This window comes from Actinopolymorpha cephalotaxi (assembly GCF_013408535.1).
GTDB classification, from domain to species: domain Bacteria; phylum Actinomycetota; class Actinomycetes; order Propionibacteriales; family Actinopolymorphaceae; genus Actinopolymorpha; species Actinopolymorpha cephalotaxi.
The window spans coordinates 3,385,007-3,441,953 of record NZ_JACBZA010000001.1 but is presented as its reverse complement, the minus strand read 5'-3'; the positions used below and the strand labels follow the sequence as shown (position 1 = coordinate 3,441,953).

General features: G+C 68.5%; 53 protein-coding genes and 1 pseudogene (2 of these 54 cut by a window edge). 30 read left to right on the top strand and 24 right to left on the bottom strand.

Translation table 11 applies throughout. From position 1 onward, the window contains the following. Together FHR37_RS15115 and FHR37_RS15110 are read right to left on the bottom strand one after the other, a co-directional pair. Window positions 1-2,021, bottom strand: partial view of a heparinase II/III domain-containing protein gene (locus FHR37_RS15115; RefSeq protein WP_092887946.1) — the 5' portion only. It extends 1,687 nt beyond the left edge of the window; 2,021 of the gene's 3,708 nt are visible here — the first part of the coding sequence; the start codon lies at window positions 2,019-2,021; its stop codon lies off the left edge, out of view. Window positions 2,022-2,166: 145 nt separating this feature from the next. Next, the gene (locus FHR37_RS15110; protein WP_175542765.1) at window positions 2,167-3,189 is read right to left on the bottom strand and encodes a LacI family DNA-binding transcriptional regulator; all 1,023 of its coding nucleotides are present in this window, start codon (window positions 3,187-3,189) and stop codon (window positions 2,167-2,169) included. A gap of 123 nt (window positions 3,190-3,312) precedes the next feature. Here FHR37_RS15110 and FHR37_RS15105 point away from each other — a divergent pair, with 123 nt between their 5' ends. The 4 genes from FHR37_RS15105 (at window position 3,313) to FHR37_RS15090 (ending at window position 8,391) form a co-directional block, all read left to right on the top strand. Further along, window positions 3,313-4,854 carry an arylsulfatase gene (locus FHR37_RS15105; protein WP_092887940.1) on the top strand — a complete coding sequence of 514 codons (1,542 nt, stop codon included), beginning with the start codon at window positions 3,313-3,315 and terminating at the stop codon, window positions 4,852-4,854. Beyond that, complete coding sequence (locus FHR37_RS15100; RefSeq protein ID WP_092887937.1) at window positions 4,851-5,834, top strand: carbohydrate ABC transporter permease; 984 nt, start codon at window positions 4,851-4,853, stop codon at window positions 5,832-5,834. Before FHR37_RS15105 ends, FHR37_RS15100 begins: the two co-directional genes overlap by 4 nt. Beyond that, window positions 5,831-6,745: a carbohydrate ABC transporter permease gene (locus FHR37_RS15095; protein WP_237769045.1), complete on the top strand. Its 915-nt coding sequence runs from the start codon at window positions 5,831-5,833 to the stop codon at window positions 6,743-6,745. The genes FHR37_RS15100 and FHR37_RS15095 overlap by 4 nt, the downstream gene beginning before the upstream one ends. Window positions 6,746-6,825: 80 nt before the next feature. Then, window positions 6,826-8,391, top strand: coding sequence for an ABC transporter substrate-binding protein (locus FHR37_RS15090; RefSeq protein WP_175542764.1), 1,566 nt, complete (start codon window positions 6,826-6,828; stop codon window positions 8,389-8,391). A 30-nt stretch (window positions 8,392-8,421) separates the two neighbouring features. Here the strand turns inward: FHR37_RS15090 and FHR37_RS32500 are convergent, their stop codons facing one another. Beyond that, window positions 8,422-8,883 (bottom strand): PASTA domain-containing protein, encoded by a 462-nt coding sequence (locus FHR37_RS32500; protein ID WP_269086101.1) that lies wholly within the window; start codon window positions 8,881-8,883, stop codon window positions 8,422-8,424. A 62-nt stretch (window positions 8,884-8,945) separates the two neighbouring features. After that, window positions 8,946-9,863 (bottom strand): annotated as a pseudogene (locus tag FHR37_RS15080) (protein kinase domain-containing protein); the annotation flags it as partial. A gap of 211 nt (window positions 9,864-10,074) precedes the next feature. On the opposite strand from FHR37_RS15080, the gene FHR37_RS15075 reads away from it, so the two are divergent. From FHR37_RS15075 to FHR37_RS15055, 5 genes are all read left to right on the top strand, one after another. Next, a complete protein-coding gene (locus FHR37_RS15075; RefSeq protein WP_092887924.1) occupies window positions 10,075-10,893 on the top strand; it encodes a hypothetical protein in 819 nt (272 codons plus the stop codon). Between the two features lie 282 nt (window positions 10,894-11,175). Then, window positions 11,176-11,643, top strand: a complete 468-nt coding sequence (locus FHR37_RS30910; protein ID WP_202818334.1) for a class F sortase — start codon at window positions 11,176-11,178, stop codon at window positions 11,641-11,643. Window positions 11,644-11,686: 43 nt separating this feature from the next. Further along, window positions 11,687-12,289 carry an ECF RNA polymerase sigma factor SigK gene (gene sigK, locus FHR37_RS15065; RefSeq protein WP_092888117.1) on the top strand — a complete coding sequence of 201 codons (603 nt, stop codon included), beginning with the start codon at window positions 11,687-11,689 and terminating at the stop codon, window positions 12,287-12,289. Continuing rightward, on the top strand, window positions 12,286-13,002 hold the full coding sequence (locus FHR37_RS15060) for an anti-sigma factor (RefSeq protein ID WP_092887917.1): 717 nt from the start codon (window positions 12,286-12,288) through the stop codon (window positions 13,000-13,002). The genes sigK and FHR37_RS15060 overlap by 4 nt, the downstream gene beginning before the upstream one ends. 10 nt (window positions 13,003-13,012) lie before the next feature. Next, the gene (locus tag FHR37_RS15055) at window positions 13,013-13,930 is read left to right on the top strand and encodes an alpha/beta hydrolase family protein (RefSeq protein ID WP_202818333.1); all 918 of its coding nucleotides are present in this window, start codon (window positions 13,013-13,015) and stop codon (window positions 13,928-13,930) included. On the opposite strand, the gene FHR37_RS15050 is transcribed toward FHR37_RS15055, so the two are convergent. Continuing rightward, entirely contained in the window at window positions 13,871-14,977 is a 1,107-nt protein-coding gene (locus tag FHR37_RS15050; protein ID WP_092887911.1) for a TerC family protein, read from the bottom strand. The genes FHR37_RS15055 and FHR37_RS15050 overlap by 60 nt on opposite strands. A 315-nt stretch (window positions 14,978-15,292) precedes the next feature. Here FHR37_RS15050 and FHR37_RS15045 point away from each other — a divergent pair, with 315 nt between their 5' ends. Both FHR37_RS15045 and FHR37_RS15040 read left to right on the top strand, forming a co-directional pair. Further along, window positions 15,293-16,180 (top strand): zinc metalloprotease, encoded by an 888-nt coding sequence (locus tag FHR37_RS15045; RefSeq protein WP_175542762.1) that lies wholly within the window; start codon window positions 15,293-15,295, stop codon window positions 16,178-16,180. Between the two features lie 67 nt (window positions 16,181-16,247). Next, complete coding sequence (locus FHR37_RS15040; RefSeq protein WP_175542761.1) at window positions 16,248-16,556, top strand: hypothetical protein; 309 nt, start codon at window positions 16,248-16,250, stop codon at window positions 16,554-16,556. A gap of 19 nt (window positions 16,557-16,575) precedes the next feature. On the opposite strand, the gene FHR37_RS15035 is transcribed toward FHR37_RS15040, so the two are convergent. The 3 genes from FHR37_RS15035 to FHR37_RS15025 form a co-directional block, all read right to left on the bottom strand. After that, complete coding sequence (locus FHR37_RS15035) at window positions 16,576-17,067, bottom strand: GNAT family N-acetyltransferase (RefSeq protein ID WP_092887908.1); 492 nt, start codon at window positions 17,065-17,067, stop codon at window positions 16,576-16,578. Between the two features lie 36 nt (window positions 17,068-17,103). Next, complete coding sequence (locus tag FHR37_RS15030; protein WP_092887905.1) at window positions 17,104-18,165, bottom strand: Gfo/Idh/MocA family protein; 1,062 nt, start codon at window positions 18,163-18,165, stop codon at window positions 17,104-17,106. Window positions 18,166-18,312: 147 nt separating this feature from the next. After that, window positions 18,313-19,206: a phosphotransferase gene (locus FHR37_RS15025; protein ID WP_175542760.1), complete on the bottom strand. Its 894-nt coding sequence runs from the start codon at window positions 19,204-19,206 to the stop codon at window positions 18,313-18,315. Window positions 19,207-19,603: 397 nt separating this feature from the next. On the opposite strand from FHR37_RS15025, the gene FHR37_RS15020 reads away from it, so the two are divergent. Beyond that, the gene (locus FHR37_RS15020) at window positions 19,604-20,035 is read left to right on the top strand and encodes a phage tail protein (protein ID WP_092887899.1); all 432 of its coding nucleotides are present in this window, start codon (window positions 19,604-19,606) and stop codon (window positions 20,033-20,035) included. Window positions 20,036-20,064: 29 nt separating this feature from the next. Here FHR37_RS15020 and FHR37_RS15015 read toward each other — a convergent pair whose 3' ends face one another. Then, window positions 20,065-21,294 (bottom strand): Gfo/Idh/MocA family protein, encoded by a 1,230-nt coding sequence (locus FHR37_RS15015; protein ID WP_092887896.1) that lies wholly within the window; start codon window positions 21,292-21,294, stop codon window positions 20,065-20,067. Between the two features lie 395 nt (window positions 21,295-21,689). Here FHR37_RS15015 and FHR37_RS33140 point away from each other — a divergent pair, with 395 nt between their 5' ends. Beyond that, window positions 21,690-22,922 carry a cytochrome P450 family protein gene (locus tag FHR37_RS33140; RefSeq protein ID WP_202818332.1) on the top strand — a complete coding sequence of 411 codons (1,233 nt, stop codon included), beginning with the start codon at window positions 21,690-21,692 and terminating at the stop codon, window positions 22,920-22,922. Window positions 22,923-22,943: 21 nt separating this feature from the next. Here the strand turns inward: FHR37_RS33140 and FHR37_RS15005 are convergent, their stop codons facing one another. Then, entirely contained in the window at window positions 22,944-23,507 is a 564-nt protein-coding gene (locus FHR37_RS15005) for a phosphotransferase (protein ID WP_202818331.1), read from the bottom strand. A gap of 330 nt (window positions 23,508-23,837) precedes the next feature. Here FHR37_RS15005 and FHR37_RS15000 point away from each other — a divergent pair, with 330 nt between their 5' ends. Next, window positions 23,838-24,263 (top strand): NUDIX hydrolase, encoded by a 426-nt coding sequence (locus FHR37_RS15000; RefSeq protein WP_092887887.1) that lies wholly within the window; start codon window positions 23,838-23,840, stop codon window positions 24,261-24,263. Window positions 24,264-24,330: 67 nt separating this feature from the next. Here FHR37_RS15000 and FHR37_RS14995 read toward each other — a convergent pair whose 3' ends face one another. Next, complete coding sequence (locus FHR37_RS14995; protein WP_092887884.1) at window positions 24,331-24,690, bottom strand: hypothetical protein; 360 nt, start codon at window positions 24,688-24,690, stop codon at window positions 24,331-24,333. Window positions 24,691-24,720: 30 nt separating this feature from the next. Beyond that, window positions 24,721-25,212, bottom strand: a complete 492-nt coding sequence (locus tag FHR37_RS14990; RefSeq protein ID WP_237769044.1) for an NUDIX domain-containing protein — start codon at window positions 25,210-25,212, stop codon at window positions 24,721-24,723. Between the two features lie 167 nt (window positions 25,213-25,379). Here FHR37_RS14990 and FHR37_RS14985 point away from each other — a divergent pair, with 167 nt between their 5' ends. The 6 genes from FHR37_RS14985 to FHR37_RS14960 all read left to right on the top strand — a co-directional run bounded on the left by FHR37_RS14985 (window position 25,380) and on the right by FHR37_RS14960 (window position 31,363). Further along, on the top strand, window positions 25,380-26,198 hold the full coding sequence (locus FHR37_RS14985) for an LLM class flavin-dependent oxidoreductase (protein ID WP_092887881.1): 819 nt from the start codon (window positions 25,380-25,382) through the stop codon (window positions 26,196-26,198). 103 nt (window positions 26,199-26,301) lie between these two features. After that, window positions 26,302-28,101: an ABC transporter transmembrane domain-containing protein gene (locus tag FHR37_RS14980; protein ID WP_092887878.1), complete on the top strand. Its 1,800-nt coding sequence runs from the start codon at window positions 26,302-26,304 to the stop codon at window positions 28,099-28,101. After that, window positions 28,098-29,897, top strand: coding sequence for an ABC transporter ATP-binding protein (locus tag FHR37_RS14975; protein WP_092887876.1), 1,800 nt, complete (start codon window positions 28,098-28,100; stop codon window positions 29,895-29,897). The genes FHR37_RS14980 and FHR37_RS14975 overlap by 4 nt, the downstream gene beginning before the upstream one ends. A 364-nt stretch (window positions 29,898-30,261) precedes the next feature. Beyond that, the gene (locus FHR37_RS14970) at window positions 30,262-30,579 is read left to right on the top strand and encodes an SRPBCC domain-containing protein (RefSeq protein ID WP_237769043.1); all 318 of its coding nucleotides are present in this window, start codon (window positions 30,262-30,264) and stop codon (window positions 30,577-30,579) included. Next, entirely contained in the window at window positions 30,576-30,938 is a 363-nt protein-coding gene (locus tag FHR37_RS14965) for an ArsR/SmtB family transcription factor (protein WP_092887873.1), read from the top strand. Before FHR37_RS14970 ends, FHR37_RS14965 begins: the two co-directional genes overlap by 4 nt. Window positions 30,939-30,940: 2 nt before the next feature. Next, window positions 30,941-31,363: a VOC family protein gene (locus FHR37_RS14960; protein WP_092888111.1), complete on the top strand. Its 423-nt coding sequence runs from the start codon at window positions 30,941-30,943 to the stop codon at window positions 31,361-31,363. Between the two features lie 215 nt (window positions 31,364-31,578). On the opposite strand, the gene FHR37_RS33135 is transcribed toward FHR37_RS14960, so the two are convergent. Then, complete coding sequence (locus FHR37_RS33135; protein ID WP_092887870.1) at window positions 31,579-32,295, bottom strand: helix-turn-helix domain-containing protein; 717 nt, start codon at window positions 32,293-32,295, stop codon at window positions 31,579-31,581. A 105-nt stretch (window positions 32,296-32,400) separates the two neighbouring features. Between FHR37_RS33135 and FHR37_RS14950 the strand changes: the two genes are divergently transcribed. Then, window positions 32,401-33,162, top strand: coding sequence for a phytanoyl-CoA dioxygenase family protein (locus tag FHR37_RS14950; RefSeq protein ID WP_092887868.1), 762 nt, complete (start codon window positions 32,401-32,403; stop codon window positions 33,160-33,162). A gap of 65 nt (window positions 33,163-33,227) precedes the next feature. Here FHR37_RS14950 and asnB read toward each other — a convergent pair whose 3' ends face one another. The 3 genes from asnB to FHR37_RS14935 all read right to left on the bottom strand — a co-directional run bounded on the left by asnB (window position 33,228) and on the right by FHR37_RS14935 (window position 38,305). Continuing rightward, window positions 33,228-35,141 carry an asparagine synthase (glutamine-hydrolyzing) gene (asnB, locus tag FHR37_RS14945; RefSeq protein WP_092887865.1) on the bottom strand — a complete coding sequence of 638 codons (1,914 nt, stop codon included), beginning with the start codon at window positions 35,139-35,141 and terminating at the stop codon, window positions 33,228-33,230. Between the two features lie 206 nt (window positions 35,142-35,347). Beyond that, complete coding sequence (locus tag FHR37_RS14940; protein WP_092887862.1) at window positions 35,348-37,531, bottom strand: phosphocholine-specific phospholipase C; 2,184 nt, start codon at window positions 37,529-37,531, stop codon at window positions 35,348-35,350. 126 nt (window positions 37,532-37,657) lie between these two features. Next, window positions 37,658-38,305 carry a GntR family transcriptional regulator gene (locus tag FHR37_RS14935; protein WP_092887859.1) on the bottom strand — a complete coding sequence of 216 codons (648 nt, stop codon included), beginning with the start codon at window positions 38,303-38,305 and terminating at the stop codon, window positions 37,658-37,660. A 132-nt stretch (window positions 38,306-38,437) separates the two neighbouring features. Between FHR37_RS14935 and FHR37_RS14930 the strand changes: the two genes are divergently transcribed. From FHR37_RS14930 to FHR37_RS14920, 3 genes are read left to right on the top strand one after another with little or no spacing between them, the layout of a single operon-like run. Continuing rightward, window positions 38,438-39,673 (top strand): amidohydrolase, encoded by a 1,236-nt coding sequence (locus tag FHR37_RS14930; RefSeq protein ID WP_092887856.1) that lies wholly within the window; start codon window positions 38,438-38,440, stop codon window positions 39,671-39,673. A gap of 5 nt (window positions 39,674-39,678) precedes the next feature. Continuing rightward, window positions 39,679-41,025 (top strand): MFS transporter, encoded by a 1,347-nt coding sequence (locus FHR37_RS14925; RefSeq protein WP_202818329.1) that lies wholly within the window; start codon window positions 39,679-39,681, stop codon window positions 41,023-41,025. Window positions 41,026-41,036: 11 nt separating this feature from the next. Then, window positions 41,037-41,570 carry a DinB family protein gene (locus FHR37_RS14920; protein ID WP_092887850.1) on the top strand — a complete coding sequence of 178 codons (534 nt, stop codon included), beginning with the start codon at window positions 41,037-41,039 and terminating at the stop codon, window positions 41,568-41,570. Window positions 41,571-41,596: 26 nt separating this feature from the next. On the opposite strand, the gene FHR37_RS14915 is transcribed toward FHR37_RS14920, so the two are convergent. From FHR37_RS14915 to FHR37_RS14905, 3 genes are all read right to left on the bottom strand, one after another. Further along, entirely contained in the window at window positions 41,597-42,520 is a 924-nt protein-coding gene (locus FHR37_RS14915; RefSeq protein WP_092887847.1) for a TolB family protein, read from the bottom strand. Between the two features lie 13 nt (window positions 42,521-42,533). Continuing rightward, window positions 42,534-43,076, bottom strand: coding sequence for a dihydrofolate reductase family protein (locus FHR37_RS14910; RefSeq protein WP_175542759.1), 543 nt, complete (start codon window positions 43,074-43,076; stop codon window positions 42,534-42,536). Between the two features lie 342 nt (window positions 43,077-43,418). Further along, complete coding sequence (locus FHR37_RS14905) at window positions 43,419-44,393, bottom strand: phosphotransferase family protein (protein WP_175542758.1); 975 nt, start codon at window positions 44,391-44,393, stop codon at window positions 43,419-43,421. 511 nt (window positions 44,394-44,904) lie between these two features. Between FHR37_RS14905 and FHR37_RS14900 the strand changes: the two genes are divergently transcribed. The 5 genes from FHR37_RS14900 to FHR37_RS14880 all read left to right on the top strand — a co-directional run bounded on the left by FHR37_RS14900 (window position 44,905) and on the right by FHR37_RS14880 (window position 50,309). Next, window positions 44,905-46,749, top strand: a complete 1,845-nt coding sequence (locus FHR37_RS14900) for an outer membrane protein assembly factor BamB family protein (protein ID WP_175542757.1) — start codon at window positions 44,905-44,907, stop codon at window positions 46,747-46,749. 339 nt (window positions 46,750-47,088) lie between these two features. Continuing rightward, the gene (locus tag FHR37_RS14895; protein ID WP_092887838.1) at window positions 47,089-47,844 is read left to right on the top strand and encodes an SDR family oxidoreductase; all 756 of its coding nucleotides are present in this window, start codon (window positions 47,089-47,091) and stop codon (window positions 47,842-47,844) included. Window positions 47,845-47,846: 2 nt separating this feature from the next. Beyond that, the gene (locus tag FHR37_RS14890; protein ID WP_202818328.1) at window positions 47,847-47,993 is read left to right on the top strand and encodes a hypothetical protein; all 147 of its coding nucleotides are present in this window, start codon (window positions 47,847-47,849) and stop codon (window positions 47,991-47,993) included. A 48-nt stretch (window positions 47,994-48,041) separates the two neighbouring features. Continuing rightward, a complete protein-coding gene (locus FHR37_RS14885) occupies window positions 48,042-48,284 on the top strand; it encodes a hypothetical protein (RefSeq protein ID WP_092887836.1) in 243 nt (80 codons plus the stop codon). 117 nt (window positions 48,285-48,401) lie between these two features. Then, window positions 48,402-50,309, top strand: coding sequence for a DUF3472 domain-containing protein (locus FHR37_RS14880; RefSeq protein WP_092887834.1), 1,908 nt, complete (start codon window positions 48,402-48,404; stop codon window positions 50,307-50,309). 36 nt (window positions 50,310-50,345) lie between these two features. Here the strand turns inward: FHR37_RS14880 and FHR37_RS14875 are convergent, their stop codons facing one another. Next, on the bottom strand, window positions 50,346-51,077 hold the full coding sequence (locus tag FHR37_RS14875) for a PIG-L deacetylase family protein (RefSeq protein WP_092887832.1): 732 nt from the start codon (window positions 51,075-51,077) through the stop codon (window positions 50,346-50,348). A gap of 177 nt (window positions 51,078-51,254) precedes the next feature. Here FHR37_RS14875 and FHR37_RS14870 point away from each other — a divergent pair, with 177 nt between their 5' ends. Next, entirely contained in the window at window positions 51,255-52,043 is a 789-nt protein-coding gene (locus FHR37_RS14870) for a TIM barrel protein (RefSeq protein ID WP_175542756.1), read from the top strand. Here the strand turns inward: FHR37_RS14870 and FHR37_RS31625 are convergent. The 4 genes from FHR37_RS31625 to FHR37_RS14850 all read right to left on the bottom strand — a co-directional run. Next, complete coding sequence (locus FHR37_RS31625; RefSeq protein WP_139239138.1) at window positions 52,040-53,737, bottom strand: sensor histidine kinase; 1,698 nt, start codon at window positions 53,735-53,737, stop codon at window positions 52,040-52,042. The genes FHR37_RS14870 and FHR37_RS31625 overlap by 4 nt on opposite strands. Window positions 53,738-53,781: 44 nt before the next feature. After that, entirely contained in the window at window positions 53,782-55,293 is a 1,512-nt protein-coding gene (gene kaiC / locus FHR37_RS14860; RefSeq protein WP_092887826.1) for a circadian clock protein KaiC, read from the bottom strand. Further along, entirely contained in the window at window positions 55,290-55,598 is a 309-nt protein-coding gene (locus FHR37_RS14855; RefSeq protein WP_092887824.1) for a circadian clock KaiB family protein, read from the bottom strand. Before FHR37_RS14855 ends, kaiC begins: the two co-directional genes overlap by 4 nt. 563 nt (window positions 55,599-56,161) lie before the next feature. Beyond that, window positions 56,162-56,947: the 3' portion of an MFS transporter gene (locus tag FHR37_RS14850; protein ID WP_237769041.1), read on the bottom strand. Its footprint extends 462 nt past the window's final position; the window shows 786 of its 1,248 coding nt (coding positions 463-1,248); the start codon falls outside the window, past its right edge — the gene reads right to left on this strand; it ends in the stop codon at window positions 56,162-56,164.

Sequence of the window (56,947 nt, the reverse complement as noted above, 5' to 3'; positions counted from 1 at the left end):
GGCTTCCTGTCCACCACCACCGTGTTGTGCGCGACGGTGTTCTGGTTCCACTCCTGCGTACGGATGCTGGCGTCGGCGAACTCCGGATAGCCGAGGTCTGGCAACAGGTCCACGCCGAAACCGTGCATGCCGAGGTTGAGCGCGTCGAGGTGCCCGTGCCCCGGGGTGCGGCCGTAGTAGACCCACAGGTCACGCGCTCTGCTCCCGGCGCCGTCACGCAGCATGGCGATGCCGTACCCGGTGAGGTTCTCACTGGGTGGCTGCCAGGGGCCGTGCTTGGCGATGACCTCGCGGATGCGCTGCTGTACACCGGAGACGTCCGGGCTGAAGAGGTTGCCGTAGAGGTTGTCGGCGCTGTTGCCGTTCATCAGGTAGGCCATCTGGGCGTATTCGGGCAGGCCGAACTTCTCGTAGAAGTTGAAGAACTCGTTCGGGGAGCCGAACAGGCCGGGCATGCCGGTCGAGCCTGTGTCGCCGATCTGTGGCACGTAGGCGCCCAGCATCACCAGCGGATGCATTCCCTGGAACATTTTCGCGAACTTCGGGTGCTGATAGAGATCCGCCGCGGGGTATCCGTCGTACCCGTCGAGGACGTCGGCGATACCGCGGATGTGGCCGATCCACAGCCGGTTGTATCCCGGCGAGGCCTCGTTGCCCATTCCGTCGCGGTCCACGACATCCACGAGGGTGCGGAAGACGTCACCGCCGGACACGCGGTACTCGGGCGGCGGCCCTACGCTCCCGGTTCTGAAGACGAAGTCGATCCACGCCTTGGTCTCCGACGGTGCGTCCAGCACGACTCCGGCGAGAGTGACCGACCGCTGGTGCATGCCGAAGTTGCCGCGGATCTTCCCGGCCTGGACGTTCGGGTACACCTGCCGGAGGATGCCGTTCTCGATGTTCACCCGGATCGCGGCCGGAGAGTCCTTCGGTGCAAGACCGTACTGCCTGGCCTTCTCCGACAGGAACGGCACGACGTCGGCCTCGTCCGCGTCCGCGATCGCCGGGAAGAAGGCGTCGTAGGCGTCGCAGATCATCTGGGAGATTCCGGTCTCCCAGATGCAGCCGACCACCTTTCCTCTGCCGCTGAGGCCGTCGGAGTGCAGGTAGCCGTCCGACCGCTTGTACGGAGTGGTGTCCATCGACGGGTAAACGTCGGCGATCCGGTCGAGCAGAATCAGTCCGGCGTGGGCGTACTTGACGTCTCCGGTGGTGAGGTAGGCGTCGCGCAGCGCGGGCAGGCCGTTGTAGATGGAGGCCGCACCGGCATAGAGCGCGTTGGCGCTGTACCAGACCACCCAGTGGTTGTAGTACGGGACGAACGTCCACTTGTCGCCGTCGTCGTCGACCCAGCCGAAGCCGTCGTCGACGCCCCACGTCGGACCCTTCTCCGGGTACAGCTCGTTCACCAGCAGGCTGCGGTCGGCGCGCGCCCGGTCGAAGTTGCCGTGTTCGTCCAGTCCGCTCGCGTAGAACGCGCCGAAGTCGTTGGTCGGGTAAATCCGCGGCAGCCCGGAGTCCTCCGGCACCGACGGGTCGATGAGTTTCCACGGCTTGTCCGGGTCGGTGAGCCACGGGTAGTTGCCGAACCGGTAGATGTCCTTGCCGGTGACGGGGGAGCCGAGGTCCTGGTTGACCGCGTAACTGCGGGGTACGCCCTGCCCGGTGACCAGCTTCCACAGCCAGTCGTCGCCTTTCGCGAGAAGTCGATCGGCCTTCGCGGCAGCCGTGTCACGCAGTTCCTTCGCCCAGTCGTACTGCTCGACGTTACGGCGGGCCGCAGCCACCATCTCGGCGGTGTAGACGGTCGGCTTCGTCTTGGTCGGTACGTCAGCCAGCGCGACCGTCGCCCCGGTCGTCGGCCCAGTTGCAGTCGCCGGCACAGCCGCAGCGGCAAGGTCGGGGGCGAGCGACGGCAGCATCGCGGCCGAGCCGAGGAACATGCCGTAGCGCAGCACATCGCGGCGACTGGGCCGGAAACCAGTCGGCGAGGGTGGCATGGGATCGGTGTAACCGCTCATGGAAGCACCTCGTTCTGTCCCGCTCCTGGAGCCCGAAGGTAAAGCGCGGGCCAGGTTTCGGGCAAGACCTAAAGTGCCAAGGTGGCCGCACCGGGCCACCCAGCGGGACAGCGCCGGCAGAACCCGAGTCCCACCGCGGAGTCGGTCAGGCGGAGTCTCGCAGGATCAGCCGCCACGGCACCTTGAGGGTGCCGGTACGCATCCCGGGATCGTCGATCCGCTCGATCAGGCGTTCCACTGCCGGCCGGAACTCCTCGACCGCACTGCCCACGGTGGTGAGTGCCGGCCGGAGGTCTGCGCCTTCGGGGATGTTGCCGGCCCCGATCACCTTCAGCTCCTGCGGGATGGAGATGCCGAGCTGCATGGCGGCCCACATGGTGGCGATCGCGGCCCGGTCGGAGTTGGCCATGATGGCGTCGGGCCTCCTGCCCGGTGACCGGGTGAGCAGGTCCGTGGCCAGATGCCGGGAGTCGAGAAAGCCGGTGAACGCGTTCTCGCGGTCCTGGACGACGGTGATCGAGCCCGGCTTGTAGCCGTGCTCGAGGAAGGTCTCCACGAACGCGTCGCGCCGCGGGTGGTCCCCGGTGTCGGGTACGTCGAGGAAGGCCGGCCGTTCGACGCCGAGCCGGACCAGATGCTCGGCGGCTTCCCGGACCGCGGTCGCCTCCTGCTGCACCATGACGTCGAAACCGCGCGGACGGTACGAGTGGTGGACCGCGAGCAGCGGGATCCGCCGTCCGATCCGGTACAGCCGCCCCGCGCCGAACGAGGGTGAACCAACGACCACCGCGGCGTCGGCCAGGCCCTCGAGCAGGTGGGTCTCGATCAGGTCGGCGGCGTTCTCGGTGTGGCCGTACCGCTGGATGACGACGCCGAGCCCGTGATCGGCCGCGACCCCCTCGATCTGGGTGATCAGCCCCAGTGCCCAGGGATTGAAGGGCGTGTACGCCGCCACCGCCACGAGACCGGTGCGGTTGCGCGCCAGCACCCGGCCGGAACGGGCCGGGGTGTAGTCGAGCTCCCGCATCGCCCGCAGGACCCGGGCGGTGACCTCGGGTGTTGCCGGGTTCTTCCGGTTCGCGCGGCCGCTCGCGACGTAGGAGACCGTCGCGACCGACACGCGCGCGGCCCGCGCGACATCGGCCTGCGTGGCTCGACGGGGTTTCAACGTCACCTCTCAGGAGTTACCACACGGGCGCGACGACATCTGGAGCAGGGCATTGACAGCATGGCATAGTGGTGGTTGGTTAGGCGCATAACCGACACCTCATTTCCGATCGGGGAGGTAGGAATGGCGCTGCCGTCATACGGCTCGAACACTCGCCAGTCCGGCAGCCGTGCGCGCCGTCACGACAGGCCCAACGTGATGGTGATCTGTGTCGACCAGATGCGCGGCGACGCCCTTTCCTGCGCCGGGCATCCGGTGGTGAAGACGCCACACCTGGACGACATCGCCGGTCAGGGCACCCGGTTCGCGCGGGCCTACTCCGCCACCCCGACGTGTGTGCCCGGCCGCGTCGCGCTCTTCACCGGGCAGTCCCAGGAGCGGCACGGCCGGACCGGCTACCGCGACGGCATCCCTTTCACCGAGGCGCATCCGGTGACCATGCAGGGTGTGCTGCGCGAGCATGGCTACCAGACCCAGGCGATCGGCAAGATGCACGTCTTCCCGGAGCGGTCCCGGTGCGGCTTCGACGACGTACGCCTGCACGACGGCTTCCTCCACTTCGGCCGCCGCTACGGCGGCCGTAACCTCGAGGCCAACGACGACTACCTGACCTGGCTGCGCAGGCAGCCCGGGATGGACGCCCACGCCGACTACTTCGACGACGGAGTGGGCTGCAACTCCATGGTGGCGCTGCCGTGGAACCGCGACGAATACCTGCACCCGACCAACTGGGTGGTGCACGAGACCCTGGACTGGCTGGGTCGCCGCGACCCGACGGTGCCGTTCTTCAGCTATGTGTCGTTCCACCGCCCGCACGCACCGTTCAACCCGCCGCAGTGGGCGTGGGACCAGTACTACAGCCGGGAGCGGGTCGAGCCGCCTCGCGGCGACTGGATCGAGGACTTCGCGGAGTTCCGCCGGGACAACTACCACCAGACCGTGATGGGCCGGCTGGATCCGGAGTCACACCACCGGACGACCACCGGCTACTACGGCCTGATCAGTCACATCGACGTCCAGCTCAACCGGCTGCTCGAAGGGCTCGCCGACCACGAACTGCTGGACGACACGGCCATCGTCTTCGTGTCCGACCACGGCGACATGATGGGCGACCACGACATGTACCGGAAGTCCGTCGGCTTCGAGGGCAGTGCGCACGTGCCGATGATCGTCCGGCCCGCCCCGCGGTTCACCCCGGACGCGCCCCGGTCGGCCGTGGTCAACGACGTCACGGAGTTGCGCGACATCATGCCGACCGTGCTGGAGATGGCCGGCGTGCCGATCCCGGACTCGGTCGACGGCGCCAGCCTGATGCCGTACGTACGGGGGAGTCGCCCGCAGACCTGGCGGAGCGAGATCCACGGCGAGCACACCCACTTCGACCAGTCCCTGCAGTGGGTCACCGACGGCCGCCGGAAGTACCTGTGGGCGTCGGCCGAGGGCAAGGAGCAGTTCTTCGACCTCGAGGAGGATCCGCAGGAACTCCACAACCTGGTCGGGGACTCCGGCAGGCAGGCGGAGGTCGAGGACTGGCGGCGACGACTGGTCGGCTACCTGACCGGCCGCGAGGAAGGATACGTGGCCGACGGCCGGCTCGTCACCGGCAGACCGGCACAGACCGAACGCTCCGACCTCACCGCCCTGCTCGGCAAGGGATCCGGATGACCGTGCTCGAGGCCCACTCGGCTGCTCAGCGCCGGGTGGGCGGGTGGTACCAGCGGACCACGGGCCGCTGGTGTTACGTGTTCCTGCTGCCCGCGCTCGTGCTCACCGCGATGTTCACCTTCTACCCGATGGTGATGTCGTGGGTGTACTCCACGATGGACTGGTCCGGCTTCAACAACGACATGACCTTCGTGGGTCTGGGCAACTACCGCGAGCTGCTCGGCGACGGGATGTTCTGGTCCGCGCTGGGCCGGTCGATGATCTTCGTACTCGTCGGCACCCCGCTGCGGGTCGGCTTGGCGCTGGTCGTGGCGGTGATCCTGAACAGTCAGGTGATGCGCCTGTCGGTCGCCTTCCGCACGTTGTTCTTCCTTCCTGTGATGGCGTCGGCGTCGATCATCGGCGTGGTGATGACGTTCGTGCTGAGCCCGAACAACGGCCCGGCCAACTCGGTGCTGGTCGGGACCGGCCTGGCCGACTCGCCGGTGGGATTCCTGTCCGATCCGAAGATCGCGATCTGGACCGCGCTCCTCGTGCACACCTGGAAGAACTTCGGCATCACCATGATCTACTGGCTCGCCGCGCTGCAGACGGTGCCGGCGGAGTACTACGAGGCGGCCCGCATCGACGGCGCCGGCTGGGCGAAGCTGGCGCGTCACATCACCATGCCCATCCTGCTGCCGTTCGCGTTGATCATCATCGTGCTGACGGCGAAGGAGAATCTGCACGCGTTCGCGATCATCCAGGCGATGACGCGCGGCGGTCCGTACTTCAGCACCCAGGTGACCGAGATCTTCATCTACCGCACCGCCTTCGCCGCCGACGAGGCGGGCGGCGTGCCGCGACTGGGATACGCGTCCGCGGCCGGCTGCTTCTTCGGCACCGTGACCCTGCTGTTCGCCCTCGTCCAACTGTGGGGCGCCCGGCGGGTCGCCGAGACCCGGCGTGAGCTTCGCAGGGCCAGAGGGGATGTCGCGTGAGCGGCAGCGTGTCGTCGACCACCACCACCACGCCGCGGCCGGTCGGTGGGAAGCCGCCCGTCCCCGGTCGGCAGCGGCGGTTCTCCCGCCGGGACCGGATCTGGGCGCTGATCATCTCGCTGATCCTGGTGCCGATCGTGCTCGTCTGGGTCTATCCGTTCGTCTGGACGATCTCCTCGTCGCTGAAGAGCACCAGCGAGATCTTCGGATCCCTCAGCCCGTTCAGCCCGGTCCTGCGGATCGGCAACTACACCCAGGCCTGGCGCGAAGCGCAGATGGGCCGCTACTTCTTCAACACCGTCTTCGTCACGGGCTTCTCGATCCTGATCTCGGTGACCACCGCCGCGCTGATGGGGTACGCACTGGGCCGTTATCGCTTCGCCGGCAAGAAGGTCATCATCGCGGTGTTCGCACTGGCGGTGTTCCTGCCGGAGGGTTACACCATCATTCCGGTGTACGACCTGATCGACCGGCTGCACCTGACCGGCTCGCTGTGGGGCGTCACGCTGGCCGAGGCGGGCGGTGTGAACATCGTCGCCGTGCTGTTGTTCGCCGGCTACTTCGCCCAGCTTCCGGCCGAGCTCGAGGAGGCCGCCCGGGTCGACGGCGCCGGCTTCGTACGCACCTTCGTCACCGTCTATCTGCCGCTTGCCCGTCCGGTGACGGCGACGGCCGTGATCATGCAGTTCCTGCACAGCTGGAACGACTTCCTGCTCCCGTTGGTGCTCACCCTCACCCGGCCGGAGCTGCGGACCCTCTCCGTCGGCATCTACGCCCTTCGCGGCCAGTACCTCAGCGACTGGGGCGTGATGACCGCCGCGGCGACCATCGCGCTGGTGCCGATCATCGTCGTCTTCCTGCTGCTGCAACGTCATTTCGTGGAGAGCATCGCCGGTGCGGTGAAGGGGTGACACCGCAACCGCGGGTTGCGGTGGTCGCAATGGACGGAGTCGCGGCGGTCGAGGACCGAAGCGCCGAAGGAGGGTTTGTCATGCGTTCTCCGCAGAGTAACGACGCACGGTTGAGCAGGCGTGGCGTGCTGGGGCTCATCGGTGCGGCCGGCGCCGCGCTCGCCACCGGCTGCCAGGTCGACACCGGCTCCGGCACGAGCTCCGGCTCCGGTGGCGCCTCGAAGGGAAGCAACCCCAAGGCGATCAGGTTCCCCGATCTGAAGGGCAAGCTGCCGACCGGCGACGTCACCTTCCGCTGGGTCGACAGCGGTGACCTGAAGTCGGTGTGGGAGCGGAGCGTGCTGGACGCGTTCACCGCCAAGCACGCCAACGTACGGACGCAGTACGACGGCAACGGCTGGGACAACGTCAACCAGGTGGTGCCGCTCGGGATCAGGAACAAGAGCGCGCCCGACGTCTTCGCGCTGCCGCAGGACGTGCCGCCGCAGGTCGCGATCAACGAGGGCTGGGTACGTCCGATCGACGACCTGATCCCCGACTTCGACACCTGGCGTTCCCGCTTCGGATCCGACGTGCTCGTCCCGGGCGTCAGCATCTTCAACGACCGGGTGTACAGCTGGCCGATCGCGTCCAACCGGCGACTGGAACGAATGTCGATCTTCGACACCGCGGTGATGAGGGCGGCCGGTTACGACGATCCCGGCAAACAGATCAGGACCTGGGACGACCTCACCGTGGCGCTGACGAAGGTCCGCAAGACCGGCAAGGTCGGCCTGATGGCGGGCGGCGACGGCCTCGGCGGAATCGTCGGCTATCTGGCGTTGACGGCCGGCTGGACCGCCCTTCCGGCCAACGGGATGGACCTGCGGACGGGGCAGTACGCCTACACCGCCGACGAGTTCATGGCGGCGTACGAGCTGTTCGACAAGCTCGTCACCGACAAGCTCGTGGTGTCGGGGTTCGTCACCATGCTGGAGAAGGACGCCCGCGCGCAGATGACCGCCGGCAAGTCAGGCATGATCTTCAACGGGCCATGGGACATCCCCGCCTGGAAGAAGGCGGCCCCGCAGTGGAAGTACGACATCGCGTCCCTCCCGTCGCAGGACGGAAAGCCGTTCCTGGTCCCGTTCCTGGAGGGCAGCAACTCCAGCTGGGTGTACGCGCACACGAAGATCCCGACCGTGGTCGGCCAGATCCTGTCGTACATGGGATCGCCCGAGGGTCAGAAGATGATGGTCATCCTCAGCGAGGGCAATCTCCGGTCGCTGCAGCCGGAGGCGAACAAGGCGGCCGACCAGCCGGGTCTGCTCGACCCGAAGGCCAAGGCCGCGGTGGCGCTGGCCAACGCCGGCATGCATGTGGCGCCGCGTCCGGAGCTGCGTAACCCCGACGTCGCGAAGGTGAACATCGCCCTCAAGGTCGTGACCCCCAACCTGACCGATGTCCTGCAGGGCCTGCTCACCGGCCAGTTGAGCGATCCCCGCAAGCAGTTCGCGAGCCTGCAGTCCAAGCTGGACGCGGCGCTGGACACCGCCATCGCCACCGCGAAGAAGAAGGGCTCGACGGTGACCCGCGACGACTACGCGTTCGGCAACTGGGATCCGGCGAAGGACTACACCGGCGACGACTACAAGGCGCTGAAGTGACGGCGACGGTTGTCGGAAGGTCGGCCCCCGTCAGGCGATGACGATGACGACTTTCGAACCCGGCTTGACGAAACGACCGGCGGCGGGGGACTGGCGGACGACGATGTTCCCGCCGACGTAGGGCCGGTTCTTACGGATCTCCACCTCGAAACCCGCATCGGACAAGGCCATCCTGGCCTCGTCGGTCCCGAGTCTTCGAACGTCCGGTACGGCCACCGTTCCCGGTTCGGCAACGGTGCGGGTCGCCTCGGGTGGCGCGATCGCCGCCGGCGGCCTGGGCGTGGTCGTCGGCCCGGTCGTCTCGACTCGGCTCGCGTCGTTGTGCGGGGTGCCAGCCACCTCCGGGACCTGCCCGACCTGACCGGTCGCGCCGAGCCACCAGACCACGGCCGCGGTCACCGCCGCCACCGACACGAGCGCGAGAGCGGTGCCGAGCCGGCGGTGGCCTCGGCTCCGGCCGGTCCCGGAAGGTCCGGTCGCCGCCCCCGCCATGAGGGCCGAGGTGGCTTCGAGAGCGTCCGCCGACCGGGCCATCGAGCTCCGCACATGCGTCACCTCGTCGAGCAGAACCTGGGCGTCGACGGGCCGCAGCTCCCGGTCTCGGTTCGTCGCCCACTCCACGAGTGCGTCCAGGTCGGCGGGAACGGACGGCATCGTCTGAGACGGCGGGGGAACGTCCTGGTGGAGATGGCTGTGGGCGACCTGGACCGCCGACCCGTCCTGGAAGGGCCTGGCGCCGGTGAGCATCTCGTACAGCATGATGCCGACCGCGTAGACGTCGGCACGGGCGTCCACGGTGCCGACGCTGATCTGCTCGGGCGCGAGGTAGTAGGCGGTGCCGACGTGCAGGCCCTTGGAGTCCGCACTCGACGCGGACGCTGATCGGGCCAGGCCGAAGTCGGCGACCTTGACCGTGCCGTCGGGGAGATCAGCACGTTGGCGGGCTTCACGTCCCGGTGCACCAGCCCGACCTGGTGTGCGGCCGCCAGGCCCCGCAGCACCTGCTCGGTCAGCGCCAGCGCGTGGTCCGGCTCCATCGGCTCGCCGTCGGCGACCAGGTCCCGAAGCGTTGGACCGTCGACGAACTCCATCGTCAGGTAGGGACGCGCGGCCCACTGCGCACAGTCGTGGACGGTCACCACGTTCGGGTGCGACAGGCTCGCGATCGCCCGTGCCTCTCGCAGGAAGCGCCGGACGAACGCGGGGTCGCCTGCCGGGCTGTTCGCGGGCACCTTCAGCGCCACGGTGCGGTGCAGCCAGGTGTCGTACGCCTGGTAGACGAGCGCCATCCCACCGCTGCCGACCCGCGGTCCGACCCGGTAACGACCCGCGAACAGCCGGCCGGCCTCCGGCTCAGCCGCCGTGGTGCCGTCCCCACCGCTCCCGCCGTCCCCGCCGCTCCCGCCGTCCCCGCCGCTCCCGCCGTCCCCGCTGCGGTCCGGATCTCCCGGATCTCCCCCCACACCTGCCATCTGTCACCTTCTCGCCGGCCGCCGGTGCCTGCCACTTGGTCAGGGCTACTCGGTGGACACCCCGTATTCGTTGGGCGACGCGGACCGGATTGGCCACCAAGCCGGACCAAACCGCATGGCGGATGGTTCCGAAGTACGGGGCGAGCGGGTTGACCCGCCACCCGGCGCACAGCCGGCCGGGCCGATGCAACACAGACAGTGAGGACCTCCTATGCGAACCACTACCAAGGCGCTCGTGACGGTGCCGGCGGCGCTGGGCCTGGCGTTCTTCGGCGCTTCCGCGGCTTCGGCGGCTTCGCTGCACGACCACTCGGCGAACCGCACGTTCCACATGAAGCTGGCCGACACGATGGGCAACAAGAGTGGGTCGAAGGCCGAGGCGACGATCTGGGTCAAGGGCGACGCCCTGACAGTGGACATCAACGGCACCGGGTTCACCCCGAACTCCCCGCACGCCCAGCACTTCCACGGCTCGTTCACCGACAACAAGAACTTCACCTGCCCGACCAGCAGCGCGGACAAGGACAATGACGGACAGGTCACCGTCGAAGAAGGCCTGCCGATGTACGGCGACGTCATCCTGTCGCTGACCACCAAGGGCGACACCAGCCCCAAGAGCGGCCTGGCCGTGGACCGGATGCCGGTCGCGGACGCCCAGGGCAACCTGCACTACAAGCGGACCATCCAGCTGTCGCCGGGGGCGGGTGAGAAGCTGCGGAACCTGCACATCGTCCAGCACGGGCTCGACGCCAACGGCAACCACAAGTACGACATGGAGGCGCTGGGGGAGTCCACCTTCGCCAAGTCCCTCGGAGTGAGCGGGATCCCGGAGGAGGCCACCAACCCGGCCACCTGCGGCACGGTCACCGGTGCCGCGGCGGGCGCGATGCCCACCGGCGGGGTGGAGACCGGGAACGGCTCCACCCAGGGTCCGGAGGCGCTGGGCGCGATCGGCCTCGGCGTGGCCGCACTGGCCGGAGCCGGCGGCGCGATGGCGTACCGCCGCCGCGTGGCAGCCACCACCCGCTGAGACGTGGGCCGGACGACACCGATGGATGAACGGCAACGAGCAGGCGGCGGCCGGAGCAGGGGGGCCCTGGCCGCCGCCGTCGTCCTCGCGCTGGTGGGTGTGACCCTGCTGGGGTACGCCTGGTGGAGGCAGGAACCCGCGCCTCCCGCGCCCGCACGGGCGGTGGGCACTCAGGAGCCGGCACCAACCCACACAGCGAAAACGAGCCCCAAGGCGGCGCCTCGCCCACCCGGCACCCGGGCGCGCGCCGGCGATGCGTACCAGCGTCCTGTCGGACCGGTCATGGACTCTTCGGCACCGGTCCGGATCGCGATCCCCGCCCTGCACGTCTCCACCTCGATCATCCGGCTCGGGCTGAACAGCGACGGGACCATGCAGGTCCCGCCCGGACCCGGCAAGGCCGGGTGGTACGTGAACGGCCCCACCCCGGGCGAGCTCGGGCCCGCCGTCATCGCCGCCCACGTGACCTGGAACCGCAGGCCGGACGTCTTCTTCAAGCTGGGCGCGGTGAAACCCGGTGACCGGGTGAAGGTGTCGCGGCGCGACGGCAGCACCGCTGTCTTCGAGATCACCAGGGTCGCGCAGTACGCCAAGAAGGACTTCCCCACCCAGGAGGTCTACGGGACCACCGACCATGCCGCGCTGCGGCTGATCACCTGCGGCGGAGTCTTCGACGGTGAGGACAACCGCTACCTGGACAACGTCGTCGCGTACGCGAAGCTGCTGCCCGGCAAGCCCGCCCGCCACTGAGCCGACGTCAGCTGTCACCGGAGGTCGAAGGAAGGTGGACGGGATGCCGCATGCGGCGGGACGACTCAGCGCGGCGGACGGTGCTGCACCGGCCTCGCCGGAGGACCTTCTGGTACGCGTGGGCCACGGTGACGAGCGGGCGTTCGAGGAGCTGTACGCCCACCTCGTACCCCAGGTGTTCGGCCTGGTCGTGCGGATCGTGCGAGATCCGGCACAGGCCGAGGAGGTCACCCAGGAGGTGTTCGTGGAAGTGTGGCGAACCGCCACCCGGTTCGATCCGGGTCGCGGCACGGCCACGGCCTACGTGGTGACGATGGCGCATCGGCGCGCGGTGGACCGGGTGCGCTCGGTGCAGAAGTCCACCGACCGGGAGCGTGCGTCGGCGGTCTCGGAGCAGACACCGCCCTTCGACGTGGTGGCCGACCAGGTGGAGGTACGACTGGAACGTGAACAGGTCCGTCGTTGTCTGGGATCGCTGACGCAGCTGCAGCGCGAGGCGGTGGACCTGGCCTACTACGGCGGTTACACCTATCGTGAGGTCGCCGAGGTTCTGGGGGCGAACGTGGCCACCGTCAAGACGCGGATGCGCGACGGACTGATCAGGCTGCGGGACTGTCTCGGTGTCCAGAACGGAGCGGCACGATGAACGCCTTCGACGTGCACACCCTGGCCGGCGCCTACGCCTTGGACGCCGTACCCGCCGACGAGTGTGAGGCCTTCGAGACGCACCTGCGCAAATGCCGTGCGTGCCGGGCCGAGCTCGACGAGTTCGGCGAGACGGCCGTCCGGCTCGCCCACGCGGTTGCCGTTCCGCCTCCGGCGCGGCTCAGGGAGCGGGTGCTGGAGCAGGTCGGCTGGACCCGCCAGCTCGCCCCCGTCGTTTCCCGGCCGGCCTTTCACGGCGGGCGGCTGGGCCGTCGTGTGTTCGCAGCCGCGGCGGCTCTGGTGTTGATCGTCGCTGCCGGCGTCACCGGCGTTCAGATCCACCGGCTGCAACGCGGCGCGGCTCAGCGGGAACTGATCACCTCGATCGTCGCGGCGCCAGACGCGCGGAGCATCCACGGCGGGGTCACGCGTGGTGGGAGGATCACGTTGGTGTACTCCAGGCGCCAGGACAGGACCCTGGTGATCGTCGATCGGCTTCCACGGCCGCCGAAGGGACGTGCGTACCAGATGTGGCTGCTGAACGACGGGACCGCGCGCTCGGCCGGAATGCTCGACGTCTCGGGCCCCGCCCAGCTCACCCGGGTCGTCAAGTCGCCGTTGACGCAGGCGGACGGCTTCGGCCTCACCGTCGAACCTCGCGGAGGCTCCAGCCGGCCCACCACGCCCGTCATCGCCCTGCTTTCCCTGCGCTGAAGGGAGGATCGTGCGGCTAGGGCGAAGAGAACTGATCCTCGCGGCCGCGGGTGTGGCCGTCGGGTCCGTCCTCTCCGAGTGCGGGCCGCTCGAACGTGACACCCGTCCGGAGCCGTCGAAGGATCCTGAGCCGTCGAGGCGGACGCGGCGGCCGCGCCCTCGCCGTTACTCCTACGGCCGGGCGCCGGCGCAGTTCGGTGAGCTGCACCTGCCGCGACAGCCCCGGCCTCTCGGCACGGTGGTGCTGCTGCACGGTGGTTTCTGGAGTGCTGCGTACGGACTCGACCTGATGGCCGGTCTGGCCACCGACCTGGTGGGCCGCGGCTGGGCGGTGTGGAACCTCGAGTACCGCAGGATCGGGGACGGGGGCGGCTGGCCGGCGACGTTCACCGACGTCGCGACGGGGATCGACCACCTCGCCGATCTTCCAGTACGTACGGGGAAATCGCCGCACCACCCCGTCGTGCTGGTCGGGCACTCGGCGGGCGGCCACCTCGCGGCCTGGGTCGCGGGCCGGCACCGGCTGCCGGCCGGCGCTCCCGGGGCGAGGCCGCGGGTGCGGGCGGCCGCGGCGATCTCCCTGGCGGGTGTGCTCGACCTCGAAACGGCCGCCGGTGAGGGAGTGGGCGGGACGAGCGTCCAGCGGCTTCTCGGCGGCACCCCGAAGTCCCGGCCGGGCCGCTACGCGGTGGCGTCACCGATCGAGCGGATACCGATCTGTGTACCCGTCTGCTGCGTGCACGGCCGGTCCGATCTCGTCGTTCCGGTCGGGCAGAGCCGGCGGTACGTCCGGGCGGCGGCCGCCGCCGGTGACCACGCGAGCCTGGTCGAGGTCGACGGGGACCACTTCTCTCTCATCGACCCCGGCTCACCCGGATGGCGTGCGGCGGTCGGCCGCCTGCCCGGCCTCGCCGGCTTCCTCCGCTGAGTCGGCCTGGGTGGAGTGACGGCGGACCGCTATCTGGCTGGTGAGCGTGGTCACCGCGAGGACGCCGACGATCACGCCGAGGGAGAGCAGGGTCGGGATCTCCGGGACCGACGGCCACTGCAGGTGTGCCCAGTGCAAGCCCAGCTTGACACCGATGAAGGCCAGGATCACCGCGAGCCCGTAGTTGAGGTGCACCAGCTTCGTCAGTGCCCCCTGGAGCACGAAGTACAACGCCCGCAGGCCCAGCAGGGCGAACGCGTTGGTGACGAACACCAGGTAGGGATCACCGGTGATCCCGTACACCGCGGGCACCGAGTCCACGGCGAACACGATGTCGACCGCCAGCACCGCTACGACCGCCAGCGCCAACGGTGTGAGGGCGCGACGGCCGCCCACCCGTCCGAGCATCCGCGGTCCGTCGTACTCCTCGGTGACCGGCACGAAGCGCCGGACCAGTCGCACACTCCGGAGGGAGTCGACGTCCACGTTGTGGTGCGGACCGGCCATCGCGTCCTTGAGGATCTTCACCGCCGTGACCACGAGGATGAGGCTGAAGACCAGGAAGGTCCAGTCGAAGCGTTCGAGTGCGGCCGCGCCGAGCGCGATGAAGACTCCACGGAGCACCAGCGCGCCGACGATCCCGTACATGAGAACGCGTTGCTGGAGCGCGCGCGGAACGGCGAAGGCCGCGAGCAGGAGCATGAACACGAAGAGGTTGTCGACGCTGAGCGACTTCTCCACCAGATAGCCGGTCAGGTATTCCACGCCGCGGTCGGAACCGTGCTGCCACCACACGTAGGCGCCGAAGGCCAGCGGGAGGGCGACGTAGAAGGCCGACCACCGCAGCGCCTCGGGCATCGACACCTCGTGCGGGCGCCGGGTGAGGGCCAGGTCGAGCGCGATCAGGCCGAGGATCACTCCGAGGGTGACCATCCACAGCGTCGGCGTGCCGATGGTCTCGATCGCCTTGGCCGCCTCGGCGGAGTACAGGGACTGTGCGTGGGGCACCTGCCCGAAAACGGACGATCCGGGCGAAACTGCGAGCATGCAAAAACCTCCATCGGTCAGGTCCGACGAAGGTCTTCCTCAGCTGGCGCGCTCCACGGGCCGGGCTGCGAAGCCGTATTGACGACACGTGGCGATGGAGGTACTCCCCTTCGGGCGTCAGCGTAACAACGCATCGAGGCGAGCGCACACCGGGCCCGCGTCTCCGAACCAGGGTTGACACCGCCGGATCGGATCAGTACTCCATCAAGAAAGACAGGGGCTGGGTGACAGATGAGCGCTGACGACGAAACCAACGGCTCGAACCTCCACGCAGCACCGCCTGGTGACACACCGACGGTTCGACGGTGCGCGACCATGGACGTGCATCGGCGCCTCCTCTCGACCAGGCCGGACTACGTCGCAGCCCGGGACCTGATCGAGAACGAGACCATGCGCCTGATCCGGAACGCCACGGGCCGGGACGGGGTGACGCGCATTCCGGTGGTGGTGCACGTCGTCTGGAACACCGAGGACCAGAACATCCCCGACGAGCAGGTCACGTCGCAGCTCGAGGTGCTGAACCACGACTTCCGGCGTACGAACCCCGACGTGGACACCACGCCCTCGGCGTTCCTGTCGCTGGCCAGTGACGCGCGGGTGGAGTTCGTCCTGGCCGACACGGCGCCGGACGGGTCGCCGACCACGGGAATCGAACGCCGGCAGACAGCGGCACCGTCGTTCGGCGACGACGACGCGGTGAAGTCGTTCAGCTCAGGTGGGCTGGACGCCTGGCGGGCCGACAGCTACCTCAACATCTGGGTCTGCCCGCTGGGAGGGGGACTGCTCGGGTACGCGCAGTTTCCCGGCGGCCCGCCGGAGACGGACGGCGTGGTGATCCTGCACTCGGGGTTCGGCGCGACCGGCACGGCGGCCGCGCCGTTCGACCTCGGGCGTACGACCACCCACGAGGTCGGCCACTGGCTCAACCTCAACCACATCTGGGGCGACGACGGCACCGGGTGCTTCGGCACCGACAACGTGTCCGACACCCCGAACCAGGGCGGCCCGAACTACGGCAAGCCCACCTTCCCGCACCTCAGTTGCAGCAACGGGCCGAACGGCGACATGTTCATGAACTACATGGACTATGTCGACGACGCCGCCATGGTGATGTTCTCGGCCGGGCAGGTCGCTCGCATGCAGGCCTGCCTGGACGGCCCGCGAAGCTCGATCGGTGCCGAGGCTCCCGTTTCATCGGGGTGAGACCGTCCGGGCGGGGATACTGCTGGGGAAGCAGCCTGCTGTCGCCCGCGAGGAGGGCTTGCCGACCATGACCGTGCCCGATGATCCGATCTCGGTCCAGGGCAGCTGGACGCACTCGTTCGAGGAGGACACGCCGGGGATCGAGGTCTATCGGCCGACGGACACCTTTCCCTTCCCGCCGGCGCGCGGTCGGGTACGGCTCGTCTTCGACGGTGACCAGGTGGTCGAGTGGGCCCCCGGCCCCGACGACCGGCCCCGGCCGCGTGCCACGCTCGACCGCGTCGGTCCGGGGACGTTCCGCGAGCCCGAGACAGGCGCCGACGGGTTCGAGATCGTGGAGGCTACCCAGGACGTCCTCCGGATCCGTCGATCCTGACCCGGCCGGGCGCCCGAGGTCAGCTGTGCAGGTCGTGGTACATCACGTGCAACCCGACGAAACCCTGGTCCGGATGCCGGAACGCACCGGGAACGGTGCCGACCACCGTGAACCCGAGACGTTCGTACAGCTTGAGAGCCGGCGCGTTGGAGGCCGCCACCGCATTGAACTGCACGCCGGCGTATCCGGACTCCCGGGCCCAGGCGAGGAGGTACCCGCCCAGCGCCTGCCCGACACCCCGACCACGCTCGTCCGGCGCCACCATCAGGTTGCCGCTCGCGATGTGTGAACCCGGTCCGGGCCGGTTGGCGTACATGTTCGACGTGCCCAGAATGCGGCCGTCGTTCACCGCCACCACGACGTGGCCTGGCGGTGGCACCACCCACATCGCGTGTGCCTGGGCCTCGTTCAGCAACGGGTCGTAGCAGAAGGTGTCCGCCTTTCGGACGATCGCCTCGATGATCGGCCACACCTGCGGCCAGTCACCTTCGTCGTACGCCCGGATCTGCATCCCGCGAGGCTAACAGCGGCCGGCAGCGGTCGAGGGTCAGAGGGTGACCACCTGGCCGGTGGCGATGGACTCGTCCGCGGCCAGCACGATACGCAGGCTCGTGACGGCGTCGTCCATTTCGCTGCCGAGGTCGAGATCGTGGTTGATCGCCTTGAGCAGATGCAGTTGCTCCTTCTCGCACAGCTCGTCGTGGTCGGGTTCGCCGGCCATGGCGATGCGTTCGTCACGCAGGTCGTACGTCCCGTCAGAGGACTTCTCCGCGTGGTGCCACAGGATCTGGTTCGTCTTTGTGTGTGCGTTGATGTCGTCGGAGCGGACGGCGACGTCGCCGGCCTCGGCCATCACGATCGACACCGAGCCCTTCGGCCCGACGACATCCTTGACGAAGAACGCGGTCTCGCTCATCATCGGGCCCCAGCCGGCTTCGTACCATCCGACCGAGCCGTCGGCGAAGGTGACCTGCAGCATGCCGTAGTTGTTCAGCGGCACCTCGTCGGTGAGCCGGGCGCCGATGGCATGCACGCGTACCGGCTTCGCGGTCGTCATCTGGCACATCACGTCGACGTAGTGCACTCCGCAGTCCACGATCGGTGGGAAGCTGCTCATCAGGCGCTTGTGCCAGTCCCACGTCTGCCCGTCGGACTGCTGGTTGAGGTTCATCCGGAACACCAGCGGGGCGCCGAGTTGACGGGCGATCTCGACGAACCTCGTCCACGACGGATGCCGGCGAAGGATGTATCCGACGACCAGCTTCCGGCCGGTACGCCGAGCAGTGTCAACCACAGCTTGCGCCGACTCGACGGACTCGGCAAGCGGCTTCTCCACGAAGACGTGCGCGCCGGCCTCCATGGCCTGGATCGCGTAGGTGGCGTGAGTGTCCGGCAGCGTGTTGATCGAGACGACGTCCGGGCGTAGCTCGGCCAGCGCCTGCTCGTAACTGGTGAACCGCTTCGCGTCCTTGAGCGGCTCGGGCAGGTCGAGGTCGGTCACATGCCGGGTGCACACGCCCACCACGTCGTACTCCGGAATGCGGGCATAGGCCAGCGCGTGTGACCTGCCCATGTTGCCCAGCCCGACCACCAGAACCCGCAGACTCATGGTTCACCTCGATCCGGTTGCACTCGGTGTGGTTCGCCGACAGGTGCTTGACTCACTGTGCCCGTGCCTCCGCCGATCATCAACCTTCTGCAGGCTTCACTCCGCCACCACCGCCCGATCATGGAGGCTCTCCGAGTCCTTCAGATGTCAGGTGGCGAATGCGGGGAACTGCGGCGGTGGCGGGTCGGTGGCGTCCGGCCATCGATCGGTCATCGCGGCCTCCAGAGCTCGGAGCCAGCGCGTGAAGGCTGATTGTTGTGCGGCTCGATCGGCCAGTCGGGTGTAGGTCCGTATCTGCTGAACGATCTGACCTCGCCGACGCCAGCTGTCGTGCCGGGACTGGCCAGGACGGGCGACCATGACCAGTCGGGTGATGCGTCCGATCAGGGTGATGGCTGCGCCGTCGGCCAGCATCCGGGCGTAGTCGTGGAGCAATGGTTCGGCCCCACCGTGAGCGAGTGCGGATCGGTACGCCGTGTCGGCGGACTCGACGACCTTCGCCGGCAGCAGGCCCCAGGGCGTGCTGTGGTGCGGGAAAGGGTAGTGCAGGAAGGCGGCGTCGATCCCGGGATGGCCGAACCTGCAACCCTCGAAGTCGACCAGGCGAGCGCCGGAATCGGTGATCAGAACGTTGGTCGGGTTGAGGTCCATGTGCGTAAGGGCGCCGAGCGGGCCCGGATTCTCGACCCGCTTGAGGATCCTTACGACGTCGTCTCGGGCCGGCCGCGCCGATGGCAGGCTGAGTTCGGTGCAGGCCTGCTCGACAACGTCCCAATGGCCGCCGTCGAGGCTGTAGCTCTGGCCGGTGTCGACGTCCGCAGCGAATGCGTCGAGGTTTCGTTGGTGAGCGTCTCCTCGGCCGAGCGTCGCCGCATGCAGCTGGCCGACAGCGGTCGCGAGCTCGACCATGCCTGCCGCTGCGGATTCGGGGTCGTTCGCCAGCAGGAGGTCCTGCAGGCTTGGCCACTCGCCAAGATCCGTCACGATCACTGTGCCGGCGTCATCGTCGACGTGAATCACCCGCGCGGCCACTCCGCTCACCTCGGCTGTGTACAGACCGGCTGCCTCTCGTCGCAGGTAGGCCGGACCTCCGTGGCCCTCGCCTTCCACGCGGCGGGTCTTGACCACGACCGAGTGACCGATTCCGGGCAGCTCGGTGTCGAGAGCCAGGCGGGTGGTGGGAGCCCACTCGTGCCCGAGGGGCTGTTCGCGCACCAGTCGGCAAGGCCGTCCCGCGAGCCTGGTCAGGAAAGCCATCACGTGCTCACGACGGGCGGAGGTGAGTGGATAGGCGGGCATCGCCTCAGGCTACCGGCCACTACAGAGGCCACCTCGGCATCGGGCGGCGCGAAGGGAGGATGCGAATTCCACATCCGTTGATGATCTTGGCGTTCTAGTGTTCAAGCATGGTTGAACATCCGGCCCAAGGAGGCACCCGATGCCACCCAGCGACGTTCTGACCGCCACCCGGTTCTCCATCACCGTGGACGGCTACACCATCGCCTCGTTCTCGGAGCTTGTCGGTATCACGAGCGAGGTCGAGCCGATCGACTCCGCCGACCAGGTGGCCGGCAACCAGAAACTGCTGGGCAAGCCCCTGCCGCCGACCGTGATCCTCAGGCGGGGTCAGACGAGCGACCTCGCGTTGTGGACCTGGCACGCGGCTGTGGTGGTAGGCGACCCGGCGGCCGCCCGCAGGAACTGCACGCTGGGCATGTACGCCGCAGACGGCACGGCGGCGGCCAGCTACTACCTCGAACAGGCGTGGCCGTCCAAGCTGGAGGTCGGTGCGGTCAAGGCCGGCCCAACCGAGACGTTGTACGAGACGTGCACGTTCGTCTGCGATCGTCTTCAAAGACTGGCGGCCTGACCTCGCCGAGGTTTGCCGGATACGGATCCTCAGGCGGTGTGGGCCTGAACGTCCTGAGGGACGGACACGGTCACGGTGTCGTACTTGCCATCCAGGACGTCCTCGAAGTTCACCGGCGCGCCGAGAGTGGCCGACACATACATCGAACGCACCAGCGCCAGCGACAGCAGCGCCTCCTCGGTCGTGACCAACGGCTGCCTGTGCTCACGAATCGCGGCGGCGATGTCGTCGTACTGGCGGGTGTGGCCCGCGGCGAAGGCGTCCGCCTGGTTGCGGCTGCCGGCGAACTCGTCGCCACCTGCCGGGAGTCCGAGCACTGCCTCGATCTGGTTGCCGATGGTCTTCGCCTCGCGGAGGTTGTCCGACACCTCACCGTCACCGGCGTGGAAGTAGCGCAACACGTCGTTGTCCTGGATCGCCGAGCCCAGTGATCCGTGCACCTGCAGCCGTGCGGTCAGCCCGGGGTAGGCGGCGGTCGTCATGTGGATGACCGCGAGGGTCCCGGACTCGAACCGTACGGTGGCGGTCGCGGTGTCCTCGATCTCGATCCGTTCGTGGTTCAGCTGGCCGAAGTGCGCGTAGACCTCGACCGGCCGGCCACAGAACCAGCGCAGCAGGTCGAGGGTGTGGATTCCCTGGTTCATCACCGCGCCGCCGCCGTCCAGCGCCCAGGTGCCGCGCCAGTCACCGGAGTCGTAGTAGCCCTGGCTGCGATACCACGCCATGCTGGCCACCGCGGAGGTGATCCGGCCGAACCTGCCGTCCTCGATCGCCTGACGGATCAGCGCACTGCCCGGGTCGAAGCGATGCTGGCTGATCACCGAGACGACCTGACCGGCCTTCTCGGCCCGCGCGACGCGCTCGGCGAACTCGCGGCTCTTCGCGACCGACACGTCCAGCGGCTTCTCGATCACCACGTGCAGACCGGCGTCGATCACCTCGAGGGCGTTGTCGATGTGGTAGCCACTGGGTGTGCAGATGACGGCCAGGTCCACCGTGCCGGATTCGACTGCCTCCGCGATCGAGCCGTAGACGACGGGTTCCTCGGCGCCGAGCTCGACCACCCTCTGAGCAAGCCGCTTCGAAGCGGCCCTGTCGACGTCCACCAGTGCGGTCACGGTGAACTCAGAGTGCTGGGTGAGCACCTCGGCGTGCAGGACGGCGATCACGCCGCAGCCGATGATCAGCGCACGAGTGGGAGCATCGGTCCGGCCCGACGCAGCTGTGGCCGCCGCGGTGGTCGATGAGGGTGTCGTCACGAGACGTCAGTCCTGTCGTCGTTGGCGTCTTGGGCATGGTGCTCCGCCGTTGGAGATCGTTCATCGTACTTCCGGGCGCGTGGCCGCCTGCGCATGAGTTCGGCCAGGTTGGCCATCCACACAGCCTCCGAGCCGCAGTACGCCGGTTCCGGCCGCGTACGCGCGGAAACGATCAGATAATTCCGCCTCCTCCCGACGAAATGCACGCCAGGTGTGACCCGTGCCGGCAGCTGTTCGTACGCCGGTGTGGTCGGCGGGTCGGAACCCTTGCCATCGCACGGACGACGCGCGTAGAACGGGAGGGGTTGGCATCACTGCTTCCGTTGCCGCGGGGCAACCCCACCTGGGGCGAATCGACGGAACGTCCTCACGTACCCACCTGTCAGGCGCGCACCGTGTCGTCATCGTTCGCTCCCAGGCTTCACGTTCTCGATCCCACAGGCCGGGCGACCCACGCCGAGGCCGACGCGTTGCGCGCCGCGGGCGCCGCGGTTCTCGTCGAACTTCCGGGAACGGTCCGCGCATGGTCGGTCACCCGGCACAGCGTCATTCAGGCGCTGACCGGGGATCCGCGGGTCTCGCGCGACCCGCGCCGGCACTGGCCCGGTATGGCCACCGCGCCAGAGGGGTGGTCGCTTGCTCCTCTTGCCTTGCAGCAGAACTTCTTCAACGCCTACGGCGAGGAACACCGTAGATCCCGGCGTCGGATCGCCGGGTCGTTCTCGCCGCGACGGGTCGAGCAGCTACGGCCGCGGGTCCAGGCGACCGCGGACCGTCTGGTCGAGGCACTCGCCGCCCTGCCACCGGGTACGGCCGTCGACGTGCGGCAGGCCCTGGCTCTTCCGCTGGCGATGACCGTTGTCTGCGACCTGTTCGGCGTTCCGCATCACCTGCGGCGAAGGATCGGCACCGCGATCGACGCCACTCTGGATCCGTCGGTCGACGAGGGCAGTGCGCTGACCGTTCAGACCGAACTCCACGACCGGCTCACCGAGTTGCTCGCGTACAAGAGAAGGCATCCGGCCGCCGATCTGACCAGCGACCTGCTCCTCCCGTCCTTCACCGACGAGGAGCCGATGCCTGATCCGGTGCTCCTCGACACGCTCTTCCTCATGGTCGGCGCCGGCTACGAAACGACCGTCAATCTGATCACCAACGCCGTCCACGCCGTGCTCACCCACCCTGAGAATCTCGACCGGATCCGCGAGGGGATCACGAGTTGGCAGGACATCGTCGAGGAGACACTGCGTTACGACGGACCGGTCATGCACGTGCCGTTGCGCTTCGCCGTGGAGGACATCGACCTCGGCGAGGATGTGCTGATCCGTAAGGGAGACGCGATCATCATCGCCTTCGCTGCCGCCGGGCGCGATCCGGAAATCCACCCGGACTGCGCGGAGCGTTTCGACCCCACCCGGACCAGCAAGGCGCATCTCGCGTTCGGCCACGGCCCGCACTTCTGCCTGGGAGCACACCTCGCACGACTGGAGGCGGAGGTTGCCCTGTCGACGTTGTTCCGACAGTTGCCCGACCTGGTTCTCGCCTGTCCCGGAGAACGGCCTGTCCGCCTGCAGTCGTTCATCGTCAACGGCCCCGCCGGCCTGGACGTCGTCCCTCGACCGGTGTGAACGCCGCGGCTGGCCTCGGCCCTAGCCGTCCCGGAGTGCGCGTTCAAGCTCCGCGCGATGTGTCGTCGTCCACTCGTGGTCGGCACGTCCGGACTCCACCGCGCCCAGTTCCCGCAGCAGTTGGTAGCCGGGGTGTCCGGCGTCGGCGAGGTCTGCGATTCCGCGCCAGGTCCCGTCGTGGCGGTCCAGGATGGTCGTGATCAGCTCTGAGCAGTCGGCGAGCCCGTAGGCGTCGCACATCAGCCGCATCAGCCTGCCCATCGCCCTTGGTTCAGGCCGGTCCGGTGCGAATCGCGCCGAGGGATAGGTCCAGCAGATGTCAGCCACATCGTGGATGCGGGGCCCGGGAGTCGAGTCGTCCCAGTCGATGAACGCCACCGGACGGTAGGTTCCGTTGCCGGTGTCGGCGAAGACGGTGTTGTTCGGGGTCAGGTCGTTGTGACAACGGGTCTCCTCGTCCTCCGCGAACGGCGTACCGGCGGTGAGGTCGTGGAACTCCCGTACGAGCCTGGCGATCCCGGCAAGGCTCTCGTCCGACCACACGCCAGGAGGGGCGACCAGGCGGTCGGCAGGCTGCCGGGTCAATCTGGGCAGGGGAACCCAGCCAGGAACGTAGCTCAGTATCTGACGGCCCTCGTCGTCCACGCCGAGGAAGCGAGGAGCACCTGTCCAGCCATGGTGTTCGAAGTGGTTCAGCAATGCCTGGGCTTCGTCAGGGCGCCCGGGAGGCCGTCGCCGAACCGTGTCGCCGACACGGACAACCTTGTTGATCCGGCCACCTGGTAGCTCGCTCACGAGTGCGGCTCCTTCCCGTGAGGCGAGACTTCCAGCGGACCAGGGTTCGCGCCACTCCATTTCCTGTCGGGAAACCACGCCGCTCGAATCCGGAACCGTGTTGCCTGGCAGGATGACGCCATGCAGAGCGTACGGGTCGGTGCGTATGGCGTGTGCATTGACGAGGGCCGGATCCTGCTGATCCGGTTTGCGGGTGGCGACCCGCGGTGGTCGTTGCCCGGAGGCGGGGTCGACTTCGGCGAACATCCGGTCGACGGCGTGGTCCGGGAGGTCGAGGAAGAGACCGGATACGCCGTGCGGGTCGGCAGCCTGCTCGGGGTGCGGTCCCACGTGTGGAGCAGCACCGCTACTCACCAGGTGTCCGTCCTGTACGAGGTGCACGTCGTCGGCGGGGAACTCCGACACGAGGTCGGCGGGTCGACGGAGGAGGCCGCCTGGATTTCCGTTGAGGCCCTGGAGACCTTGCCGCACACGGATGAGCTGCGTGCCGGACTCGACCTGTTCCACCAGCGGCCGGCTGACGGATGCTGTGTGAAACAGCCGTGACCGGACCCATGCGCCTGAGCCAGCGGCGCTGCTGAAGGCCAGACTCGTTGCCTGGAAGGGAAAACGCTCAGGTAGCGGTGTCTCGTTCGATGTAGTCCGGTTCGGGATCGACGCTGAACCGGACCGCATCGACGGTGGTCGCGCCGCTGAGCCACGCCTTCGCGATCCTGTGCCCGCCGTCCATCAGGCGGCCGTCCGCCGAAAGGATCACCGGGTACGTGAGATCAGCCTGCTGGATGCGGCCCGCATGGCGGGCGACCATGCGGCAGGTGACCGGACCACCGCCGAACCAGCAGTCCTGGTCGAACTCCTTGATGGCGTCGATCGGCACCGACTCGACCGGCAGGACGGCGGCCAGCTCCCACAGGCGTTCGGTCAGGTAGAAGGCTCGCCCTCCGGGTACGGTCCGCGAGTGTCGTTCAGGCATCGCACCATCATCGCGTAAGGGAGTCACCCACTAGGTCACCAGCTGACCGTCTTCCAGGTAGGCAACCGATCCGGTTTCTCGTGCGGCCACACACGCCGACACCCGCCTGGCCAGCAGCGGCGACAGCCGGACAGCCGCCTCCTGGGGAGAGCAGAACGCCCACCCGCGAAGTTCCTCCGCGGGTACGGATATCTCCGCGGCGACAGCGGGCGGCACCACGCCGCCGTCGAAGATCATCATCAGGCCCTCGGTCCGGCCCTCCTGCGGTGGTACCCAGTCGACGGCCAGGAGGCGGCCCAACGGCTGACTGAGATCGAGTTCCTCCTTCAGCTCGCGCCGCGCGGCTTCGTTCGGCGACTCGTCGGCCTCCACGACACCGCCAGGAACCTCCCAGTGATCCTTGTACGTGGGCTCCACGAGGAGGACGCGGCCGTCCGGATCCAGGAGCAACACGCCTGCTCCCATCCGCTTGCGGGGCAGGGTTCTCGCGTACTGCTCGGGTGAGGAGTCGGGAACGCTCATCCGCCGCACGCTACCTGGCTTCGTGCGAGCATGCCGCCGAGGAATTCTGGCACTCCTCCGATGAGTTTCGGTGGGCACGCCGGTCTTGGGTATGAGTTCGTCCGAGCAGAGTGACAGATCTTCGAAACACGGCCCCTCCCACGGTTGGTCCTGAAAGGACAAGAACGATGACTCATCCGACGACGCGCGGCGGCACCCGACCGTTCCGATTCGGGGTGGTCGCCCCAATCAGAACCGACCTGCCGACGTGGCGGGACCGGGTGCGCCGGATCGCCGCCAGCGGCTACTCGACGCTGCTGATGCCAGACGTCCCGCGATGGCAGCCGGCGCCCGGGCCCACCCTGGCCGTCGCGGCCGGCCTTGCCGACCTGCGGGTGGGCACCTGGGTGTATGCCTCCGCGCTGCGGCAGAGTTTCCACACGGCGTGGGAGGCGCACTCGCTGTCGGTGCTCACCGAGGGGCGGTTCGAGATGGGCATCGGCGTCGGCAGGCCCGGCATCGAGGACCTGGGACTGCCCGTCGTCCCGCCGAGAGAGCGGCTGGCCCAGGTGCGTGACACCATCACGACGCTGCGAGATCTCGACGGCCCCGACCTGCACACACCTGTGGTGATGGCCGTACGCGGATCGAAGGCCCAGGCACTGGCGGCCGAGGTCGCGGACACGGTCACGTTCGCACTGATGCCAGGGGACGACCGGGCCGAGATCACCCGGCTCGTACGCGACTTCCGCCCCGAACGAGACGTCGAACTCTCCCAGCACGTGGCGGTGATCGGCGACAACGTCGCACCGTTCATGGCGCCGCCCGGCACCGACCCTGCCTCGCTTCACGCGGCGGACTCCCTGGCGGCACTCCCGAGCGACCCTGCCGCGGCGGCCGAGGAGATCCAGCGTCGGCGGGAGGAGATCGGCTTCTCCTACTTCGTCTTCGGTGCCGACTTCGCCGAGACCCTCGCTCCCGTCGTAGCCAAGCTGGCCGGCCAGTAGGTCGTGGCCCAGACCGGGGGGCGTGCGAGGAGCCGTGTTCTTGGGATCATGACCGCATGTCGTTCACGTCAGGGTCGCAGGTTGATGCCGCGGTGCCGGGCCTATGAGCCGTCCGTACGTGGAGCCGCGGGCGCGGGACGTCCGCAGCGCGCCCGCCTTCTTGTGGTGGCTCGTCCGCTGCCAGTCCGCGCGGGTCACGGCCGCGGTGATCCTGGGCACGCTGTGGATGGCCGGCATCACCCTTCCGCCCTACCTGATCGCGCGCGCCGTCGACGACGGCCTGCGTGCCCACGACAGGGGAGCCCTGCTGGGTTGGGTGAGCCTGCTGCTGCTCCTCGGGATCGCCATCGCGGTCACCGCCGTCCTGCGGCACCGCACCCTCACCCGGGTCCGCATGGACGGAGCGTTCCGTACGGTGCACGCGGTCATCTCCCGCTCCACCCGGCTCGGGGCGGCCCTGCCGGCCAGCGTGAGCGTCGGCGAGGTCGTCACCATCGGCATCATGGACGTGCTGACGATCAGCTCCAGCCTCACGTTCGTGGGGCCCGGGCTCGGCGCCGTCGTCGCGTACCTGATCGTGGCGGGTCTGCTCCTGTCGATCTCTCCCTTCCTGGCGTTCGTGATCCTGCTCGGCGCGCCGGTCGTCGCCGTCGCCGTCGGACCGCCCCTGGGACGCCTTGGCAGGGCAAGCACCGACTACCGGTTCAAGCAGAGCCTGGTCACCGCGGACATGGTGGACATCATCGAAGGGCTGCGGGTGCTCAACGGCATCGGCGGCAAGGAACGGTACGCAGCGAGGTTCCACCGTTCGTCCCAGCGGCTGCGGACCGAGGGGTACCGCGTGGGGGCGGTGTCGAGCTGGATACCGGCGATCGCGACCGGACTGCCGGTGCTCTTCCTGGCGGTCGTGACCTGGCTCGGGGCGCGGATGACCGCGGAAGGCAGCCTGACCGTCGGTGAGCTCGTCGCCGTCTACGGCTACGTCGCGGTGCTCGTGACGCCGGTCAACCAGCTGATCGAGGACGGGGCGAACCTCGCCCAGAGCGTCGTGGCCTCGCGACGCGTCATCGCACTCTGGGAGATTCCCGAGGCGGCACACTCCGTTTCGGCCGCCGGCTCGGGGTCGACGGCGCCGGTTGGCCCTGCCGATCTGTACGACCCCGAGTCCGGCGTCCTCCTGCCCGCCGGCCGGTTCACGGCTGTGGTCGGCGCGGGAGCGGCCGCGGTGCTGGACCGCTTCGGACGGCTCGCTCCGTCGGAGGTGACCTGGGGGGATCGGCCGCTGTCGGCCGTCGACCTGCAGGAGGTACGCACGCGGATCGTGGTCGCCGACAACGAGGCGGACATCTTTCCCGGGACCCTTCGGGAGATCCTGCGCGGACGAGGTGCCGACGACGACGTCGACGACGCCGACGACGCCGACGACGCCGACGACGCCGACGACGCCGACATCGCCCGGGCGCTGCACACGGCCGTCGCGCAAGACGTCGTTGACGCGCTGCCCGAGGGGCTGTCCACGACGATCGGCGCCCAGGCACGCGACCTGTCCGGCGGTCAGCGCCAGCGGATCCGGCTGGCGCGCGCACTGCTGGCCGAGCCCGACGTCCTGCTCGCGGTCGAGCCCACGTCGGCTGTCGACGCACACACCGAACTCGCCATCGCCGTCCGGTTGAAGGCGGCGCGTGCGGGACGGACGACCGTGGTGGCCAGCACCTCGCCGGTACTCCTGACCGAGGCCGATCAGGTCGTCTTCCTCGTCGGCAACCGGATGCACGACCGCGGCAGCCACCAGGAGCTGATGGCGCGGCAACCGGCCTACCGCGAACTGGTGGCCCGCACCGAGGGCGAAGCCGAGGACGAGGCGGCCGCGCCGGTCCGTGCCGGTGGCGAGGTGACGACATGACGGCGTCCGTCGTACCCGCGACCACGGACGCGGGCCACCTGCCGGTCGCGACGGCCGCGGCGGTACGGCGTTCCACGGTGTCCCTCGTACGCCGGGAACCCCTGGCGTTCGGCCTCGTCGTCGGGCTCAACGTGCTGGCGACGTCGGCCGGACTCGCCGGGCCCTTCCTGCTGGGGCGCATCGTCAACAGCGTCGGGCGTGGCGCCGATGTCGCCGGGATCGACCGGCTGGCCGCGCTCATCGTGGTCTTCGCCGCACTGCAGTTCGTGCTCACCCGCTACGCCCGGCTGATCGCCGTACGTCTCGGCGAACGGCTGTCCGCCCACATCCGCGAGCAGTTCCTCGAACGGGTCCTGACGCTTCCGGCTCGGATCGTGGAGAAGGCGTCCCTGGGCGATCTTTCGGCCCGCGCCGGCGGCGACGTCTCCGCGGTGTCCGCCACCATGCGCATGGCCATCCCCGACGTGTTCATCGCCGTGATCCAGACGCTGATGATCCTGGTCGCCGTCGCCGTCGTGAGCCCGCTGCTGGGACTGTGCAGCGTGATCGGACTGTCGGGGATCTGGTTCGCGGCCCGGTGGTACCTGCGCCGGGCCCGATCGGCCTATCTGAGCATGGGTGCGGCGAACTCCACGATGGCCGAGGTCCTGGCGACGACGGCGGCCGGCGCCCGAACCGTCGAGGCCCTCTCGCTGCAGCGGGAACGACTGCACGCCAGCCTGGCAGCCATCGAGCGGGCTCGTGGGACCCGGCTGCGGGCCCTGCGCCTGCGCACCGTTCTGTACTCGATCGTCGACGTCTCCTACGTGCTCCCGCTCGTCGGCGCCCTGCTCGTCGGCGGCGTCCTCTACGAGCGCGGGGCGGTCAGCCTCGGCTCGATCGTCGCCGTCGCCCTGTACCTGCGCCAGCTCCAGGGCCCGATCGACGTCCTCGAGATCTGGATCGACCAGTTGCAGAGCAGCGCCGCGTCCTTCGCCCGCCTGGAAGGCGTCGCGGACCTGGCCGCGCCCCAGGACGGAGCGCCGCCGGAGCCCGCCCACGACCGCGTCGAGATCAGGGGAGTCCGCTTCGCCTACGACGGGCGGCCGGACGTCCTGCACGGCATCGACCTCGACCTGAGGCCCGGGGAAAGGCTCGCCGTCGTCGGCGCCTCGGGGGCCGGGAAGTCCACCGTCGCGCGCCTCGTGGCCGGCATCGACGAACCGAGGACCGGTTCGGTCACGGTCGGCGGCGTACCTGTGTCACAGCTGTCGGTGGCGCAGCTGCGCCGGCAGATCGTGCTCGTCACCCAGGACCATCATGTGTTCAGGGGAACCATCCGCGACAACCTGCGAATAGCGAGCGTCGCGTCCGGCGACGCGGAACTCCGCGCCGCCCTGGAGGCGGTCGGAGCCACGTGGTTCCACGACCTTCCCGACGGCCTGGACACCGAACTGGGCTCGGAGCTGGTCCGCCTGGACGCAGGGCAGGCGCAGCAGCTGTCCCTGGCCCGCGTCGTACTCGCCGACCCCCACACGGTGATCCTCGACGAGGCGACCGCCATGCTCGACCCGACGACCGCACGGCGCGCCGAACGGGCCTTGTCCGCGGTGCTGTCCGGACGCTCCGTACTGGCCATCGCGCACCGTCTGCACACCGCTCACGACGCCGACCGGGTAGCGGTCATGGACAGTGGCCGGATCATCGAGATCGGCACCCACGGCGAACTCATCGAGCAGGGCGGCACCTACGCCGCCTTGTGGTCCACCTGGCACGGCACCCCCAGGGCTGAGCCACGTGTCGACGCCTCGGGCTGACGACCGGAGATTACGGGTCGCCGTTACGACCGGAGACACGTTTTCTGGGTGGACCTCGCCGCGGCCGGACCTGCAAACGACCTCTCGTCGAACGTCCGGCGATAGCCACCGTCAATCGTGTGATGCGACACTCGCACGCCTGTCCTGCAACCAAAGGTTGCGCGATCTGCCCCGGTGGAGCTACGGTGCAACCAACGGTTGCAGGACGGGGAGGGTGGCCATGGAGTTCGGCAGCATCGAACGCGAGATCCACATCGATGCCACTCCCGAGGTGGTGTACGCGGTGATCACGCGGCCCGAGCACATCGCGCAGTAGTGGGGCTTCGACGCGTCCTTCCCGCCCACGGGAAGTGGCGAGGGACGGATGACCAGGCTCCGGCGGGACGGGACCGGCACCCTCACTGTGCCGATCCAGGTGGTCGAGGCCGACGAGCCGCGGCGGTTCGTGTTCCGCTGGGCTCACCCTGAGGGCCAGCCGGCGACGACCCACAACTCGTTCCTGGTGACGTTCGACCTGGCGCCTGCCGAGGGCGGGACCCTGTTACGCCTCACCGAGGCCGGGTTCCGGGAGATCGGCTGGGAGGCAGCTCAGCTCGAGGCGCACTACCGCAGCCACAGCGCCGGCTGGGACCAGCACCTGCCGAACCTCGCGGCGTATGCGTCCGGACTGGTGCGGTCGTGACCGCGGGTGTCGACGACGAGCTGTGGGCGGCCATCGGTGACCCCACCCGGCGCCGGCTGCTGGATCTGCTGCTCGCCGACGGGTCCGGCACGGCGACGAGCCTGAGCGGCCACCTGCCGGTGACGCGGCAGGCCGTCGCGAAACATCTCGGCGTCCTGGAACGCGCCGCGCTCGTCCTGCCCCGAAAGGATGGTCGCGAGGTGCGCTACGTCGTCGACGAGGTGCAGTTCTCCCGCGCCGTCGAGCAACTGACATCCGTCGGCGCCGCATGGGACGCGCGCCTGCGTCGCATCAAGACGATCGCCGAGTCGATCCAGGCGGGGCGACCGGCAAACCGAACGGACAGGGGAAGCGCGTGACCGTGAACAACGTGGTCTTCGGAAACCACTCGGCACTTCGAGTACGCCGGGCTGAGCGAGACCGAATCCGCCGTTTCTACCGTGACGTCCTCGGCTGCGAAGTCGGTAGAGAGTTCGACGACAAGGACGATATTCGGGTGGGGGACGACTTCTGGATCTCGTTCCTCTACGAACGCGGCAACGCGCGGGAGGTGGACGAAGGTGTCACCTACGCCTCCGAGGACGCCCTGAGCGACGACGACTTCCTGAAGGCGATCTTCCTGGAACTGAAGGCAGACGACGTCGACGAGATGCGGAGGAAGATCGTCGACTTCGGCGTGAGGGTGCTCGAGGTCCCGGATCCGCATCTGTACTTCCAGGCTCCTGGAGGCCAGGTGTTTCGGCTCGTGGGTACGACCGAGGACCTATCCAGGTACGAGGGATAACTGTGGAAGCTGGCCGTTCTACTCGTCGTGATGTGCGGCGGTGGTGGCTCACGCGATGAGGGAACCCGCGGCGGCCATCGAGCAGGGCGGCACCTACGCCGCGTTGTGGTCCACCTGGCACGGCACCCCCGGGGCTGAGCCACGTGTCGAGGCGCCGGGCTGACGGCTTGGCCAGGATGCCGGCCGGTCTGGTGAACCTGCTGACCCGCCCTTCACTACTCGGCTTCGCCTGCGGAGCCATCCAACTCCCCGCTCGGTGACTGGGTTTGCCCTGATGGACGGAAGTCCCTGCGATAGCGGGATGGACTCAGGCCGAAGGAAGCATGGAATCGGCGGCTGGCGTGGCTGGGGTCGTGCCAGCCGACCATCGCACCGATTGCGGCGATCGGGAGATCGGTCTCGATCAACAGTCCCGCGGCTCGTTCGGCCCGGAGCTTGTTGAGGTATGCCATCGGGGACACTCCCGCCGTACGCCCGAACAGGCGGACCAGATAGCCGGGGGCGACGTTCACCTCGCCGGCCAGCCGGGTCAGCGTCCATGGTTCGCCGGCACCTGCCTCCAGCAACCGCATGGCGTGCTGGACGGCGGGGTGCGCGTGATCGGGTGGGTGCGGGGTTTCGCTGTGGATCAGCGCCTCGGACAGGAAGCCCAGGATGTTCGCACCGAGGTAGGCGTTGCGGACCACGAGGCCGTCGCACCTGGCGTACCCGTGCCACTGGCCGGGCCGGAGGACGACCACCGAGTCACGCTGGAGCGGCGTCTCGCCAGTGGCCGAGAGATGGGTGCCGTGCCCGTCGAGCACGACCACGATCTCGAAGAACGCATGACTGTGGGGTGCGACGTCGGCGACCACCTCGATCTGTTCACCGGCGATCGGGAGGCGCTGGTCGGGGAACACCTCATGGCTGAAGATCTTGTGCACGATGGCCACCGAAGGTCAAGATCAGTCAAGTACGTGTCAACTGTTGCCTGTCGCCGGACGCCGATCCAGGTGAAGCTGGAAGTCCAACCTCGCAACGGATTCTGGAGCCGGCGCATGACAACCACCGAGCCTACGACAGCTCTCGCCCTGGATGAAGAGACCATTTCGGCCTATCGACGTGACGGCGTGGTCCGGATCCGGAACATCGTCAGCGCCGCGGAGGCAGCGCGGTTTCGGGACGCGGCCGCGGAGGTGTACCGGACCGCCTCGGACGAAGCGAACAGATCGGTGATCTTCAAGCAGTACGTCAACGTCTGGCGACACGACGACGTACTCCGTGAGCTCACCCTCGACGCCCGGTTGGCGGCGGCGGCGACCGCACTGGCCGGGGTGCCGCTGCGGCTCTGGCACGACCATCTACTGATCAAGCCGCCGCACAACGGCGCGGCCACCGAGTTCCACCAGGACGCGCCGTACTGGCCGCACAGCGGTTCGCGGGCGTCGTTGTCGGCCTGGGTGGCGCTGGTGGACGTACCGGCCGAGCGCGGCTGCATGACGTTCATCCCGGGTTCGCACGACCAGACCAACCTGCGGCCGCAGGACCTGGCCGATCGGGACGACCTGTTCCGCGAGGCGCCGGATCTGCGCTGGGAGAAGCGGCTGACGATCCCGCTGCGAGCCGGCGACTGTACGTTCCACAACGCCTACCTCGCCCATTCCGCGACGCCGAACCTCACCGACGACCCCCGCATCGCCCACGTCGCGATCTACGTGGACGCCGGTACGACGTACACCGGCGCACCGCACGTGGTCACCGACGGACTCGGCCTGCCCGTCGGCGAACCACTCGACCACGAACTGTTCCCACTCGTGTGAGCATCTCGTGGTGCGCCTTCCGGTGCCAAGGCGTGGTTGACGCCGCACGACCGACGTCCGCCGCGCTACGGCACGAGTGCGCTCGGCTCGGCCGCACCCGCACCGGTCTGCAATGGGGCCGGGTCGCCATCGACGAACGTACGAAGCCAGAGCTCGACGTTGACCAGCCGCCAGAAGACCATCGTCTCCGAAGCACCCTTACCGGCCACGAAGTCGTCGAAGGCTTGCAGGACGGCCTCCTGCCGCCAGTACGGCCGGCTCCCGAACGACGGCGAGCTGAGGATCTCCCGCACACTCTCGTGGATCCGCAGGAACCACGCCTGCTCCGGCGTGGTGAACCCGATCTTGTTCCGCCGGCGGAGCACCTTGCCGGGCAGCAGCCCGGCCGTCGCGTCCCGAAGGGCCCGCTTGTTCCAGCCGGCGCCGATGATCGCCGAGTTGTCCAGCGGCCACAGCGCCCGCAGCAGGTCCATGTCGAGGAACGGCACCCGTCCCTCGACCGAGAAGCGCATGGTGTTGCGGTCCTCGTAACGCAGCAGGGCGGGCAGACTCTGCCGGAACAGGTCGTCCTCCAGGCGCAGCTTCACGTCGTCGCGGACCACCCGCAGCGTCTGCCCGGTGTGTGCGGCCATGAAGTCGGGGTCGAGCAGGTCCGTGACGGGAGTCCTGGTCCGGCGCCGCAGCGAGTCCTTGACCCGGAACCGCCCCAGTCGCCACAACACGTCCGAGAAGCGGAGGAGTTCGCGGGCGGCCCGGCGGTTCCCGGCCGTCCGCCGGAGCTCTCGGAGGTGGACGAGCACGTACGGCGCGTAGCCGGCGAGCAACTCGTCCGCGCCCTGCCCGTCCAGCATCACCGTCACGTGCCGGCTCGCCGAGCGCATCACGCAGTACTGCGCGTACGGCCCGGTGGAGATCACGGGTTCCTGTTGCGTACGAACGAAGTCGGTGAGCTCGGCCACCAGCCCCTCGGGTTCGGGATGCACCTTGTGCACCCGCAGCCGATCCGAACAACGAGCGGCAACCGCGTCGACGTAGCGTTCCTCGTCGTTGATCTGGCCCGGGAAGACCGCAGAGAACGTCTGCTGGCGTGGGCCGAGCGAGCCCGCGTCAACGTCGGATTGCCCGAGCAGCCGATCCAGGCTGGCCACGATGGTGGAGGAGTCCAGGCCGCCGGACAGCGCCGTTCCCACGGGTACGTCGCTGACCAGCCGGAGCCGGATCGCCGTGGTCAGGGCCTGGGTGAACCGCTCGCGCGCGGCCGCGTCGTACGGCTGCGACCGCGAGGCCAGGTCCCGCAGCTCGGTGTAGAAGTGGGTGTAGGGCTCGACCGTCGAGGTGCCGTCGGGTTCGATGATCGCCAGGTGACCTGGCGGCAGCCGGTGGATGCCGTCGAAGAAGGTCCGGTCGGTGTCGTCGTGCACACGATGGCGGAGGTAGCGGTAGACGGTCGTCTCGTCCGGGCACCGCGACAACCGGCCGGTCGCGAGCAGCGCACCGATCTCGCTGGCGAACAACGCCTCGCCGTCCGGCCCGGTGGCCAGGTGCAGCGGCTTGATGCCGAACTGGTCACGAGCCAGAACCACCCGGCCGGTGACAGTGTCGGCGACCGCGAGGGCGAACATGCCGTTGAACCTGTCGAACGCGGCCGTACCCCAGCGCTCGTAGGCGGCCAGCACCACCTCGGTGTCGGAGTCGGTGCGAAAGCTCCGTCCCGCCTCGGTCAGTTCGGTGCGCAGGTCCCGGTAGTTGTAGACCTCGCCGTTGTAGCTCAGGACGTACCGGCCGTCGGGGGAGACCATCGGCTGCGCGCCGCGGGCCCGGTCGATGATCGCCAGCCGCTGGTGGGCGAGGCCGAAGCCCGGCCCGGTGAAGGTGCCGTCCCCATCGGGGCCTCGATGCCGCTGTGCCCGGGCCATTGCCGTCAGGACAGGCGCCCCGGTCACCTCGTCCAGACCGACATACCCAGCGATGCCGCACACATGAGCTCCTCCCGCCGCACCGATCGAGGACTGCGACGTTATGGGTCTCACCTGTAAGTAGCCTGTACGCAGGCTGTGAAAGTTGGCTCGATGGCGAGGCGGGAGGCGTCTCGGTGGAGCACCTACGCGAAACTCATGGCTGGCACACAGGAAAGTTCGCCCCCCCCCGATCACCCCGATCACCCCGATCACCCGACGGATCGTGGTTACGAGCCTGGCTGAACGGCGGGCATCCGCTGCAGTTCGGTGGCCATCGCCGGGTCGCTCACTCCGTTCCTGCCGGTCTCGAGCCGGCCGGCGAACCGACGCTCGTAGCCGCCGCCCGCGAGGGTCGCCGTGAGGTCGTACCAGTTGCCGCTCCGGGCGACCGGCCACTGCCGTACTTCCGTCTTGCCGGGCGCGACCTGCAGCGTCCACGGTCCACCGATTTGGTAGGCGTTGGAGGTGACCGTGACGGAGACCGCCGAGTCCCCGGCGTTGTGAGCCGACAGCGACACCGCCCGCCGGGCCACCTCGTAGTTCAGGCGAAGGTCGAGCCCGGCAGGGTCGTCGTGGAGCGAGTTTCCGGTGAACGTGCGCAGGAAGCCGTTCGGACCGAAGACCTCCAGGTCGTACTCGCCCGAATCGGTGGCCGTGTCCCAGGTGTCCTCGAGCGCCTTGTGGGCCTCGACGGTGTAGCGGCGCGGGATGCGGTCCAGATGCGCCTTGTCGTACACGTGGAACACCGCGCCCTGGCTGCCCGTGTTGGCGAACGACAGCGTGACGGCGCCTGCGTCGATGCGTGCGGTGGTGTGGATCTCGTACGGCAGAGCACGGGAATAGCGCACTCCCCGCTCCTGGAACAACGGCTGCGGCGTCGCAGGTGCGGTCGGCGCGGGGAGGGTGCGCTGCCGCGCATCGGACTCGGCCCAGTTGCTCTGGTCGGGCAGGCTCGGAAACCTCGGTTCGTTGGGGTGACCGAAGTCGAGAGCGGAGGTGAGGTCACCGGCGATCGCACGATGCCAGCGGCTGATGGTGTTCAGCTCGATACCGAAGCGCTTCTCCAGGAACATCCCGACCGAGGTGTGGTCGAAGACCTGCGAGTCGACCCAGCCGCCCCTGCTCCACGGCGAGATGACGTACATCGGCACGCGAGGGCCCATGCCCCAGGGCCGGGTCGTGCCGCTGATGGTGTCGTCGGCAGCGAGGTACGAACGGTCGCCGTGGGAGAAGTACTCACCGGCCAGTGGTTGCGTCGACTTGCCGGCAAGGGAACCGTCGGCGTTGTACGACGGCACGGCGGGCGCCGGCGTGTGGTCGAACAGCCCGTCGTTCTCGTCGAACGTCAACAGGAAAACGGTTTTGCTCCAGACCTCCGGGTTGGACGTGAGGGCGTCCAGGACCTGTTCGGTGAAGTTGCCGCCGTGGGTCGGGCTCGAGCCGGCGCCGGGGTGTTCGGAGCTGGCCGCTGTCGGCAGCACCCAGCTCACCTGTGGAAGAGTGCCGTCCAGCACGTCCTGGCGCAGCTGCTCCAGGAAGTCGGGGCCGCCCGTCATGCCCCGCTCGTAGATCGGCGTGCCGGGGCGCGCGGTGCGGAAGCTCTCGAAGGACAGGCACCCGTGCATGGCGCCGGTCCAGTTGTCGTTCATGTCCTGGTAGATGCGCCAGCTGATCCCGGCGCGCTGCAGCACGTCGGGGATGGTGTCCCAGGTGAACGCGTTGCCGACGTACTTGTAGGTCTGCGGCCAGGCGTCCGGCACCCAGGTGCCGGTGATCCAGCTGCGCCGGTTGTTCGGCTCGCTCTGGTCGTCGTCGCAGTTGAAGCCCTGCGCGGCCAACTCGGGGTTGAAGTTCGAGCCCGACCAGAACGCGATGCGGTTGGGGTCGGTGCCGGTGGTGACCGAGCAGTGGTAGTCGTCGCAGATGGTGAAGGCGTCGGCAAGCGCGAACTGGAACGGGATGTCCTCGCGTTTGTAGTAGCCCATGGAGTACTGCGTCTTGTACTTCGGCCAGAAGCCCAGCTTGCCCTGGTTCCACGCGGCCTGCGCGTTGTTGAAGCTGTGCGGAGTCGAGGGGATGAGCAACGCGCTCATCGTCTCCGAGTCGAGGTGGTAGGGCGGGATGTCCTTCGTACCGTCGGACTGGAACCACACCGGCTTGCCGCTCTCCAGCGGGATCGTGATGCGATCACCGAAGCCGCGTACGCCGCGCATCGTGCCGAAGTAGTGGTTGAAGCCGCGGTTCTCCTGCATCAGGATGACGACGTGCTTGACGTCCTTGATGGTCCCGGTGTCCGCGGCGGCGGGGACGGCAAGCGCACGCTCGATGGACGCGGGCCACGCGGTCGCGACGGCTGCCGCGCCGAGAGTCGTTGCTGACCTGCGGAGGAAAGTACGACGGCTGACGGGCATCTGCGTTCCCCTTCGGCTCGGTAGATCGCTGCCGGAGAACGTATCGATCAATACTGAACGCCTCAAGATCATCGGGTGTCGTGCGGCCGACCGGCGGCTGGCCAACTGCGGCGCACGGCTCGGCCGTCAGGACTGGACGCGTCTCGGCTTACGCGCTCGGGCCATCGCCGAGCGGAGATGGCGGCGGGCCAGCGTGGCCGCGGCTTTCGCGTCGCCGGCCTCGATGGCGAGGTAGAGCTCGCGGTGCTCGTCGTACACCGGTTGCAGGTCGTCGTACTGGCCGAGCAGCCAGCGCATCCGGCCGGCCAGCGAGGCGGAGATCTCGGTGAGCAGCGAGTTGCCGCCGGCTTCGGTCATCGCCTCGTGGAAGTCGGCGGCGGCGCGCCGGGCGGCGGTCGCGTCCTCGCGAGCGGTCGCGCGGCCCTGCGTGTCCAGACACCGCTTCATGCGGCGTAGGGCGCCGGGGTCGCGGCGCTCGGCGGCACGGCGAACGGTCACCGGCTCGAGCGCGAGACGCACCTCGTTCAGCTCGTCGACGTCGCGGTCGGTGAAGGCCCGGACGGTCATCCAGGAGTTTCGCCGGGGGACGGCCAGGCCCTCGCCGGCCAGGGTGTGCAGTGCCTCTCGTACCGGAACGCGGCTGATGCCGAGCTCCGCCGCGAGGTCGCGTTCGACGAGGCGGGAACCCGGGGTGCGGATGCCGTCGACGATCTGTTCGCGCAGGACCCGCGCGGCTCGCGCCGACTCGCTCTCGTCCTCGATCCGGTCGCCCATCGCCGCATCGTATCGATGCCCGTCGGCCCCCGCGGTCGTCCGCAACCGGTCTGCCCCGGGTCTCGTCGGCTGCTCGGCCTCCACGCCGTCTGGTATACCATTTTCCGGACTTGATGTCAGAGGAGGCAGTAGGTGTCCCGGATCATCGTGCGCAACGTCCGCCCGTGGGGTGGAGCCGTCAGCGACATCCATGTCGACGACGGCACGATCGTGGCGGTCGAGCCGACGTCCGTTGCCGACGCCGTTGCCGGTGCCGGTGCCGGTGCCGGCACCGGTGCGAGCGTGGACCCGTACGGCCGTGGTGAGGTGGTCGACGGCCGGGGCCTGCTCGCGATCCCGTCGTTCGTCAACGCGCACGCCCACCTGGACAAGACCTGGTGGGGCAAACCCTGGGTGCCCTACGGCGGCGAGCCCGGCACGCAGGGCCGGATCGCGCACGAGCGCGCCCACCGCGCCGAAGTCGGCATCCCCGGCCCCGACAGCACGGCGGCCCAGGTGCGGGAGTTCGTCCGGACCGGCACGACGGCGTTCCGCAGCCACGTCGATGTCGACCTGGGCATCGGTCTGGACGGAATCCAGGTCGTACGCGAGGCTGTCGCGGCCGTCGATCCGGGCCTCACGCTGATGGTGGTGGCGTTCCCACAGGACGGCGTGCTGCGTCGTCCGGGCGTGCTCGACCTGCTCGACCGGGCGGCTACGGCGGGCGCCGATCTGGTCGGTGGGCTCGATCCCGCGTCGATCGACCGCGACCCGGTGGGCCAGCTCGACGCGCTGTTCGATCTCGCGGATCGGCGGGGCGTCGGCCTCGACATCCACCTGCACGACTCCGGGGAGCTGGGTGCGTTCGAGTTCGAGCTGATCGTCGAACGCACGAAGGCGACCGGGATGTCGGGGCGGGTCACCATCGCGCACGGGTTCGCCCTGGGCGATGTTCCGCCGGCCCGGCAGCGGGACCTGGTGGAGCAACTCGCCGGCGCCGGTGTCTCACTCACGACCGTCGCGCCGATCACGGCGCCCCCGCTGCCCCTCGACCAGCTCCGGACCGCAGGTGTGCCGGTGGGGCTCGGCACCGATGGGATCCGCGACCTGTGGGGCCCGTTCGGTGACGGCGACATGCTGCGGCTCGCGGGGACGCTGGCCCGGCTCGCCGGCTGGCGGTACGACGAGGACCTCCGCGCGGCAGTGGAGATCGCCACCAGTGCGGGCGCCGGGTTCGTCGGCCGGGCCGTGCACGATCTGAGGCCGGGCGCCCCGGCCGACATCGTTCTGCTCGACGCGGAGAACCTCGCGGACGCCGTGACCCGCGCGCCGGCCCGCGACACAGTGCTCGTCGGTGGACGGGTGGTCGTGGGCCCCGGCGCCCGATGAGCCCTATGAGCTCGCCTGGCTCGGGCCGGCCCTTCGCGCCCGGCACCCGGCTGTTCTCGTCGCTGGTGCGGTATCCGTCGTTTCGGCTGCTGTGGTTCTCGAACCTGTTCTTCTTCGGCGGTGCCTGGACACAGACCCTCATCCTCGGCTGGCTGGTCTACGACCGGACCGGCTCGGAGTTTCTGCTCGCGGTCTTCACCGCGGCCCGGCTGGCGCCGATGATGTTCGGCCCGATCAGTGGCGTGGTCTCCGATCGCTACCATCGGCCGCGGCTGCTGCTGGTCGCCGCGGCGTGGGCGTTCGTGGCTGTCGCGGTCGTGGCCGCGCTGGCGTCCAGCGGCCACCTGCCGTACTGGGGAATCGTCGTCGGCGGCCTGTGCATCGGACTCGCGCAGTCACCGTCGCAGCCGGCCCGGGCGACCCTGGTGATGGATCTTGTCGGGCGCGAGAACCTCAGCAACGCCAACGCGCTCAACTCCATCGTCATGAACATGACCCAGATCGTCGGCCCTGCCGCGGGCGGCGTGATGATCAGCGTGCTCGGAGTCCCGACGGCGCTGTGGATCTCGGCGCTGTGGTTTCTGCTGTCCTGGCTGCTGCTGTGGCCGCTGCGCAACGTGGGCTACGCCTCTTCGGCCGCGGCGACGGTGGTGCCTCGTGGGCCGGGGGAGTCGATCCGGGAGTCGCTCGTCGCCGGCTTGCGGGCCGTGGTGACGAACCGGCTCGCCGCGGCGGCGTTGCTCGTCACGCTCGCCGCCAACATCACGCTCTGGCCGATCTACCAGTCGTTCATGCCGGTCTTCGCGAGGGATCTGGGTCTGGACGCGACCGGGCTCGGCTGGCTGCTCACGTGCGGCGGGCTCGGCGGACTCGCCGGTTCGCTCGTGATCGCGGGCCTGGGTGACTTCCGGTTCAAGGGTGGCCTGTTCGTCGTCGGTACGGCGATCTGGGGTGTGCTGTGGATGGCCTTCGCGCTGACCCGATCGGTCCCGCTGTCGTTCGTACTGCTGGGCCTCGCCGGGGTGGCGAGTTCGGCGTTCGGCGTCCTGCAGACGACACTGCTGTTGATGATGACCGAGCCGGCGGTACGAGGTCGCGTACTCGGCCTGCAGGAGTTGACCATCGGCATCCTGCCGCTCGCCACGATGCTGCAGGGGACGGCCGCGGTGTTCTTCGGCGTACGGGCGACCTCGTTCGTGGGAGCACTGTCCCTGGTGGCGTTCCTGCTCGTGCTGGGCACACGCGTACCGGACCTGCTCCGTTACAGCGGTGCGGATCGCTCGGGCGCACCGCCTCCGGCCCAGCAGCTCACGACCGGTTCGGCCCGCGTCCCGGTCTACGACCGCGAGTAGGCTGGCGCGCCATGCCCTCGATCGACCTGCTGCTGAGCGAGTACGACCGTGCTCGCGCGTACACCGACGAACTCTGGCGTGATCTCGCCCTCGATGAGGTCACCTGGCGGCCCCACGAGAACTCCTCGGCGATCGGCTGGCACCTCGGCCACCAGGCCCACGTCGCCCACTTCATGGTGCGCAACCTGACCGCCGCCGAGCCCAGCCACGATCCCGCGCTCGACCCGATCATGGACTCCGCCAGTCCCGAGCCGGCTCGCGGAACGCTGCCGGACCTGAGGCGACTCGCCACCTTCCGGGAGAACGCCGCTCGCAGTGTGCACACCCGCATCGGCGACATCCGTGACGGCAACGTCGGAGCCCCGGCCCAGTTGGGGATGGTCGCGAAGGTCGTGCTGGCCGCGGTGATCAACCACGAGTACCAGCACAGCAAGTGGATCGGCGAGGTCCGCGCCCGCGACCTCGGCCACGACCTACCCGACCTGCCCACGTCGGATCTGCTGCTGGAACTCGACGGCTACCTGGTGTGCAACCTCGGCATCTGACTCCGAAACGGCCGGATCGCGCAGGCTCAGGGCTCGATCGGGTAGGCCATGAAGGCGATGTGGGTGCTGTCGGGTGACCAGCTGTTGACGTTCAACGATCCCTGGCCACCGAGCAGTGCGTAGCTCTGGACGGGCTGGTTCCAGTCGTCGGCCGACACCAGCCGGATCTCGACCGGCAGGTCGGCCGGGTGGCCGGTGGTGCCTGGCGGGAACGAGATGTAGGACGCCCAGCGGCCGTCGGGTGACAGGTGCGGGAACCAGTCGACGGTGGAACTGGTCGTGAGGCGCTGCAGCGGTCCGCCTCCGTCCGGGATGCGGGCGATCTGGGCGTGCCCGGGAGTGCTCGTGGTGAAGGTCTCGGTGTTGAAGTAGATCCAGCGTCCGTCGGGTGACCACTCGGGTCCGTCGAGGTGTCCGGGCCCGGTGTCGAGCACGGTGACGGTGTGGTCGGGGTGCAGGATCGCGAGCGCTCCCGGCCGGGTGAAGTCGTCGATCTGTACGTACGCCAGCCGGCGGCCGTCGGGAGACACGCCGTGGAGGAAGTGCCACTTGCCGTCGTCCGGGGTGAGCCGGGTGACCGGCCCACCGGCCAGCGGGCCGCGGTAGATGTGCGTGTCGCTCGCGGAGAGGTAGAGGTGCTCGCCGTCGGGGCTCAGGACGTGGTCGTTGTTGAGGCTGACCGGCGGTTCGAACACGATCCGGTCGAGTCCCCGCTCGGGGTGCTGGATGTCCAGCGTCCACGCGGCACCGTCTCCGTTGACCAGCAGGTGGCGGCCGTCGAGGGTCCAGTTCGGTGCCTCGATCAGGATCTCGTCGGTTTCGAACAACAGCCGCGGTGCGGGGAGGTCCGGCCCGGCGATCCACACCTGCGATCTCTGGCCGGCGCGGAGCGTGCGGTGACGGGACTTCTCCTGCTGCTCGCTGTCCGGCAGATCGGCGTGTGGTGTCATGGCGGTCCTTCGGTCACTGTCCAGGTTGTGTCCCGCGAGTGTAGGTGTTCTCGACCGAGCCGTCGGGGAGCGCCCGGGTCGACGTCAAGCTCAGGTTGCGGCGGCCCGCCGGCTGGACGGAGAAGGGCACACCCCGCCCGAGGAGCAGTGGGAGAACGACCACGCCCAGCGAGTCGACCGCGTCCAGGTCCAGGAACGCGGCCAGGGTGCGCTGCCCGCCGACCAGGTGGACGTCACCGCCCAGATCGCTGTCCTGCATGGTCTTGAGCAGGTCCTCCGGGGTCGATGCCGCGACGACGTCGGAGGGAGCACCGTCGGGCAGCGGCAGCGAGGTGAGGACGAAAGCACGGTGCCCGGGCCACGGCCATTGGGGAGCACCCAGACCGGCCTCCAATGTGTTCCGCCCGATCAGTACGGCCGTACAACCCGCGATGAACTCGGGATGTCCGTGCGAGACTCCCGGGACGAACGTCGGCATCAACGCCTGGGAGGGCCAACCCTCCTCGGAGGCGATGAATCCGTCGACACTGATCCCCAGATGCGTCTTGATCCTCACGTTCAGACCTCCTCCTATGGTTATCGGCGATAACCATAGGAGGAGCGCCCACTCCGGGCAACCCCGGGCCGGGCCGCACCCCGGGCGCGTCGACCGCACCGCGATCGTGTCGGCAGGGATCGAGGTGCACGACGAGCGAGGCCTGAAAGGTCTCCCTCGAACTCGAGGCGGGCGTCAGGCGCCGGCGGCGGCGCCGGCCAGCAGGGCGAGGGCGAGAAGTGCCACCAGAAGAAGCATCACGTGCCTCACCGTCTCACGTCGACGGGGTCCATCAGGTGAACCCAGCGCGTACTCTCCGGGTCGGTGCGGACAGTAGTGATACTCCGACCACCTGACATCGCGTCAGGTCGACGACGGGTTGTCGAGGTCGCCGACGATGCGGCGGATCTGGCGGCGCGAGCGCTCGATGCAGGCATGGTCGTTCTCGTCCACGCCGATCTCCAGCGAACCCAGCGCGATGATCAGTGTGTGCAGGTCGAGCTGCCGCCGGTACGCCGTGCCGGTGGGCGCGCCGTAGCCGGCGAGAAGTGGTGACAGCTCCAGCAGCGGACCGCGAACCCGGAGCACGGCCAGGTCGTGGACCGGTGGGCCCGGCTTCCAGTCACCGAAGTCGATGATCCCGCTGACGCGCACAGCCGCGCCATCGGCGTCGTCGCCGGACACGAAGATGTGCTTGGGGCCGAGGTCCCCATGGCACAGCACCCATCGCTCGCAGGGGTGGTCACGGACGTATCCCTGCAGCAGGCCAAGCATTCGGTCGAACTCGGGTGCCGAGAACCCGCCGGCAAGGATCCTGTCCCGGTTCGCCTGTCGGTTCGCCAGGTCGGCCGACATCGCCGTCGGCCAGTCGAGTGGGTGCTCGACGTCGATCCCGTTGATCCGGGCGATCAGTTCGCCGATCTCGGTGAGTACGTCGTGGCGTTGTCGCCGCGAGAGACCATCGATCACGTCGCCCAGCGGACGGCCGGGCACGGTTCGCTGCACCATGACGGGGAGCTCGGCGCCGTCGATCCGTACCGTGTCGAGCAGCAGGATCTCCGGGACGGGCACGCCGGCGGCGCGAGCACCTTCGATCGCCCGGGCCTCGCCTTGGGAGGCGGCGGGGGAAGGGGCGTCGTCGAACCGCGGGATCCGGATCACCACGTCCTGCGCGTCCGCGCACCGGACCCGGTAGACCTCGTTGGAGTAGCCCTCCACGATCCTTTCGATCCGGTCGATCTCGGATCCGACCGCGCGGCGTACGACGTCGGCCAGCACCGGGCGTGGCGTACTCACCTGAGCGTGCTGCCACTCCAGATACGAGCCGAGCGGTGACATGCCGGCCATTCCAACAGGCCTGCGCCCTTGGATCAAAGCGTTTTCACGCGGACACGAAGCCCTATCTAGATGGTAGGAAAACCTGGCCAGGTCTGATGCATCAACCCGCCGCGCAACCTTCGTCTCCTGCCCGTACCGCCGAAATTTTCCGTCCTCCCGCGAATCGGCTGTTTTCGAAACGGCGACGGCCTTTACGTTGACCGATGAATCGACGTTTCGACGGGAGAGCCGTTCCCGACGCGGCAGAGAGGCCGACATCATGCGGGGCCAGAGCCGATCTCAGGTACGCCGGCTGGCGTGTTCTCTGGTCGCCATCGTGGCGGTCGCAGCTGTACTGCCCGGCGACGCTCAGGCGACAACTCGTGCGGCTCGAGACGACAACGTCGCAGGTGTGCCGGCTGACGGAAGCGGCCGCTCGGCACGACCCGCGGGCAGCCCCTCGGCCACCGAGTCAGACTGCACGGGTCCGGGCGTACAGACCTTCGGACCGGCAACGATGTCGGACGCCATCGTGGGTGCGACTGTCCTTGGCAGCAACGCCTACGTCGTCACCCGCGGCGTGGTGCCGGCTCGACTTGCTGTGATCGACATGTCCACACGCACGGTCGCCACCACGGCAACTCTGCCCACCGGCGAAGGCGGATGGGCGACCACGGTGTCGGGGGGTCTGGTGTACGTCGGCATGTATGCCGTGCCAGACCTCTACAGGTACGACCCCGCCACCGGCAGGGTGACGTTGATCGGCCGTCTCGGGGGCACCAGTGGATACATCTGGGCGCTGACCACCGCACCCGACGGCACCGTCTACGCGGCGACGTATCCGGACGGCGGGATCTGGGAAGTCAAGCCTTCGACCGGCGCCTTCCGGCGTATCGCGCGGCCGGTGCCCGGCGCGCAGTATGCGCGTTACATCGCGGCCGACGCCGCCAACGTGTACGCCTCGGTGTACAGCCCGGGCCGACTCGTCTCGGTGAACCGAACCTCCGGTGCCGTGCGCAACCTCAGCCCGTTCGGCGACCAGCCCTTCGGGCCGGTCGTCGTCGACGGCGACCGGCTGGTCACGACCTTCGGCAGGCAACTGGTCACCATGAAGAAGAACGGCTCGAACCTCCGTACGACCGAGCTGCCGACGAACGAGGCGCTCATCGACGCGATAGCCGTCGCCCCGGACGGAACCATCTACTCGACGACCCGCCGCTCCGGCTCGGTGTACCGCTACCGCTCCGGCGATGCCGGACTCACGCTTCTCGCCACGCCGTCGCCCAACGACGAGACCCGTGGGCTGTTCCTACTGCCCGATGGCCGGCTGTTCGGGGCGGCGGGCAGCGGAGGCGTCTGGTGGGTCACGCCGTCGACGCGCACATTCACGTTCACCGACCTGGTGAGCGCCGGCCTGACACCCGGGCCCGACCGGCCGCAGTCGATCGCGTACGACCAGGACGGACAGGTGTTCGTGGGCGGCCACTGGGCGATCGACACGTACAAGCCGGCGACCGGCGAGCGAACCCGCGTGCGCGTGCCCGGCGAGGTCAAGGCCATGTTGGTGCTCGACCATCTGGTCTATGCCGCGTTGTACCCAAGCACCCAGTTGATCGTGTTCGATCCGGCCACCCAGGAGGTACGCACGCTCGCGACGATCCAGACCGGCCAGGAACGTCCGTGGAACATGGACTACGACCCGCAGACGGGGCTCATCGCGGTGGCGACCGCGCCCGGCACCGGTAACCTCACCGGCGCCCTCGCGCTTTACAGTCCGAGCAGCGGCAAGCTCGATGTCTATCCGGGCATCATGAGCGGCGAGTCGGTTCTGTCCGTCGACACGGAGAACGGAATCGCCTACCTCGGCGGCGACGTGATCGGCGGGGGGGATGTGACACCGGTGCAGTCCAGCGCCTCCGTCCTCGCCTTCGACCTCACGACCCGCCGGACACTGTGGCAGGTCCGGCCGCTGGCGGGTCAGCGCACCATCCAGGACCTGACCATCGCGAACGGCGACGCGTACGTGGTGGACAAGAGGGATGCGGGAGTGTGGTTCCGCATGAGCCTCACCACCCTTTCGGTGGTCCAGCAGGGCAATGTCGGCAGCTACGGCGAAACGCTTCTGCACCAGGGACAGGTCTTCACCAGCGTCTTCATCGGCGACGTCTTCCAGCTGGGTCCCGACCTCGCCCAGCAGAAGCTGGTGGCCAGCGGGCTCGGCGACCAGTGGCTGACCGATCCGCAGCTGGCACCGGAGACCGGCTGGTTCGCCTGGGGAGCTCAGGGCCGCGACCTGGCCCGGATTCGCATCGATCCCGCATGTGGCGTGACGGCGGCGCCCCGGAAGAGCCGGCCGCGCTTCGACCTCGACCTCTAGGGGTGTCCTGGGAGCTCGCGGACGAACGCGAACGCCACCCGAGCACACGTCAAGTTCGCCTTGACGAACGTGAGGCGAACGCTGCTCGGTAACAGCGTTCGAACTCGCAGTCGCAGGACACTCGCACTCCTTGACCATGCGATGCGCGCAGGTGTTGAGTGAGTCGAGAGGTGTCGGTGGAGCAGTACCCATGGGGACCCCACCGGTGGCCGAACACAGGAGGTTTCGCCACAACCTCGGCGAACCTCGCGCCGGCTGTCACCCCTTCGGACGGTTGTCCCGTCCCAGCTCGTGACCGGCCGGTCCGCACATGCCCCGGCAGTCGAGGGTGGGTTCGAAATGAAGACAGTCGTCATCGGAGGAACCGGCCTGATCGGGTCGAAGCTCATGTCGTATCTCGGTGAGCACGGACACGAGGCGGTGGCCGCGGCGCCGAACACGGGAGTCGACACCCTCACCGGTGTCGGACTGGCGGAGGTGCTGACGGGCGCACAAGTTGTCGTTGACGTCTCGAACTCGCCATCGTTCGAACGCTCTGCTGTCATGGAGTTCTTCGAGACCTCCACCCGCAACCTGCTCGCCGCCGAGGCGTCAGCGGGGGTGGGTCACCACGTGGCGCTGTCGGTGGTGGGTACGGAACGTATGCCCGACAACGGCTACTTCGCGGCGAAGATCGCCCAGGAGCAGCTGATCGAGAAGTCGGGCATCCCGTACTCCCTCGTCCACGCGACCCAGTTCTTCGAGTTCGCCAGGGGCATCGCCGACGAGGCCACCGACGGAAACGCCGTGCGGATCGCGCCCGTGCGCTTCCAGCCGATGGCAGGCGACGACGTGGCCCGTGTGGTCGGACGGGTCGCGGTGGGTGAGCCGTTGAACGGGCGGATCGAGACCGGCGGACCGGAGCAGTTCCGGATGGACGAGTTCTTCCGCGAGGCGCTGGCCGCCTGGCACGACCCGCGCCACGTGGTGACCGACCCGAAGGCGACGTACTTCGGGACCGTGCCAGGGGAGCGGACTCTCGTACCCGGTAACGGCGCCACGCTCGCAACGACCCGCTACCGCGACTGGCTCGCCCACAACCTGACCCGGAGGTAGTCATGCCCGACGTTCACACCAGGCCGAGGTCCGACCCGGTCCGGTTCCTCGTCACCATGCTGTGCGAGCCGGGCAAGCCGATGTTGACACTCGTGGAGGACGAGGAACTCACCCGGCGCGAACACCTGAGGGCACCACGTCCGTCCTGAGATCGCAGTGCTCGCTCGCCCGCCCCCGCTGCTGACATAGGAGAAACCATGGGCACCTCCGACGGGGACGACGGACAACACCTGCACGAGCTGGAACTCGAGATCGAGGAGGAGGTGGCCGAGGCGGTGGCCAGCCACCCTGAGGAGGTGGCCGGCCTACCGGTCACGGACTGGCTGTTCGATCCCACGGACGTCGAACGCGAGGAGATCAGCCTGCGCGGGTTGCTCGACGCGGTCCAGGTGCTGGAGGAGTACGAGGAGCACCCACCGCCCGACGGCCCCGGCACCTGAATCCCGCAGGCGGGTGCCGACCGGCGCGTCCTCCGCTCGGCCGATCCTGGACCGCGGATTGACGCGCGCGCCCGCTCCTTGGTTGGGTCGGTGATCATCCCGACACGAGGAGTTCGGATGCCTGGAGTAGGTCGTCTGGCCCGTCTTGGTGTCGCCGCCGGCCTGGCTGTCGGTGTCGTGGCGGCCGGCCTTGCCGGGAGTGGTCCGGCCGCGGCGTCGCGCGGCGACTCACTCGACGCCATCCGCAACAACGTCTCGATCACCGACGCCGGCACCCATCAGCGCGGTCAACTCGACAGTGCGGGCAGTTCGTTCCGCGCCTCGGCGATAGCCGCTGCGGGGTACGGTCCCGGCGCGGACGTCGATGTGGACGGCCTCGACTTCACCATGCCTGACGTCGCTGCGGGCGAGCCCGACAACTTCACCCCGAGCCCGGCGGAAACGACGATCGGCGTGTCCGGCAGCGGCAACGCGATCGCCTTCCTCGGCACCGCGGGTGGCTTCTCCGGCCTCGACCTCACGGTGCACTACACCGACCGGTCCAGCAAGCGGCTGTGGGTCGGGATGCCCGCCTACACCAAATCCGCCGCCGACCCTCTCCACCTGTCGACGATCGCGACCACCGTCGCCGGCCGCAACACCGCCGCGGCGCCCGATGTGGATCTCGGAACCGACTACGCGGTCTTCATGGTCGGCGTGAACATCGACCCGTCCAAGACGGTGCGCAGCCTCACCATGGCGAGCATCGGTTCGGTCCATCTGTACGACCTGCGGGTCGTCACCGTCGGCAAGCCGTTCGCGGTCGACTCCGTGCTGGGCCGGACCCCGCAGCCGGAGGACGACGGTGTGCCGTGCGATCCGCGGGTCGAGGGGAAGGAGGCATGCGGACCCTTCAACTACTGGGAGAACGCCGATCCCTCGACGCACCTGCGCTACTTCCCGGCCTCCGGGGTGGTGCCCGAGGGAGCCACCGCCTTCTACAACGAGATCACCGTGCAGTCGTCGGTTCCCTCGACGTACTTCATGACCAACGGCTACAGCGGCGGCTACTACGGCATCCAGCAACTCGACGACGGCAGCAAAATCGCGATCTTCTCGATCTTCGGCCCCAACCGGGGCACGGTTCCCGACGACAGGCTGACCTCGAAGGTGCTGTACCGGATCGGCCACGGCGACTTCGTCATCCATGGTGAGTACGCGGGCGGGCCGAGCATCCGGATCCCGTTCGACTGGAAGGTCGGCAGGACGTACGCGACCATGATCACCAACCAGCCGGACGCGACGCGGGGCAACCACGCGCAGATCGTGACCGCGTGGCTGAACACCGAACCGATCGGCCGGCGTCCGAACTGGCTCAAGCTGATGACGGTCAGGACCGAACGCCCGTCCGCGACACCGCTCCAGCTGACCGGGTTGTACTCCTTCCTCGAGGACTTCCTCCGCGACGGGTCCTTCACCGAAGGACGGGTTCGGCAGGCCGCGTACAGCAACGCGGCGATCTACCACGCCGGCAACGGATGGCGGCCGCTGAACCGGATCGGCTTCACCGGCCAGCTCTCGGGCAAGTACACGATCCAGAACGACGCCTACCCGACGCCGGGCGAGACCTGCGCGATCACCGAGAAGATCACCGGCGGCGACATTCCGTTCGCCGACGTACGCAGTGGATACGGCACGATCTGGGACACCTCCAGGTGCGACCGCCCCCGGCGGTTGCCGGCAGACACCCTTGCCCCGTTGGGAGTCGGTGCGCCGATCCAGCAGGCGACGACGTTCCTCGACGTCGAGGCCTCCGCGAGCGGTGACCAGCTTTCGGTGTCGACCGAGTTGCTGGCCGACGACGAACCGGTGCGGGTGAGTGTGGACGGAAAAACGGTCTCGGCTGCCGATCTGGCCGCGTCTCCGACCGGCACTCTCGACGTCCGGATAGCACTGCCCGGCCCGTTGGCGCCGGGTGAGCACACCGTCGAGGTGAGCGGCCGGAGCAGCAACCTGACCGGCAGCACCACCGTCATCGTCAAGTGATCCTTGCCGTGCCCAACGTCGTAGGGCCCAGCCACCTCAGATGGTCACGGCCCGGAAGCTCTCGGCGAACTCGGCGCCGATCATCTCACCCGCGGCCCGCATCGCCTTCTGCATCGGGGACCAGCCTGAGCTGTCGAACGTCCAAGCCGGCCGCCCCGGGCGTTCGCCGTACTGGCTGACATGGCACTGGAACGCGCGCACCTTCTGCTCGACGACATCGGTGGTGTCGATGTACCGGTTGGCATCTCCGACGGCCGGGATCCAGATGTCGCTCACCCGGTGTGGCGTCAGCCCTTCGTCGGCCAGCTCCGGATACATCCGCGGCGTGCCGGCCTCCGGGAAGGCGGCCACCATGGTCGCCTCGCCGACGTTCATGTGCTCGCGGTGCGAGATCTCGATCGGGAGGTCGAGGGCGCGCCGCGGATCCAGGGTGAGGATCAGTTGCGGCCGATGGCGGCGGATCTGCCGGACGATGTCCCGCCGAAGCTCCGGTGTCACTTCGAGGCTGCCGTTGGGGTAGCCGAGGAACGCCACCTCCTTCACGCCGAGAACCTTCGCGGCGGCGCGTTGCTCCTCTGCGCGCACCTGGGCCACGTCGTCCTCGGTCAGGTCCGGATCAGAGCCGCTCTTACGGCCGTCGGTGCAGCACACGTAGGTGACCTCGGCGCCACGGTTGGTGAGCAGCGCGACCGTGCCGCCGAACAGGTACTCCGCGTCGTCTGGGTGCGCGTAGACGGCCAGTACCCGTTCGAAGTCCTTGAAGTACATCGATCTCCTCCTCGTAGAGGCTGCGGGGCGCGGTCCCCTCCAGTGCGTCTACACCGTCGGCACGTCGATGTCGAGCTTGTGCGTCCTCGGCGTGCACGTGGACACTCGCCCTGACGCCCCCGCCCAGTACCTCGTCCGGTGCATCGACCGGTACCCACTCGCCTCCGAGGAGAAGAAGTGACCTTCGAGCTGTCGCCCAACCTGACGTGGTTGTTCACCGAGGCCGGGCCCTCGCCCGCGGACCGGGTCCGGGCCGCCGCCTCGGCCGGGTTCCGATTCGTCGACACGTGGCCGCTGCCCACCGCCGACCAGGCAGCCGACTACGCCGCGGCTCTTCGTGAGACCGGCGTGACGATCATGGTCGTGACCGCACCGGTCGGGGAGCCGGGCGACACGGCTCAGCTCGAACCGAACCTCGCCGCGCTCGCCGACGCTCTGCCGGTCGCGCAGCGGATCGGCGTACGGCACTTCGTGGTGACCGGTGGAACGATCCTCGATGGCGTCGAACCCCGGGAGCAGCGGGCCACGCTCGTGGAGTTTCTGAGGCGGGCGGCGGACATCGTGGCGGGCTCCGGCGTCGGCATCGTGCTGGAGAACCTCAATTCCCGCGTCGACCACCCCGGCTGTTTCCTCGACTCGACGCCGGAGACGGTCGCGATCGTCCGCGAGGTCGGACGACCCGAGGTCGCGGTGCTCTACGACGCCTACCACTCACTCGTCATGGGCGAGGACGTCAGGACGGTCCTCACCGACGCCGTGGACCTCGTGCGGCACGTCCAGGTCGCGGACGTGCCGGGGCGGCACGAAGCCGGAACGGGAACGCTGGACTGGGCGAAGCTGCTCGACGACCTCGAGGCGTCCGGCTACGTCGGTCCGCTCGGCCTGGAGTACCAGCCGACCGTGGAGTCCGTCGCGTCGACCGAGATACTCCGCCGCGTGATCGAGGAGCGTCAGAGACCGCGTTAGGCTCGAGCGGCTGCGCCAACCGTGCCTGAGCCGGTGGGGATGGTCCAGTTGAGGATGTTGTGGCGCCCGTCTGTTCGGCATGTGCATGTGCCGCCGAGGCGGTTGGCGCGGGCCCGCAGCTCCGCAGGGCAGGTCGCGCGGTCCGGGCCGCGAGTTTGGGCGTCGTCGGTCACCTGGAGATTGAGGTGGGTTGCCGATGCGCGGACAACCACCTCGACACTCCGAGGCGAGAAGGGGGCCGCACTTGCCAAGCTTTCGCGGACGGCGTTGGTCAGTTCGACTCCCAGTCTTGGGGAGATGTTGCAGAGGGACCCCTGGATGACCAGGCGTGGCACGAACCCGAGAAAGGTCAGGGAGGAGTCGAGTTCGTGGAGTAGAGAGTCGGACACCGACGGCTGCGGCTCGTCGCCGGTGGGGGAGGGATGTGGGTCCGGAACGTCGATGCCGAAGATCGTCGCGCGCAGTTGTTGGAGGGAGTCGTCGAGCTGGCCGACTTCGTGGGTGAGGCGTTGGCGGAGTTCGCTGTCGGTGGAGCGTCCCTCGATGCTGTGCAGCTGTGTACTGATGGCGAGCATGCGTTCCATCGCTACGTTACAGAGCTTGCCGGCAAGCTGTTCGCGGTCTTCGGTCAGGCGGTCCTGGACACCGAGTCTTTGCTGTTCGACGCGTTGGAGGACGGGAGTGATCTGCTCGGCAAAGATGCTGACGAGGGTTTTTTCGGCTTTGGCGCATTCCGCCAGCGGGGCGTCCTGGCGCCATCCGGAGAACAACACCCCGACGATGTGGTCGCGGGTGACAAGGGGAATGAACATTGCGGTGCCGATGGGGGCGGTTTCGGCCGCCCAGTCAAGAAGCAGGTCCGCCCCAGGTTCGAGAACGGCGTCGTCGACGATCACCGGACGGCCCCGCTGCAACGCCTCACCCACCATGCCTCTGCGCGGGAGACGGATGTGGACGGCGCACATCCGGGACCACTCGAGGATTCCCTGCAGCGCCCCGTCGGGGTCTGCGGGGTCGGTCAGGGCGATCGCGGTGCAGTCGGCGCCGGCGAGATCGCGCAGACGCTGCGTCACCAACCGCATGGCTCGATCGAGGTCAACTTCTCCGAGCAGGAGTTTGGCGACTTCTGTGGCGATGTCGGGCCAGCCGTGACGTCGACGTTGGCTGTCGTGTAGTTCGACGTTCTCGATAGCGCTGTACGTGGCGCTGACAAGGGTGGCCACGGTGTGTTCGTCGCCGGTGGTGAACTGTGGCTCCTGCTCCTCGGATACGACGCAGAGATAACCCTGGAGGTCAGGCCCTTTGCGGATCGGCACCACGAGGAGACCATGGGCTCGCGGAAGATGCCGGCGAAGAGTTCGATGGGCTGCCGGGTATCGGGACAGGTCGTTGAGACGGACCGGATCCTTCGTGTCGCGGGTGAGGTCGTGCAACTGCCTTATCAGGGGATCCCAACCGATATCGGGACTGGTCCGAAAGCCACTGGTGATGGTTTTTGGGACGACTCCTCCGATATGAAGCATCAACAGGCCGCAGCGACGGCCGCCGAGGCGACATGCCGCCTCGACGATGCCTTCCAGAACCGGATCGGGCTTTCCCGCCGGGTGCCGTGATTCGGAGGATTGCCCCGACGACTGGGACGGCCAGGGGTTGTCAGGTGACACGACCGAATCGTGGCTCTTGGTGTCAGCCACTCGACCATGCTACGCGGGCCAGCGGGTAACTCCGGGGCAGTGGGTCACAGCCCTCCGATGGGAGGCCCTGAAGAAATAGGCCACTGCGGGTTCTCCGGGAGGCTTACACCTCCACCAGGGAGGCTCGGAAGCCGGTCGCCGATGTGCATACCCTGCTCGTCGATGCTGATCTTTCTGATCGCGTGGTCATGAGTGGATCCTCGAGTCTGCACCACGGCGATGGCGCGTTGAATCTCCCGCTCGGGAGTTTCGACATATCGGTAGAGGATCGTGGCGTCGGTGAAGCTAGCGATCTCGACAGATATAGGTGGGCCCGCGCGGCCGGTCGTCGCGCTGGGGGCAGACGTCAGTAGCGCGGTGGTCTCACCCTGACGCAAGAGGGATCCGAGCGAGATGACGAAATCGAGTAGCGCGCGCGGCGAGCCGATTCGCTCCAGCGCGGAGAGAGTATCGAGAGCAAGGCGATGTGGACGGAACTGTCGCATTACTGCCCACAACCGCATGAAGTGATCCTCCATTGCGGCGGTCTCGGGGTATTCGCTGTTGACCCGCAGGAGCCCGGATGCCTCCATCTCGTTCAGGTCGAGTCCCCAGCCACTGGCGTTCCGGTTGAGTTGCTCCCGGGTCTCGTCGAAGGTGTAGAGGAGGCAACGTTCGCCGGCGCGGACCCCCTCGGCGATGAACTGGAGGCTGGTAAGGGTCTTTCCTGTCCCGGTGGGGCCGGTGATGAGAACGATCGCGTCCCGGAAGAAGCCGCCGCCACACATTGCGTCCAGTCCCGGTATCCCGGAACTGACCCGTTCGCTGGATGCCGCGGGCCGGTGGACTATGTAAGCCATCGGGATGACGACCAGGCCGCGTTCGGGATCGATGGTGAAGAGCCACTCACCGCTGCGGTGTTGTGCTCCGCGGAGCTTCACGATCTCGACCGTGCGGCGACGCCTCTGCTCTGCCAGGTAGTTCCGCAGGATGATCACGTTGTCGACCACGAACTCCTCGACATTGTGCCGAGATACGCCGTCGTATTCGGAGTTTCGTTCGGTCGTGACCACCGTGGTGACGCCAAGTTGCTCCATGCCGGCAACAATCCGGAACAACTCATAACGGACGACGCCACCCAGTGGGAATCTGCTGAAGACCGCCCCAATGGAGTCGATCGATACCCGTTTGGCATTGATCCGGCGCGCGGCAGCACTAATCTGGGCAAGGAGTCCGCCGAAGTCGTACTCTCCGATCGTCGGCGCTTCGTCGGCCACCTTGGCCGACGCGTCGACGAAAGCCCACTTTCCCGCTGCTTCCCATTCTTCGATCGCGAAGCCGAGGGAGGCGGCGTTGCGGCGGATGTCATCAGCGGTCTCCTCGAACGTGACGAACACCCCATGATCGCCGAAGTCGAGGATGCCGCGGGCGAGGAACTCGATGGAGAACAGGGTTTTGCCGCTACCGGTGGTCCCGGAGACCAGACAGCATCGGCCTGCGGGTAAACCGCCCACGGCGACCTCGTCGAAACCACTGATACCGGTCGGCACTCGTTCAAGGGCAACGAAATTCGTCATATCTTCGTGTTCTCCTCTGCGCGCCCGTCAGCGTCGGGAAGGCCAAGGGCGAACGCTGCCCGCTGATGGTCGGACAGGACACCTATGACCCGCCGCTGCGGCGGCGGGTCAGTTCTGATCACCGTCGGAGTCATCAGGATCCGTTCTTCCTGTGCCATCTCGGGCCGTTTCTCCAGATCGATCAGCTCCACCGCATACCGCCCGGGCACGCGCGACTCACACAAGGTTCGCAGGTTCCACAGAGCAGTCTCGGCCCGCTCGGCGAACTGTCCGGCGACGTACAACCTGAAGGTGTAAGTCGTCATGAGGAGGCGACCGTCCAAGCAGTGCCCGCTCTGAGGGAGGACCGAAAATGGCGCCGCGGCGACATGTCTGGTGGACGTTCCCTGCGAGTGGTCACTTCTCGAGGGTCACCCGCGTCGGCCCACGCCGCCTCAACCAGGGGTCCTGTCCTTGCCCTACTCTTTGTCGCGGCCCTGTGTTGTTCTCGCAGAACGCGCAACGCGGCCATTTCGGCAGCATTCGACGCTTTCCTCCCGCGGACCAGGCAAAGGATTACGCCGCGGCTCTTCGTGGGACGGGCGTGACGATCGTCGTCGTCACGGCACCGATCGAAGAGCCGGGCACCGCGGCTCACCTCGAGCAGAACCTCGCCGCACCCGCCGACGCTCACCGGAGACGGTCGCGATCGTCCGCGAGGTCGGACGCCCCGAGGTCGCGGTGCTCTACGACGCCTACCACTCACTCGTCATGGGCGAGGACGTCAGGACGGTTCTCGACGGCGCGGTGGACCTCGTGAAGCACGTACCGGATGCCTCGAGGTGGTCGAGTCCTTCACCTGTGAGGTCGTTGGGACGTTCGCGCGGTATCACCCTCTCGCCGGCTGGTCCGCTGGTGCGACCGTGGCGACTCGTCGGCGCACCATCGTCGCGGTGAACGCGGCTGCGGCCGCTGCGGTGACGGCCAGCAGGATGTAGCCCCACGAGTAGTCCGCCATGAGCCCGTAGACCGTGCCCATGACCAGCGGCGGGAAGAAGCCGCCGAGCCCGCCGGCGGCTCCGACCAGCCCGGTGACGGTGCCCACCTCCTGTGCCGGGACCAGCGCGGCGACCAGGGCGAAGACCGCGCCGGACCCCGCGCCGAGGGCGGCGGCCATGCCGAGGAAGGCAGCCGTTCCGACGGGCACGAGCGGCGGCCTCGTGGCGGCGACGACCGCGAGCAGCGCGATGACGACGTAGCAGCACAGGAGTACGGGAACGGCACCCACGCGGTCGGCAAGCAGGCCCCCGACCGGGCGCATCAGCACGGCCAGCACGACGAACCCGGCGGTCCGCAGACCGGCGTCGGATCTGTCCAGGCCGTAGGCCGTGGTGAGGTAGGTGGGCAGGTAGACGCTGAACGCGACGAAACCGCCGAACGCCACCGCGTAGAGGAAGGCGAGTTGCCAGGTGACGCCGTGACGCAGGCCGGCGCCGATCCGTGCGAGGAGTGGTGCGGTCGCCGCCGGCCGGGTGGGGTTGTCACGCAGCAGCAGGTGGGCGGTCACCGCGTACACCGCCAGCAGAATCGCCACCAGCGTGAACGGAAAGCTCTGGCCGAGCGCATCCGTGAGCGGGATCGTGGTGAACGACGCCAGGGCTGTGCCGCCGGTGCC

Bases quoted from the DNA above. Each gene is read 5' to 3' on its own strand.
- FHR37_RS14990 (WP_237769044.1), bottom strand. From the start codon at position 25,212: ATGAGCGTTCCCGACTCCTCACCCGAGCAGTACGCGAGAACCCTGCCC.
- FHR37_RS14975 (WP_092887876.1), top strand. From the start codon at position 28,098: ATGACGGCGTCCGTCGTACCCGCGACCACGGACGCGGGCCACCTGCCG.
- FHR37_RS14985 (WP_092887881.1), top strand. From the start codon at position 25,380: ATGACTCATCCGACGACGCGCGGCGGCACCCGACCGTTCCGATTCGGG.
- FHR37_RS15100 (WP_092887937.1), top strand. From the start codon at position 4,851: ATGACCGTGCTCGAGGCCCACTCGGCTGCTCAGCGCCGGGTGGGCGGG.
- FHR37_RS14895 (WP_092887838.1), top strand. From the start codon at position 47,089: ATGAAGACAGTCGTCATCGGAGGAACCGGCCTGATCGGGTCGAAGCTC.
- FHR37_RS14915 (WP_092887847.1), bottom strand. From the start codon at position 42,520: ATGACACCACACGCCGATCTGCCGGACAGCGAGCAGCAGGAGAAGTCC.
- FHR37_RS14995 (WP_092887884.1), bottom strand. From the start codon at position 24,690: ATGCCTGAACGACACTCGCGGACCGTACCCGGAGGGCGAGCCTTCTAC.
- FHR37_RS14935 (WP_092887859.1), bottom strand. From the start codon at position 38,305: ATGGGCGACCGGATCGAGGACGAGAGCGAGTCGGCGCGAGCCGCGCGG.
- FHR37_RS15090 (WP_175542764.1), top strand. From the start codon at position 6,826: ATGCGTTCTCCGCAGAGTAACGACGCACGGTTGAGCAGGCGTGGCGTG.
- FHR37_RS14940 (WP_092887862.1), bottom strand. From the start codon at position 37,531: ATGCCCGTCAGCCGTCGTACTTTCCTCCGCAGGTCAGCAACGACTCTC.
- FHR37_RS15000 (WP_092887887.1), top strand. From the start codon at position 23,838: ATGCAGAGCGTACGGGTCGGTGCGTATGGCGTGTGCATTGACGAGGGC.
- FHR37_RS14980 (WP_092887878.1), top strand. From the start codon at position 26,302: ATGAGCCGTCCGTACGTGGAGCCGCGGGCGCGGGACGTCCGCAGCGCG.
- FHR37_RS14855 (WP_092887824.1), bottom strand. From the start codon at position 55,598: ATGACGACTTACACCTTCAGGTTGTACGTCGCCGGACAGTTCGCCGAG.
- FHR37_RS14950 (WP_092887868.1), top strand. From the start codon at position 32,401: ATGACAACCACCGAGCCTACGACAGCTCTCGCCCTGGATGAAGAGACC.
- FHR37_RS15035 (WP_092887908.1), bottom strand. From the start codon at position 17,067: ATGCAGATCCGGGCGTACGACGAAGGTGACTGGCCGCAGGTGTGGCCG.
- kaiC (WP_092887826.1), bottom strand. From the start codon at position 55,293: ATGACGAATTTCGTTGCCCTTGAACGAGTGCCGACCGGTATCAGTGGT.
- FHR37_RS15030 (WP_092887905.1), bottom strand. From the start codon at position 18,165: ATGAGTCTGCGGGTTCTGGTGGTCGGGCTGGGCAACATGGGCAGGTCA.
- FHR37_RS30910 (WP_202818334.1), top strand. From the start codon at position 11,176: ATGGACTCTTCGGCACCGGTCCGGATCGCGATCCCCGCCCTGCACGTC.
- FHR37_RS14905 (WP_175542758.1), bottom strand. From the start codon at position 44,393: ATGTCACCGCTCGGCTCGTATCTGGAGTGGCAGCACGCTCAGGTGAGT.
- FHR37_RS15050 (WP_092887911.1), bottom strand. From the start codon at position 14,977: ATGCTCGCAGTTTCGCCCGGATCGTCCGTTTTCGGGCAGGTGCCCCAC.
- FHR37_RS15045 (WP_175542762.1), top strand. From the start codon at position 15,293: ATGGACGTGCATCGGCGCCTCCTCTCGACCAGGCCGGACTACGTCGCA.
- FHR37_RS14885 (WP_092887836.1), top strand. From the start codon at position 48,042: ATGGGCACCTCCGACGGGGACGACGGACAACACCTGCACGAGCTGGAA.
- FHR37_RS32500 (WP_269086101.1), bottom strand. From the start codon at position 8,883: ATGGCGGGGGCGGCGACCGGACCTTCCGGGACCGGCCGGAGCCGAGGC.
- sigK (WP_092888117.1), top strand. From the start codon at position 11,687: ATGCCGCATGCGGCGGGACGACTCAGCGCGGCGGACGGTGCTGCACCG.
- FHR37_RS15105 (WP_092887940.1), top strand. From the start codon at position 3,313: ATGGCGCTGCCGTCATACGGCTCGAACACTCGCCAGTCCGGCAGCCGT.
- FHR37_RS14920 (WP_092887850.1), top strand. From the start codon at position 41,037: ATGCCCTCGATCGACCTGCTGCTGAGCGAGTACGACCGTGCTCGCGCG.
- FHR37_RS14880 (WP_092887834.1), top strand. From the start codon at position 48,402: ATGCCTGGAGTAGGTCGTCTGGCCCGTCTTGGTGTCGCCGCCGGCCTG.
- FHR37_RS14925 (WP_202818329.1), top strand. From the start codon at position 39,679: ATGAGCTCGCCTGGCTCGGGCCGGCCCTTCGCGCCCGGCACCCGGCTG.
- FHR37_RS15020 (WP_092887899.1), top strand. From the start codon at position 19,604: ATGCCACCCAGCGACGTTCTGACCGCCACCCGGTTCTCCATCACCGTG.
- FHR37_RS15075 (WP_092887924.1), top strand. From the start codon at position 10,075: ATGCGAACCACTACCAAGGCGCTCGTGACGGTGCCGGCGGCGCTGGGC.
- FHR37_RS15060 (WP_092887917.1), top strand. From the start codon at position 12,286: ATGAACGCCTTCGACGTGCACACCCTGGCCGGCGCCTACGCCTTGGAC.
- FHR37_RS15040 (WP_175542761.1), top strand. From the start codon at position 16,248: ATGACCGTGCCCGATGATCCGATCTCGGTCCAGGGCAGCTGGACGCAC.
- FHR37_RS14970 (WP_237769043.1), top strand. From the start codon at position 30,262: ATGACCAGGCTCCGGCGGGACGGGACCGGCACCCTCACTGTGCCGATC.
- FHR37_RS14875 (WP_092887832.1), bottom strand. From the start codon at position 51,077: ATGTACTTCAAGGACTTCGAACGGGTACTGGCCGTCTACGCGCACCCA.
- FHR37_RS14890 (WP_202818328.1), top strand. From the start codon at position 47,847: ATGCCCGACGTTCACACCAGGCCGAGGTCCGACCCGGTCCGGTTCCTC.